We start from the raw sequence: 56,439 nt of genomic DNA, 5'->3' as shown, positions 1-56,439 counted from the left end.
CGGCTGAGTGCCAGGTGGTGCCGCTGGTCAGCTCGTTGCGTTCAACGAGGACCACGTCGCTCCAGCCTTCCAGGGTGAGGTGATAGAGTGTCGAACAGCCAGCGATGCCGCCGCCAATGACCACTACTTTGGTTCGCGATTTCATTGCGATCTCCTAATGCGTTGCCTGCAAACTGCTCGCAGGGTCAGCGGTGGCGCAATGAGAAGTCTTTAGATTGGAAAAAATCGAATTTAGTTTGCCAGTTGTTTCGAACCTGACGAATTGACAAGGCTACAAAGGCATCGCAGAGCAGTTTTGGGCGCAGCAAAGCCGGTATCTGTTCGGGGCGTTAACTGTCGGTTCCGGCTTTTTCCAGCAAACGATAGTCATTGGAAAGCCAGGGGTGGTCATTCAGGATCGGTTCGATGAAATGACGCGACAGCAGGTGCCGTAAGGTGCCTCCGATCAGATCAGCCGTCGCCTGAGGATAGTAGTCCGCGCGAAACAACGACAATTCTCGTGCAAAGCTCTTGTTCTGGAACGCATGGAGCGTGATGCGGTTTTGATACCGTTTGGCGCGGTTGTAGCTGGCCGGCGTGGTGATCGCCCAGCCGGTGCCTTCTGCTACCATGCCAAGCAGGGAATGGTTGCTCTCAAGCTCAAAGCGGTTGTCCAGGGAGATCTGCGTGCGCCGTAGATGCAATTCGATCAGGTTGCCGATTATCAGGTTCTTGGAATAGCGCAGGAAGGGCAGCTTTGACCGTCCAGCCAGATAGGCTTCGGGCGGTTCCGTGGCATTGGCCGGCAAGGCAATCACGAAAGGATCGCGCAACAAGGGGAGTTCGACCAGCCCCGCATCCCCACTGATCGGGCGCGTCGCCATGCCGATGTCGAGCTTCTTTTCGTGCAACAGGCGGATGATGTCATGACTGGGACGGGTGAGGTGTTTAAACGTACATTTTGGCATGGCCTGAGACAGGAACTGGGCCAGTTCCGGTGCGACTTCGCTATCGAAATCATCGACAATGCCCAGGCGCAGCTCTCGGACCTGGGCAAGGTTGCCTGCAGTAAGCTCGGTTTCACCGCGACGGATCGCCTGCAACCCAATTCCGACGTGATGGGCAAAAACTTCACCTGCAGGGGTCAACACCATCGGACGGCGGGAATGGTCTACAAGGTCGACCCCAAGGCTATCTTCAATACTTCGCAAATGGTGTGATATGGTGCTGATCGAGAGACCGGTTTCCTCGGAGACCTTGCGGGCCGAGCCCGATTTGGCGATCAGTTGAAAGATCTCGAGCCCACGAAGGCTCAGGTTACTGCGCTGCATGACGAGCCTTTTGCATGATACCTATGCGAATTCTGTACTATATTCGAAAATTTCGAAACTAAAGTCCATCTTTTTGCGAAAATCGAGTTTTATTGGACAAATGGGCGCAAAACATTGCGAGATATTGGCAGCCGGAAATCTTCGCGGCTTATCCAAGTCGCATAGAAGCGACCCAGAAAAAGAACAGGGAGACTACAATGATGACGAAGCCCCTCAGAAATACCGTTGCAGCTTTTGTAGCCGGCGTGGCCGGACTTGCCGCTGCACCGGCCAGCGCAGAGAGCATCACCGTGGCCTATTTCCTCGAATGGCCGATGCCGTTCGAATATGCCAAGCAGATGGGCACCTATGAAGAAGTCCTTGGCATGGACATCAACTGGGTCAGCTTTGAAAGCGGTGTGAAAATGTCGGCTGCCATGGCCTCGGGTGACGTTCACCTTTCGGTCAGCCAGGGCCTGCCGCCTTTCGTGGTTGCCGCCAGCGCCGGGCAAGATCTGGAGATCCTTGACGTCGCCGTGAGCTATGCCGACAACGATAACTGCGTCGTGCGTGCGGAACTGGAGATCGACAAGACCAATGCGGGCGAACTGGCCGGCAGGAAAGTCGCTGTGCCGCTGGGCACCGCCGCGCACTATGGCTTCCTCAAGCAGATGAGCCACTTTGGCGTTGATGTCGCCTCGATGGATGTGGTCGACATGGATCCCCCGGATGCGGCCGCTGCGATTGCACAGGGCTCGATCGACATGTTCTGCGGCTGGGGCGGATCGCTGCGCCGCGCTCTGGAGCATGGCAACGTGCTGCTGACCGGTGCTGAAAAGACCGAGATCGGCATCCTGGTGTTTGATGTCACCTCAGGCCCGGCTGACTGGGTTGCCGAGAACGGCGAGGTGGTTTCCCAGTTCCTCAAGGTGACGGCAGATGCCAACGCGATGTGGGCCGACCCGGCCAACCACGCAAAAATGCTGCCGCTGATTGCCAAGGACGCGGGCATGGATGAAGCCGCCACCGCGGAAACCATTGCGACCTTCACGTTCCCGACTGTTGACGATCAGCTTTCGGAAAAGTGGTTGGGTGGGAATGCTCAGACCTTCATGAAGGGCGTTGCAGACGTGTTTGTCGAAGCCAAGAGCATCAACGCGGCCCTCGATTCTTATGAGAGCAACGTCAACACCGATCCGCTTGCAGCCGCCGGCGGCAATTAAGGATACCAACTGGGGCAGCGGCGCAGACCGCTGCCTTTCAGAGTGGCTCCGTCTGGGGCCGCCCGTCCTCCCACACATTTCTCAAAAGGGACGTGCTGCCTATGTCAGGACTATCTATTGAAAGCATCTCTATGCGCTTTGACCTGCCCAATGGCAGTTCTGTGCAGGCGCTAAAGGATGTCTCGCTGCATCTCAAGCCAGGCGAGCTTCTGAGCGTGCTCGGCCCTTCGGGCTGTGGCAAGACCACCTTGCTGAACATCGCTGCCGGATTTCTGGCGCCGACAGGAGGTCAAATCACCATGAACGGGCACGTGGTCAAGGGCCCTGACGCCGAGCGCGGCATGGTGTTCCAGCAGGGCGCGTTGTTCGAATGGATGAACGTGCGAGAAAATGTCAGCTTCGGCCCAAGGATGAAGGGGCAAACCGAAGCGGAATGGGGAAATCAGGTGGATCACCTGCTTGATGTGACCGGTCTTGGCGATTTCAAGGACAAAGCAATCTTTGAACTTTCGGGCGGCATGCAGCAGCGTGTGGCGCTTGCCCGCTGCCTGGCCAATGACCCTGACGTGATCCTCATGGATGAACCGCTGGGCGCGCTAGATGCGCTGACCCGCGAAAAGATGCAGGGCCTCGTGCTGAAGCTCTGGAAAGAGACGGGCAAGACCATCATTCTGATCACTCACTCGGTGGAAGAGGCCCTGCTTTTGGGCGAGCGCCTTCTCGTCATGGCCCCGCGTCCAGGACGCATTCACAAGGAATACAGGCTTCCCTTTGCCGAAATGGGCGTGGGGGGTGACCTGCGCGAAGTCAAGAAAGCAGAAGGCTATGCCACGACGCGCGAAGAAATCCTGGAAATGATCTGGGACATGGAAGAAGAAATCATGGGTCGTTCGGAGGAAATGCAATGATTGGATTGATGATCCTGCTGGTATACGTCGCGATCTTCGTGATCTCCTTCCTTATTGTGCGGTTCGTCGTGCAGCGCACGAATACTGATTTCACCTCGCTCAAAACCGTGACCTTTGGCGATGAAAGCGCGGTGATTTCGAACCGGTTTGCTTCGGTGGTCTCGGTTCTGACGATTTTCCTGCTTTGGGGGTCGTTCACAGGGTCGGCCTGGGTGCCGGGGTTCCTGCACGCGCCGGGCCCGTTTGTTGGCGAGACATCCTTTACCTATACGGTGGCCACCCAAGACGGCGAACGCGATGATGCCACCGTGCATGTGCGCGTCGTGGATTTCGGCGAGAAACCGGAGAAGTTTGACGTGCCGCTTGGCGACGGGTTGGCCAAGGACGATGCGCTGGCCATGTCCGCCTCTCGTTCGGCCACTGTGCTGTTTGACAAGAATGACGAGGTCACGCGCAAAGAAGGGACCAGGGTTGTCGCCATTGATGGAGTCCCGATTGCACCGGGCGGCTCGATCCGCACGGATGCCGGGCGCTTTGCCCTGACCAGCAAGGGCGCCATCAGCTTCTCTCCGCCCAAGGGCTTGCAGATGGAACCGATCTGGCTGCCGCCGCCCGAAGCCGTTGTGGGTCGTGTGATTGAAATCGCCAATGAAGGCTACCGTGACAGCACGCTGTGGAAACATCTGGGCTATTCGCTGTTTCGCGTAATTGCCGGCTTCTTCTTCGGGGCGCTGATCGGGATCCCGTTGGGCTATGCGATGGGTTTGAGCGACTGGTTCCGTGGCTGGTTCGAACCGATCGTGGAATTCATGCGCCCGGTGCCGCCGCTGGCGCTGATCCCGCTGGTAATTATTTGGTTTGGTATCGGCGAGGTGGGCAAGATCATCCTGTTGTTCCTGGCCTCGCTCTGGATCATGGCGATTTCAGCGCGGGCAGGTGTGTCCGGGGTCAATATCTCCAAGGTGCATGCGGCCTATTCCTTGGGTGCAAGCAAGCTGCAGATCATGCGCCATGTCATCATGCCCAACTCGCTGCCCGAGATCTTTACCGGCGCGCGTGTCGCCATGGGGGTTTGTTGGGGCACGGTGGTTGCAGCCGAACTGGTTGCGGCGTCAGAGGGCGCCGGGATGATGATCATGGTCGCATCCAAGTTCCAACTGACCGACATCGTGCTCATGGGGATCATACTTATCGGAGTGATCGGCTTTGGCATCGATGTGTTGATGCGCCGGGCCGAGAATTGGCTGGTTCCCTGGAAAGGGCGCAGCTGAGCCGGACACCACGCTGAAAATGAAACACGCCGGGTTTGCGAACCCGGTGCGCAGCCTTTTCTAACGCCATGGCCTTACTGCAATTGAAGCTCTGCGGGACAGGGTTGGTTTGTTCGCGATGTTTGATTTCATGGCTTCAAAATCGCGGCGCCCTGAGCGAATGGTCGAAACCTCCACAATACTGGATTGCCGTGATCTGCGCCGTCGCAGAATTTTTCTCAATGCGAGCCAACGCAGAGAGAAAGTCGAATTCAGAGGTCAGGCTCGAAGCAGACATTGGTCAAAGGGCAATTTTAAGAGACGTGCATCGCTTTTAGTTTGTCGATTGGCAGACAGGAACGAGCGGTGCGCTCATGGAGACTCCACCCAGTAGATAGGCCGGGCAGCGCCCGACCCTCCCCACGGGAGGGCGCTTTGCACCCACCCAGGGTCAGGCGCTGCCCTAGGGTTTTGTTGGATCGTTCGCGGGCTGGATTAGTACTCGTCTTCGCGGGGGCCGTTTTGCCATTCTTTGGCCAGGTTGCCAAAACGGGTGAATTCGGCGGTGAAGGACAGCTCCACCGTGCCGATGGGGCCGTGACGCTGTTTGCCGACGATGACTTCGGCCTTGGCGTGCAGCCGCTCCATCGCGGTTTTCCACTCTTCCATCTTGTCCAGCTCGTGATCGCCGGGCTTTTCGCGTTCCTTGTAGTATTCCTCGCGGAACACGAACATCACCACGTCGGCATCCTGTTCGATCGAGCCGGATTCGCGCAGATCCGAGAGCTGCGGGCGTTTGTCGTCGCGGTTTTCCACCTGACGCGACAGCTGTGACAGGGCGATCACCGGGATCTGCAGTTCCTTGGCGATGGCCTTCATGCCCATGGAGATCTCAGCGATCTCGTTCACCCGGTTTTCCGCCATGCCGCGGCAGAGCTGCAGGTAGTCAATCACCAAAACATCCAACCCATGGGTCCGCTTTAGACGACGCGCACGGGCAGCCAGCTGCGAGATCGGCAGGGCAGGGGTGTCATCGATGAACAGCGGGCAGCTTTCCAGATCCTTGGCGGCCTGAACAAAGCGGCGGAACTCGCTTTCGGTCATGTCACCCTGACGGATCTTGTGGGAGGAAATCTCCGAGGCCTCGGCCAGAACCCGGCCCGCCAACTGTTCGGCGGACATCTCGAGTGAGAAAAAGCCAACAACGCCGCCGTCAATCGCGCCCTCGGTGCCATCGGGTTTGGTGCCTTTTTTATAGGCCTTGGCGACGTTAAAGGCGATGTTGGTCGCCAGGGAGGTTTTGCCCATCGAAGGACGTCCCGCCAGGATCAGCAAATCCGAAGGGTGCAAGCCGCCGAGCTGTTTGTCGAGATCGGCCAGACCAGTGGAGACGCCGGCCATGCCCCCCCCACGCTGATAGGCCTCGTTGGTGACATTGACTGCCTCAGTCACGGCTTTGAGGAAGGACTTAAAGCCGCTTTCGGTCTGGCCCTGTTCGGCCAGCTGATAGAGCGATTGTTCGGCTTCGACGATCTGCTCCTTGGGCTCCGAGGTGACATCAACGCGTCGGGCCTTGTCGGCGATGCTTTGGCCGAGCGCAATGAGTTCGCGCCGGATCGCCAGATCATAGATCATCTGCGCATAGTCGCGCACCGCAAAGGCGGAGATTGACGCGCCGGCCAGCTTTGCCAGATAGGCCGGGCCGCCGAGTTCTTTCAGCCCCTCGTCATCCTCCATGAAGGCCTTAAGCGTTACCGGGGATGCCAGAGCGTTTTTGGAGATCCGCGCCGCAGCGATTTCATAGATGCGGGTATGGACCGGATCGTAGAAATGGGTGGCATTGATGATCGAGGCGATGCGGTCATAAACATCATTGTTGGTCAGGATCGCGCCCAGAAGCTGCTGCTCGGCCTCAACCGAATGGGGCAGCTCGACAGCCTCTTCTGCGGCTTTGGCAACGACCATGCCCTGGTTCTGACCCTGACCTGTGGTCGAGGCAAGCGCCTGGCTGGCCGGGATATCTCCCATCATCTGCATGGGATCCTGCGCCATCTCATCGGGCATCTCGCTGGAGATGTGATCGGGCATTTCATCCGGCAGGGGGGCGCTGGGGGGGATATCGTTCATTGCTGCTCTCTTTGGTTTAAGCGCAAGTTGTACTGTGATTTGTCCAGGTTTGGTATCGGGAAATCTCTGTGGATAAGGCTGGGATAGATCTGCGGGATCTTGCCTGCCTCAGGCCAAACCCATGTCTGCAAAAGAAAAGGCCGCTCTCGTGCGGAGCGGCCCATTGGCGGATCGGCGGATTTTTGCGGATTAGGTCTTTTTGTTCGCCTCTTGCCAGGCGCGCGGATCCTTGAGGAAGCTCTCAACTTCGGTCAGGGTTTCCGCGTCAAAGGCCTTCTGGGCCTTCGCCTCGGCCAAAACATCCCACCAGGTGCAGAGATAGTGCAGCTCAACCCCGTGGTCGCCCAGACGTTTGGTGGTTTCGGGGAAGATGTCATAGTAGAAAATCACCGCGGTATGGCCACAGCTGGCGCCGGCCTCGCGGATGGCATCGACAAAGGACAGCTTGGAGCCGCCATCGGTGGTCATGTCCTCCACCAGCAATACACGCTGATCTTCCGTCATCACGCCTTCAATACGGGCGTTTCGGCCATAACCTTTGGGCTTTTTGCGCACATATGTCATGGGCAACGCCATGCGTTCGGCCACCAGGGCGCCAAAGGGGATCCCTGCGGTCTCACCGCCGGCGATATTGTCAAAGGCTTCAAAACCGGCATTGCGCATCACGGTGACGGTGAGGAAATCCATCAAGGTGGTGCGGATGCGTGGGAAGGAGATCAGTTTGCGGCAGTCAACATAGCTGGGTGAGGGCAGGCCGGAGGCCAGGGTGTAGGGCTCGCGCGCATTGAAATTTACAGCGCCGATTTCCAGCAGCATCCTGGCGGAGAGGCGGGCGATTTCTTCGCGGGTGGGGTAGGAGGTCGGGATCATGGTCTATCCTTCGAAAGCCTGGGTGCCAGAGGCGAGGGCGGATGCCTCCGGCGGGAATATTTGGGGAAAGATGATATCGGGTGCGGGGCCGGTCAGGCCACCGACCAGTAGATCGGGTAGCCGGGGTCAAAGAGGGTGACGGGGCCGTCATCAGAAGCGATCTTGGTCGGGAACTGGGTTGCGGCCTCGGATTTGACCAGCGTGATTTGGCCCGGGTTTTCTGGCAGCTGGTAGAAGGCGGGGCCGTTCTGGCTGGCAAATTTTTCCAGGTTCTCCAGCTTGCCGTCTTCTTCAAAGACATGGGCCAGCAGCGGTATGGTGTTGGTGGCGGTGAAACAGCCGGCACAGCCGCAGCCGCTTTCTTTGGCGGCGTCCACATGTGGCGCTGAGTCAGTGCCAAGGAAATAGCGCGCATCCCCGGATGTTGCGGCCGTGCGCAGCGCCAGTCGATGCTCTTCGCGTTTTGCCACGGGCAGGCAATAGTAATGGGGCTTGATGCCCCCCACCAGGATATGGTTGCGATTGATGATCAGGTGATGGGTGGTGATGGTGGCCCCTAGATCCTGTTCCTGACTGGCGACATAATCAGCCGCGTTTTTGGTGGTGATATGTTCCATCACCACCCGCAACCCGGGAGTGGCGCGGCGGATTGGGTCGAGGACCCGGTCGATAAAGACCGCTTCGCGATCAAAGATATCAATGTCGTGATCGGTGACTTCGCCATGGGTGCAGAGCGGCAGACCGATTTCGGCCATTTTTTCCAGAACCGGTCGGACTTTGTCAAAATTGCTGACGCCGCTGCTGGAATTGGTGGTGGCGCCCGCTGGGTAGAGCTTGACAGCCTTGACCAGACCCGAGGCATGGGCGGCTGCGACGTCTTCGGGGTCCGTATCCTCTGTCAGATAGAGCGTCATCAGAGGCTCAAAGGCCATCCCCTCTGGCAGGGCGGCCAGAATGCGATCGCGGTAGGCGGCGGCCTGGGCGCCGGTTACCACAGGGGGGACCAGATTCGGCATGATGATGGCACGGCCAAAATCGCGGGCCGTTTCGGGCAAGACGGCCTTGAGCATTGCGCCATCGCGCAGGTGCAGATGCCAGTCATCGGGGCGGGTCAGGGTGAGGGTCTGGGTCATGGCGCCGCGTTAGCACAGCTGCGCAAAAAGGGAAAGCAGCGGGAGCCTGCGGCACAGCATCGCCAGCGCAGATTTGCGCTTCTGCAGGGCTGCGCCGGGGGTCTGAAGGGATGTGTGATTAGGCTCTGTGGTGTTTTGTCAAAGGCTGGAGGGGAGTTCGAAATCGCCCTCGGCGGCGCGTTTTTCCAGGTTCTGCAGGCGGCGACGGAACCGGGGGGCGCTGAGCCGCGACACCACATTGCGGCACAAGAGCACCTGCATAAACGGGCGATCAAACTGATCCAACCGTCCCATCAGCGAGCGCAGATAGGAGGAATTGTCGCGCCGCGCCCGGAACAGCCGGGCAAATTCGGCTTCATTAAAATCGCCACTGGCGGCCTGTTCCAGGATAGAGCTCAGGATGTCCATTTCAATCATGCGGGTCTGCACCGCGGCCCCAAGGTTGGGCACCCGCAGCCGCGCGACATTTTTACGGGCGAACAGAGCGGCATGCATCGCGTCCAGCCGTTCATAGGGGTCGTAAAAGACAAAGGCCCGTTTGGCGGCATCCAGCATGTCGGGCGCATATCCATAGCGGTCGGTAAAAGAGACCCGACGCATCTCGACAAAGCGTTCGTCCCATTCGGTCATCCGCGGATCTAGCGTCGCCTGAGGTTGAATCGCGACCACAGTCGCGCCAGGTGCCGCAACCGAAAAAGCCGCAGCCGCATAGCCACAGGGGCCCGCACCATAGAAGATCACATTGTCGAATTCGTCAAAGAAGCCATCATCAATCAATTGGTCAAAAAAGCCAAAGACGCGGTCGTTGCGGAACCAGGTGTCGCCACTGGAGAGCAGGCCCAGATGCGACCAGCCCTGGCTTTTGACCATGTCAAAGCCCAGTGGCTGCGCCAGTTTGGAAAGATTGTGGATTCCCTGCACCGTTTCAAATGTGACCAATAGCGTGTTGCCCTGATCCAAAAAGGTGGCGCAGTGTTTAGGGCCCAATGGCTGGAACATGCCAAGTTCTTCAGTGAGGGCGGCAAGACGTTTCTCCCATTGGGCGGGTTTCAGACCAGACAGGTCCTCATCCAGGATCTCGAGATTCTCTTGCATTGCCTAAACATCCCTTACTCTGACCGGATACAGCGGCCGATAGGGCTAAGATTTAGGCAAGGAATGCGGCTAAAATTGGAAAATCTCTGGTCGCTTTGCTGGCCCTTCTGCGCCGGCACATGGAATGCGCCGGGTGGAAAGCGGATCGCGCAGGGCTTTATTTGCTGTCCTGAAATGGGCTGAGAGAGTTACCCTTGACGGTCCTGAGGGGCCTGGTCTGTGTGCGGGTCTTTGGCCGTGGCCTTGTCTGCGGCTTTGTCTGCGGCGCGGCCCAGATTGGCAAAGGTGGTCAGCGTTTGGGCTGTCACAGCATTGATCAGGCGCGAGGGCGGGGTCATCAGCAGGCGGGCAAAGAGGGCGCGATAGGGCTCTTTCTGCATCAATTCGCGGAATCTCTGCTGGCGCCAGGCCACGGATTTGGCGCGCAGCTTGGCCAGCCCCTCGTCCTCCAGCAGCTGGCTTTCCAGCTCCTGACGGGCGATTTTGTAGCGATCAATCGAGGTGTCACTGGCAGTGTTGAAGTTGCGCTCGACCCAATAGTCGGTACCTAACATATGGTCGGAATGTACCGCGCGACCGCGATCGGCCTTAAGGATGTAGCTTTCCATGGCGCCCAAGGGATAGTGGTTGAGCTGGGCCAGGTCGTAATTCTTGCGGCCATAGTTGGAAAACAAACGTCGCGTCTTAAAGGCCTCTCCCAGCTCGCGGCCAGTGCAGTCGAACCAGCGAAAACTCTCAACCTTTTCAGGGTCTTTTGCGTCGCGCGGGCGATGCACGCCGGTTTTGCGATAGGTGCCATTGTTGCGGTAGAGCGTCTTGAACATCGAAGCACGCCAGGGCCAATGGATCACCTCTGGGGCGCAGCGGCGAAACAGTTCAGTGATCGGGCCATCTTCAAAGCGCAGCGTGTCGGCATTGCCAAACAAGCGCCAGGTCAGGGTTACGGCATCGGCCTCGGGCAGGGCGGCCAGCAGGTCTGTCAATGTCCCATCGCCCGTCTTGATATTGACGAATTCATCTACATCCAAGGCCAAGATCCAATCGGCCTGTTTGACCAAGGGGTGCTTGTCGGCCTGTTTCATCGCGGTGAACTGGATGCCGCCCTTGCCATAGGGGCCGTCATTGCGAATATGGGTCAGCTGGCCCAGCTCATCCAGGCGATCAAGGATGGCATCCGTGCCATCTTGACAATCGTTGGAAAAGACCAGGAAATCAGTGAAGCCAACAGCGCGATGATGGGCTAGCCATTCCAAAAGGAAGGCACCTTCGTTGCGAACCGTGAGGATTGCCAGAAACCGCATTAATCACCAGCCAGAGCAGAACACAGGGAGCTTGCCACGGGACAGGCTGGAAAAGAAGACCAAAGCTGCGCCGCAGGGACAGAGACCGCCCTTGGGCCGCCAGCTATGTTGATCTGCATGGAGGCTTGCCTGCTGGCACGGGTCATTGCTCAGCTTTCCAGGTCTAGCGCCAGTGCATAGGCGACGCGTTCAGTTGCGGTGAGTTTCAGGGTCAGCGCCTGTTGGTACAGATCTTCGAATTCGTCCATTTTATGCAGCTCATCAGCTTTGGCACGGTGCCAGTCCAGACCTTTTTCATGCCAACCGCGTAGGGCGTCATCTTGCATCAACCGGTCGTATTCGACCTGCAGGCGCGGCAGGTTGCGCTGCACTGTGACATCGCGGTGGTCGTTCCAATCCATGCGGATCCAGTAGTTGATCCCGATCGAGCGATCCACATGCAGCGCCCGGCCACGCTGGCGCTTGATCAGATAGCTCTCGGCAGAGCGCAGGGCATAGTGATTGAGCTGGATGAGGTCATAGCCGATGGATTTGCGCGAGTTGCGCCAACCGTTGTCAGCCGCTTCCGAGGTCATATCGCGGCCCGAGCCATTGACCCATTTCACCCGATCACGGTGGCTTTCTTCCAATTTATTGGGGCGATGGCAGCTGATCTTTTGATAGGCGCCGATGTTTTTGAACATGGTCTTGAACCCCCAGACCGTATGCGGCTTGGGGCAGTGCTTGGGTGCGCAGGAGTCAAACTGCTGGGTGACAAAATCATCCTTGAGCCGGGTGACACCATTGGAGCCAAACAGCCGCCAGGTCATGGCGATATTGCTGGCCTCCGGCACCCGGTCAAACAGGTCCTGTAGCGTGCCATTGCCGCAGCGCACGTTCATGAATTCATCCACGTCGATATGGATGATCCACTCCGCATTCATGATCACCGGCTCTTTCAAGGATTGATTGAGCGCATGTTGCTGGGGTGAATTGCCCTTCCAATCGTCATTGTTTCGGTGCTGCAGAACGCCCATCTCTTGCAACCGGTCAAGGATCTCGCTGGTGCCATCCTCGCAGCCATTGGTGTAGATCAGGAAGTTGTCCACCCCCATGGCGCGGTGATAGGCGACCCATTCCACAATGTAGGGGGCTTCATTCTTCATGCAGCCCACGATGACATTTCCGCTGCTGCCCTTTGGCAACTGGCGTAGCGGAGCAATGTCATAGGGGGGCAGGGGCAGGTCTTCGCCCTTTGGGCTCAGGTTGTTATGCGGCTTAAAGGGAGAGCTTTGGAGCATTTCAAAGTTCTCTAGCGCCCGCGGTGTCATCACCGACAGGGCTGCTTTTGTTGGCTGTGCCGTGGCGGGAGCTTTGGCCTTGCTGATGTCTTGCAGGTCGCTGCCTTTGGTCTGCATCTCTTCCTTGGTGGCGCGGTTGATCCGACGCATAAAGGTCAAGAGATACTGCGAGGCGCGAAAGCCACGCTCGGGATCGGCTTCTTTCCAGGTTTGGTCTACCCGCGACGTCTCTGTCTCGCTGCCAAATCCGGCGGCCTGCAGCGCGGGGTGCTGCTGGGCCAGCTCCTGATTGGCGGCGGCAAAGAACCGTGACACTGGGGCCAATGTGGCAGGGGCAATTGCGTCTCCTGCAATGGTGATTTCATTCAGAAAGCTGCGCCACAGCTGACGCGGCAGGATCTTGCCACGCTGGGCCAAGAGCTGCAGCAGCAGGTGGTTGAGCTGACGGCCGCGGGCAAGCCAGGCTGCCGAGGGCTGCTGCGGTTTTTTCCCCATTGGGCTGCGGCCAATCTGACTGGCAATGCCAAAGGCTGCGCAGATTTCGCCCGGCGCGTCTGCCCCATAGATAAGCTCTTCGTCAAAGGGGCGGTAACTGAAGCTTCCCTGTCCAAAGACGTTCTCCCAATGGGCCTGCAGAGCGGTGTAATCGAGCCAGAAGGGGGCGCCTTGGGTTTCCTCAAACTGACCCGCCTGCGGATCGATGGGAGGCATGCTACGCAGTGCATCCGACCACCAATCTGCACTGCTGCAAAGGTCGAGCTCTTGTGACAGAGGGCGGTCGCGCCCCTCCAGGACCTGGGCGCCATAGTGGCGTGCCAGCGCAGTGGCTGGGGCGTCAATATGGGCGATCACGCGGATGTCGTCGGACAGTGGTGAAAGCAGGGCTTTCAGCCGCTCCAATTCGCTTTGGCGATGGAGTTTTGTTCCCAGCTGTGCAGCAGACAGGACCAGGATCTCGGGCCGCGCCTGCGCCACCTCGCGCTGCAACTCCTGCTCCAAAGTCTGATACAGACGGTTTTGTTTCTCCGCTGTGATAAAGCCGCGGTTGTAGCGCAGGGGATCGACGTGGTCTGGGTCAGTCACTGCCATATACAGCCGGGTATGGTTCTTGCCGCCGGGGGCACGGGGAAACAGCACGCCTTTGACGCGCAATTGGTCGCGTTTGTCCGCCATGATCTGCTGAAGACGCTCGGCGCCGGTATGTTCAAGACCGATATGAAGATAGATCCGCATTAGGTGTTCTGCGCCTTCCGATTGACATTGGCCTTGCCCCACCAGGGCAGATCACGCCCCAGATGAGCACTGACCTTTGCTTGCGCCTCTGGCGCGGCGACATCGACCTCCAGATAGCGGGGATCATCGCGAAACCAGTGTTTCAGCGCCTCGTAATGGCCATCGATCCACATCATCTGCTGATCCGCCGTCTTGCCATAGCCGATGGGCAACCCCGGAACCGTGCTGCCGGGCAGGCGGGTGCTGCCCAGATTGTTCCAGGCCATGATCGATTTGGAATGGCTTTCGGCATCGCGTCTCGTGGCGATGAAGCGCAGATCGGGATAGAGATCCTGCAGGACCTTGATCATGGCAAAATCGAACTGCGGCCAGACCGAAAACTTGCCATGAATAAAGCTGATCTCAGAGACCGCGTCATAGTCCTTCATGTAGGCCATTGGGTCGCCCGCCTCATAGAGCCCCTTATAGAGCATCGAGCCGACAAAGACCCGGCGCTTGCCGGGGCGGTCTTCTTCGCGATCTTTCAGACGGTGATCCGCTACGGTATAGCCCGCTTGCGTCAGCGCTTTGTTCAGTGTGGTGGTGCCTGATTTTGGCAGGCCGAGGTTGATGACTTTTAGTTCCATGATGCCGACCTACTCTGTTGTGCTGACCATGAGGCCCAGATCTTCGAGCAGAGCTTCTTCCTGTGGCGGCAGGGTCGAGCTCGCCAAGAGCTGGCGGCGCATATCTTGGTAGCTGGACTGAGCCAGCAGCGCGTCGCGCTTTTCGATATGCCGACTGACGCAGGTTGCATGCAGTTCGGCGATTTCGGGGTCGGACTTCAGCTCTTCCAAGGCCTCGGCCAGCTGCGGCAGGTAGCGCTGGATCGACAAGTCCTGATAGGCGGGATCATTGCGTTCGCGCCAGTAGCTATCATCAAAGGCGCGGTGTTCGCGGTTGACATCGCCACGGTCATTTTTGACCAGATAGCTGTCCAGCGAGCGCAGGGCATAGTGGTTGAGCGTAGCAAAATCGCGGCTGCCCTTCGCGGGGAACTTACGAATGCGGCGCGGATTGTCCGCCACCAGGAATTTATGCGGCACATCGCGCCCGGATCCGTCGCTCCAGCGGGGAAACCTGCGTGGCGGTAGGTTCTTTTTGAAAAAGGGACGGTGCGCCCCGTAGTACTTTAGCGGAAAGTCCTGCCGCACCAGAGTTTTGACCTCAATCGCGGTTTCGGCGCACCAGATGTCGGGGTTATGCGAGCGGGTGAACTGCGAAATCACGGGCGCGTCCACAAAGCTCTCAATGCCGTCATTGGCAAAGAACTGAAACCCAATTGAGATCGCTTTGGCATTGCCACAGGCCTCGATCAAGCTGGGAATGTCATGGGCCCCGACATGGATGTTGAGGAATTCATCCACGTCAGCGATCCAGAGCCAATCGGCCTGGCGCACCACCTCCTGATGGGCAGCATCTTTCAAGGCCTCCATCTGGTAGTTGCGCCCCTGGGCTGGGTTGGGCAGATGTACCAGCATTTCCCGCGCCGCCAAAGCCTCCAGAAGTTCGGCTGTGCCGTCGGTGCAATCGTTTGAATAGAATAGAAAGTCCGTAACGCCAATCAGGCGGTTAAAGGCGATCCATTCCAGCAGGAAAGGGCCTTCGTTCTTGACGCAGGTCACTGCGGTGATGCGCATCTCGCATCCCCTCTCATATGCTCGCGCTTTGGCCTGTGCTGCCAGCTGCGCCTGATTGTGGGTTTGAAACCCGTCTGCCTCGCAGCGCCGCTTTATCGGGCGCTTTATCTTATAGGCGGCAGTTTCGCATTGCCGGGCGCGGGCGTCAATCTTTGCGCCGGGCTGCAGGCCGGACGGGGGCAGAGTGTTGCCTCTGAGACGTAACGGCAGGTTTCGGTGACTTGACCCAAACCGCATCGCATGGCCTGTTGCAGGGAACCGAGGCGCCAGCGGGGCGTTTGGCAGATGCAAAGGGCAGCGTATGAGACAGGCCGAGTCGATTGATCACGTCCAGCAGATGCTGACAGAACAGGGCTATGTCTGCGGTCGCCCGCTGGCGACGGTGGTGTTTTTGTCACTGAAGCTGGGGCGGCCCCTGTTTCTGGAAGGCGAGGCCGGAGTCGGCAAGACCGAAATCGCCAAGGCCCTGGCGGCAGCTATGGGGCGGCGGCTGATCCGGCTGCAATGCTACGAGGGGTTGGACGCCTCTTCGGCGGTCTATGAGTGGAACTTTGCCGCCCAGATGGTGGCGATCCGCACGGCTGAGGCAGCCGGAGGCGCCGATCGGGCTGGGCTGCAGGCAGAGCTGTTTTCGGATGACTTTCTGGTGGAACGTCCACTGCTTGAGGCTATGCGCCCGGATGAAAACGGCCCGCCGGTCTTGCTGATTGACGAGCTGGATCGGACGGACGAACCCTTTGAGGCCTTTTTGCTGGAGGCGCTGAGCGATTTTCAGGTGACCATACCGGAGCTGGGCACCATCAAGGCGCCGGAACCGCCCATCGTGGTCCTGACCTCGAACCGTACCCGCGAGGTGCATGACGCGCTGAAACGGCGCTGCCTGTATCACTGGGTGGATTACCCCGATTTTACCCGCGAGGTGGAGATCCTAAAGGCCCGCGCGCCAGAAGCCACCGAGCAGCTCAGCCGCGAGGTGGTGGCCTTTGTCCAGCAGCTGCGCGCCGAGGATCTGTTCAAGAAGCCCGGCGTGGCCGAGACCATCGACTGGGCCAATTGTCTGCTGGCGTTGGATGTAATCGACCTCTCGCCTGCGGTGATCGCCGATACCCTGGGGGCGATCCTGAAATACCAAGACGATATCGCGCAATTGCAAGGATCAGAGGCCAAGCGCATTCTGGATCAGGCCCGTGACAGCCTGGATGAGGTCTGATGGCCGAGCTGCCAGAGCTAACCCTGCCGGATAAGCCCAAGCTAGCGCAGAACATCACCCATTTTGCCCGCGCCCTGCGCAAGGCGGGGCTGCCCATCGGTTCAGGGCGGGTGATTGATGCGGTGGAGGCGGTGGCGGCGGCAGGTTTTACCTCGCGCCAGGATCTCTACTGGACTCTGCACGCCTGTTTTGTCTCCAAGCCCGAGCACCGGGTGGTCTTTGGCCAGATTTTCCGCCTCTATTGGCGCGATCCCAGGTTTCTGGAACGCATGATGGCGGCGCTTTTGCCTGCCATCAAAGGCGTGCAGGAGGAAAAGCCCGCCAAACCGGGGGAAAAACGCGCCGCAGAGGCGCTCTTGGATGGGGCAAACCAGGAAGTGGATGTGCCCGACCAGCAGGAGGAAGATGGCAGCGATTTTGAGATTGATGCCTCGCTGACTATGTCTTCAGAAGAGCGGCTGCGCAGCCTGGATTTTGAGCAGATGAGCACCGATGAGGTGGCGCAGGCCAAAAAGATCCTGGCGCAGATCAAACTGCCGGTGCAGCCGATGCAATCGCGGCGACTTATGGCGGCAAAACGCGGGACGCGGGCGGATTGGCGGCGGACCTTCCGCGAAGCAGCCCGCCGGGGCGGAGATATACAGGTCATTGCCCGCGCCAAGCGCCGCCAGCGCTGGCCCAATCTGGTGGTGATCTGCGATATCTCGGGCTCAATGAGCCACTACAGCCGTATCGTGCTGCATTTCCTGCATGCTGTGGCCAATGCCAAAGGCGCAGGGTGGGCCCGGGTGCACGGGTTTACCTTTGGCACCCGGCTGACCAATATCACCCGCCATATGGCGACGCGTGACGTGGATGCAGCCCTGGCGGCGGCGGGGGCTGAGGCCCAGGACTGGGAGGGCGGCACCCGGATTGGCGCTTGCCTGCATGACTTTAACCGGGATTGGTCGCGTCGGGTCATGGGGCAGGGCGCGGTGGTGTTGCTGATCACCGATGGGCTGGACCGCGACGATCCAAAGGCACTGGCGCATGAGATGCAGCGGCTGCATCTGTCGGCGCGTCGCCTGATCTGGCTAAACCCGCTGCTGCGCTGGGACGGCTTTGCCGCCAAGGCCCAGGGCATTCGCGCCATGCTGCCTCATGTGGACAGTTTTCGGGCGGGCCATTCCATCGTCTCGCTCGAAGAACTGGTGCGGGCAATCAGCGATGAACGTGATACGGGCGAAAAGACCCGACTGATGGCGCAGGTCAGACAACGGGCCTAGCGACGGCAATTGGACAGCGGCTGGCGGTGCAGCATAAAAACTTTATCATCGGGCGCGCGCTCCAGAATGCGGGGTTTTGCATTGCAATCGGAGAAATAGAGATCCGTTCCACCGGTGATCAGGATGGAGGAGCCAGTCCTGGCCACCACATCAAATCGCCCACCGTCACACTCGACGCCGCAGGAGAGCCTGTTGCCCTGTGGTCTGCAGATCACAGGGGTTCGCCAGGTCGAGCGACCCCGTAGTCGGACGGCGAAGTGCAGGTTCATCTCGCTGCCTGGCATGGCCTGGCTGTCAGCGTTGAAATGCGACAGCTCAATTGCCTCAACCTTTTGCACCGGGTGGCTGGCCAGATGGCTGGCAGAGTAGAGGCGCTGGTAGCAGCTATCGCTGTTTTTGTCGAAATGCTGGGAAATGGGTTGGGCCGCAGCGGGCAGGGCGGCACAGAAGGTAAGGCAAAAGACGGCAGTTTTTCTGAACATGGCTTTTCCCCAATAGGCGAGATGTCAATCCTAGTGGCGAGGTGCCAAAAGCCAAGGGTTAATAAAATTCCATTAATTGAATGTGATTTGATTTCGATCAAGTCACTCCGGTGGCAAGTCCTTTAGATTGCAAAACCTGAATGTAACAGGAGGGCTGGAACATGCCATTGAATTGGAAAGCCGGAGGCTTCCTGCTGGGGCTGGTGTTTTTTCTGGCGGTGCTATTGGTCAAACCGATTGGGGTTTCTACCCAGTTTGTGATCCTGGATGGGATCCTTGGGGATGTGGTCAATGCTGAGCTGGTGACCCAAACCGACGAGGGCTATACCTCGACCAATGCCTATCTGGCAAAATCGAATGGCAAATATGCCAAATCAGTCGCCAATCCGCTAAACTACAGTTTTGTCTTTGTGTTGGCCATGGCGCTGGGCGGTTTTGTCTCTATGCGTCTGCGGGGCGGGATGGATGCGGTGGAGCGCTCCGTACCTGCTTTGTGGCGGGCAAATTTTGGCAACAGCCAGCTGCTGCGCTATGCGGCCACCTTTCTCGGTGGGTTTATTGTGCTCTATGGCGCCCGTCTGGCGGGGGGCTGTACCTCGGGCCATATGATGTCGGGCATGATGCAGACCGCATTGTCGGGCTATATCTTTGCCGCCGGAGCCTTTGCCGCCGCCGTCCCCGTATCCCTGATGCTGTTCAAAAAGGAGGCCTGAGCCATGATGTCGATTATACTTGCGCTGGTCATTGGTGCCGGCTTTGGGGCAGTGCTTGATCGGGTTGGCGCGTCGAACCCAACCTATATCGGCAAGATGTTGAACCTAACCAATCTGAACTTGGCCAAATCGATCATGCTGGCCATCGGCACGGGATCGGTGTTGATGTTTGGCGGGCAGATGCTGGGTTTGGTGGATGTCGGACATATGTCGGTCAAAACGGCCTATTTTGGTGTCTTCCTGGGGGGGATCATGCTTGGGACAGGATGGGCGCTGGCGGGCTATTGCCCGGGTACCGGCGTTGTTGCTGCGGCCTCGGGGCGCAAAGACGCGCTGTTCTTTATCGCAGGCGGTCTGTTTGGCGCTGCGGCCTATATGTTGACCTATCCCAGCTGGAAAGCCAGCGGGTTTCTGGATGCCGTGGCCGGGGGCAAGGTGACCTTGGGTACGGTTCCTGGTGCCAAATATGATGGGCTGACCACTTTGCCAGGGGACCTTGTTGGGCTCTTGCTTGGTGCGGTCTTTATCGTCATTGCCTTTGCTCTGCCCGAGCGGATCATCAGGCCCGAGCCAACGGTGGAGCCTGCAGAATAAGACGGCAGGCTGTGGGCCTGCGGTGGGCTTTGGCCATCTCTTGCAGGACCCTTTGGACAGGAAGATAAGTACTTTGGCGGCATCTGCGTTCCAAGCAGATGCCGCCATGTTTTTTTGTTCTTTATGTTTTGCAGCTTGAAACCCTTTGGGGGGATGCGCACACTTTGGGGTGAGACAGGCCATTTCGAGCCTGCACAGAGGATGCATGACCCAGATGGCTGACACCACGGACCACCCGCAGAGCCCTGCCAGCGCAGCGCAAATCGCACTGGACTGGCACCAGGCCGGGCAGGGGGCTGCTCTGGCGACAGTGGTGCAGACCTGGGGCTCCGCGCCGCGCCGGGTTGGTGCGCAGCTGGTGGTCAGTGGCGATGGCCGCCTTGAGGGGTCAGTCTCAGGTGGCTGCGTTGAGGGCGCGGTGGTGATGGAGGCGCAGGAGGCGCTGGTGGATGGCCAACATCGGGTGCTGGAATATGGCGTCAGTGATGGCGATGCCTTTGCCGTTGGGCTGGCCTGCGGCGGCACCATCCGTATTTTGGTTGAACCGGTGGCGGGCTCTTTGCCGGTCGAGCTATTGACCGAATTGGTCGCGGCACAGCAGGCGCGGGAGGCTTTGGCCTATGAGGTCAATTTGACCACAGGCAAGGGCTCCTTGCTGCGCGATCACTACCCAGACCGGATGCGGCTGGACCGGTCCGGGGTAGAGGAGGACGGCGAGACCTTTGTCGCTGTACACAATCCACCACTGCGGCTGGTGGTGGTCGGCGCGGTGCATATTGCCCAGGCGTTGGTGCCGATGGCGCAGTTGGCGGGCTACGACCCGGCGGTGATTGATCCGCGCGCGGCCTTTGCCTCACCCGAGCGTTTTCCCGGTGTCACGCTGCTGGATGATTGGCCGGATGAGGCGGTTGCCGCTCTGGGCCTCGACCCGCGCACTGCCCTGGTGCTGCTGACCCATGATCCAAAACTGGATGATCCAGCGTTGCAGGCGGGGCTGCGGGAAAGCTGTTTCTACATTGGCGCGCTGGGCTCCAAACGCACTCATGCGGCCCGGATCGAGCGCATGTTGGCGGCAGGCTTCTCGAAGCAGGAGTTGAGCCGCATTCACGGCCCCGTCGGGTTGGATATTGGCGCGGCCGGTCCGGCGGAAATTGCCATTGCCATCCTGGCCGAGATGACGGCGGTGCTGCGGGGGAGGGCAACGTGAAGTTTGGCGGTGTCAATTTGGCCGATGCCGAAGGGGCAATTCTGGCCCATTCTATGCAGGCGGCTCAGTCGCCCTATGACACGGGTCTGTGCTATCGCATCGCCAAGGGCACCACTCTGAACGCGCAACATATGGCGGATCTGGCAGCAGAGGGCCATGAGACAATCACCGTGGCGCGGCTGGAAGCGGGCGACCTGCATGAGGATGCAGCGGCCCTGGCTTTGGCGCGGGCACTGGTGCCGGATGAGCAAAGCCAAGGCATTCGCATTTCGGGTGCCGGAGCGGGGCGGGTGAACCTTTATGCGCTCGGGGCTGGACTGGTTCGGCTGGATCGCGCGGCGCTGGAGGCGCTGAACGGTATTGATCCGATGATAACAATTGCCACCGTGCCGGATTATCATCGGGTTGATGCGGATGGGATGATCGCCACCATCAAAATTATCGCCTATGGGGTGGCGGCTGCTGCCTTGGAACAGGCCGGAGCTGGTGCGGCGGGGGCCTTGCGGATCTTGCCGCCGGTCTTTGCCACAGCCAGCCTGATTGAAACCCGCGTCAGTCGCGAGATCCCGCCGGATAAGGGGCGGCGATCAATGGCTGGGCGGTTGCACCGCATGGGAGTGATGTTGAGCGACCGTGTTGTGGTCCCACATCGCGAGGCAGAGCTGGCGGGCGCATTGGCGGCGGCACCGGGAGAGGTTCTGCTGATCCTCACGGGCTCGGCCACTTCGGACCCGATGGATGTGGCGCCGCAGGCGCTGCGCCAGGCGGGGGGATCGGTGACCCGCTTTGGTATGCCGGTAGATCCGGGCAACCTTTTGTTTCTAGGAGAGTGTCAAGGGCGGCCAGTGATTGGCCTGCCGGGCTGTGCCCGCTCGCCTGCTTTGAATGGGGCGGATTGGGTATTGGAACGGGTCCTGTGTGGCTGTCCGGTGACCAGCGCAGATATCGCTGCAATGGGCGTGGGGGGGCTGCTCAAAGAGATCCCCACTCGGCCTATGCCGCGGGGCTCGGATTGACAGTTGCTTTTGGGCTAGAGGGGCTTGGATCGCAGGAATTTGGGCCGAATTGTCTTGTTTTACCTGTGTTGATTTGCCGATGAGGGAAGATTTGTCCCTGCGCGTTTTGGCTGAGAGCAGAATTTTGCCAAGCGGTAAATTTGTTACGCAACGAAACGACTTCGGGGGTTCGCGTCACGGGCATCCCGTGCTTAACTCCTGACAGCCAGAAAAAACTAGCAAAATGGGAGGAAGTCATGACCAAGGTCTCAATGACCGTGAACGGCAAAGCCGCCAGCGGCGAGGCAGAGGGGCGCACGCTGTTGTCGTCATTCCTGCGCGAAGAGCTGGGGTTCACCGGAACCCATGTCGGCTGCGACACCAGCCAGTGCGGTGCCTGCGTCGTGCATGTCAACGGTGTCGCTGTGAAATCCTGCACTATGCTGGCCGTCGAGGCCGAAGGCGCTGAGGTTGCCACCATCGAAGGTCAGGCGGCGCCGGATGGGACGCTCAACACCATTCAGCAAGCCTTTCAGGACCACCACGGGTTGCAGTGCGGGTTTTGTACGCCGGGCATGGTGATGTCGACGGCGGCGCTGCTGAAAGAGAACCCAAAGCCCAGCGAGCAGGAAATCCGTGAGTATCTCGAAGGCAATATCTGCCGCTGCACCGGCTACCACAATATCGTCAAGGCGATTATGGCAGCATCTGGTCAGGACGTCTCTGCACTCGCGGCCGAATAGGGCGAACCTACCGGGCCTCATTGGGAGGTGTGGCCCCGATAGATATCAAGAAGCAAAGATCAAACTGCATAACCAAGAGGTGCGCCACTGGCTGCACCCTCCAGGGAGGAGATTTGAATATGCCTAAAGATAGTGGCATCGGCGCCAGCCCAAAACGGCGCGAGGACGTCAGGTTCCTGACAGGAACCGGTAATTACACCGATGATATCAACCTCAACGGCCAGGCCTATGTGCATTTCCTGCGCTCGGATATGGCCCATGCGCGGATCAATTCCATTGATACCGCTGCGGCTTCGGCGATGCCCGGCGTGGTGCGGATTTTCACGGGCGCCGATTTTGAAGGCGTGGGTGGCATTCCCTGCGGCTGGCAGATCACTGACAAGCATGGCGAGGCGATGCAGGAACCGGCGCATCCGGTGCTGGCCCAGGGCAAGGCGCGATATGTCGGGGATGCCATTGCCGCTGTTGTCGCGGACACTGCTGAACAGGCACGTGACGCCGCGGAGGCGATCGAGTTGGACATGGAAGAGCTGCCAGCGGTCATAGACATGAAAGCGGCTGTGCAGGAGGGCGCAACCAAGGTCCATGACGATCTGACCTCGAACCTCTGCTATGACTGGGGGTTTGTTGAAGAAAATAAGCCCGCGGTTGAGGAAGCATTTGCCAATGCGGCCCATGTGACGACGCTGGAACTGGTCAATAACCGGCTGATCGCCAACCCGATGGAACCCCGTGTGGCGGTGGGCGATTTCAACCGCGCCACCGGCGACAGCACGCTCTATACCACCTCACAGAACCCGCATGTAATCCGCCTGCTGATGGGCGCCTTTGTGCTGGGCATCCCTGAGCACAAGCTGCGCGTCATCGCGCCGGATGTGGGCGGTGGTTTTGGCACTAAGATTTTCCACTACGCGGAAGAGGCTTTCTGTACCTTTGCCGCCAAGGCCCTGAACCGGGCGGTGAAATGGACCTCTTCGCGCTCAGAGGCCTTTATCTCGGATGCCCATGGGCGGGATCACGTCTCCACCATTCAGCTGGCGCTGGATGCGGATAACAACTTTACCGCACTGCGCACCGATACCTATGCCAATATGGGCGCCTATCTGTCGACCTTTGCACCTTCGGTGCCGACCTGGCTGCATGGCACGTTGATGGCCGGTAACTACAAGACGCCGCTGATCTATGTGAACGTGAAGGCGGTCTTTACCAATACGGTGCCAGTGGATGCTTACCGCGGCGCGGGACGCCCCGAGGCGACCTATCAGCTGGAGCGCGTCATCGACAAAGCCGCGCGTGAGCTGGGCGTGGATCCCATTGCGCTGCGGCGGCAGAACTTCATCACCGAATTTCCCTATGCCACCCCTGTGGCGGTGGAATATGACACCGGTGATTACAATGCCACAATGGACAAGCTGGAAGAAATTGCCGATTTTGCGGGCTTTGACGCGCGGCGCGCGGCCAGCGAAGCCAAGGGAAAGGTGCGTGGCCTCGGCGTGAACTGCTATATCGAGGCCTGCGGCATTGCTCCCAGTAATCTGGTGGGTCAGCTAGGCGCTCGTGCGGGGCTCTATGAAAGCGCTACGGTGCGGGTCAACGCCACTGGTGGTCTGGTGGTGATGACGGGGTCGCATAGCCATGGACAGGGGCATGAGACGTCGTTCCCGCAGGTGATCGCGGAAATGATCGGTATTGACGAGAGCATGGTGGAAATCGTGCATGGCGACACCGCCAATACGCCAATGGGCATGGGGACCTACGGGTCTCGCTCGCTGGCCGTTGGCGGATCGGCTATGGTGCGGGCCACAGAGAAGATCATCACCAAGGCCAAGAAGATCGCCGCCCATATCCTGGAAGCGTCGGATGCGGATATCGAGCTGAAGGATGGTCAGTTCTCGGTTGCGGGCACGGATAAATCTCTGGCCTGGGGCGATGTGACCCTGGCGGCCTATGTCCCGCATAACTATCCGCTGGAGGATATCGAGCCCGGTCTGGAAGAGACGGCTTTCTACGATCCCGCAAACTTCACCTATCCTTCAGGCGCCTATGCCTGTGAGGTGGAGCTGGATCCGGAGACTGGCAAGGTCAGCATTGAGCGGTTCGCTGCTGCCGATGATTTTGGCAATGTGGTGAACCCGATGATCGTGGAAGGCCAGGTGCATGGCGGCATTGGTCAGGGCATTGGTCAGGCACTGCTGGAAGGTGCTGTCTATAACGAGGATGGGCAGCTCCTGTCGGCCTCATATATGGATTACGCCATGCCTCGGGCCGATGATCTGCCGTTTTACCAGGTCGATCATTCCTGCCAGACCCCCTGTACCCATAACCCCTTGGGGGTCAAGGGCTGCGGCGAGGCCGGCGCCATTGGGTCGCCGCCGGCGGTGGTCAATGCGGTTGTCGACGCGCTGCAGTCAATGGGCAAGGATGTCACCCATGTGGACATGCCTTTGAGCCCGGCACGGGTCTGGTCGGCAATGAATGAGTAGCAAAACTCCGGGATGAGGTGATGGGCGAGGGGCGCTGCCCCTCGTGCTCCCCGGAATACTTTGGGAAAGATGATAGAGCCGGGAGATCCGGTTCTGGGAAGGAAAAGCGGAATGTATAGTTTCGATGTCGAAAAACCCACCAGCATCGCGGAGGCGGTGGCCGCGCTGGGCAGCGATGATGAGGCCCAGGCGCTGGGCGGTGGTCAAACTTTGATCCCAACACTGAAACAGCGTCTGGCCAGCCCCTCCAAGCTGGTCTCTTTGAGCGGTATCGCCGAGATGCAGGGGATCAGCGCGGATGGCAGTGTTGTCAGCATTGGTGGCGCAACCCCGCACGGGGTTGTGGCTTCTGAAGTCGCGCAGAGCTATCCTGCCCTAGCGGCGTTGGCGGGCAACATCGGGGACCCTGCGGTGCGCAATCGTGGCACCATTGGGGGCTCGCTGGCCAATAATGATCCCGCAGCCTGTTATCCGGCTGCCGCGCTTGCCAGTGGCGCCACCATTGTCACCAATGCGCGTGAGATCGCTGCCGATGACTACTTTGACGGGCTGTTTACGACGGCTTTGGAAGAGGGAGAGATTGTCACCCAGGTACGCCTGCCGGTGCCGGAGGCCGCAAATTACCAGAAATTTGTTCAGCCTGCTTCACGGTTTGCGCTGGTCGGGGTTTTTGTGGCCAAGTTCGCCGATGGCGTGCGCGTTGCCGTCACCGGTGCTTCGGAAGAGGGAGTGTTTCGCTGGGCGGAGGCTGAGGCGGCGCTGAGTGGCAATTTCAGCGCTGATGCGCTGGAGGGGCTCACGGTGGCCGCCGATGGCATGATGGCCGATATCCATGGCTCCAAGGCTTATCGGGCCCATCTGATCGCCGTTCTCACCAAACGGGCCGTCGCCGCTGCGGCCTGATATCAGTTTGCCCAGGCAGGAGATTTGCTCTGCCTGGGTCTTTTTGGTGCTAGGTGCGCAGCAGACCTGAAATATTGTCGAGGAACTTTTGGGTTTTGCCGGAGAGATCGCGGATTTCTGAGGCAATCACCGTGAAGCCCTTGCCAAGGTCACCGATACGGGCGGCTTCGATCGAGGCGTTGAAGGCGATGAGCTGAATGTTCTTGCCTACAACCTCTGCATTGGCGATGGCTTTGAGCATGTCAGCCTGACGCTCCACCTCCAGCTCTTTCTGGCTTTCCATCAGATGCTCTGTCATCTCTTTGAGGAAGCTGGAGACCAAAGGTTCCAGATGGTACAGGCAATGGTCAGAGAAATCTGGTGACTGTGCCTTGCCCGGATCTTTCAGCACCTCGATCAGCGGGCTGAGGGCCTCAAAGCAGGCCTGGCGCTGCTGTTCAAGCATGGCAGGCAGGTTGTGGTTGCTGGCCTTTAGCATCTCGGGGAGCTTTGTGCCGAGCATATCATGGGCTGCGGTGACGCGATCAATCGACAGCTGTCGTGCCACCTGAGCCTTTTCGCTGTGCTCTTTGTTCATGAGCACAAGAAGAGACAGCGCCGCGATCCGCGCGGGGCCGATGGCCATAAAGGCCCGGTTTTGTATTTCAGTCAGAGTTAACATGTAGACCATCACACTTGTTGCACCGTCAGAGATAGCGCAAAGGGGTTAACGCAGGCCAAAGAGTTCTGCGCTTAGCGGCGAAAAACCTCTTTGGTTGAGGCGGATGGACTGCGGGCCGGAAAATGCTGGCGGCGGCGGTAAGGCCGGGCTCAGGCTGGTTTGCGGGCGACAAAATCCAGCAGAGCCGAGCGTCCGGAATGGCCTGCCCCCTCCTGCAGATCGCGCTCATAGGATGTGCACTCCAGAATGTCCCAACCGGAGAAATCAGCGCGCATCTGGGCCTCCGTATACATGTTTTCTGCCGCAGAGGGGCCGCCGGTGCCAAACTCCAGCTGTTTGGGGGTATAGCCATGGATCATCACCAGCCCTCCTGGTTTGCAACTGGCTTGGATGCCGTCAAATTGGCGGGTTCTCCCCTCGGCTGCGGTGAATTGGATGAAAATTGCCACCACCAGGTCATAGCTGTCTGGCTCTGACCAGTCTTCCGTCAGGATATTGCAATTGCGATAGTCAACAGACACCCCCCGTGTCTGGGCCAGTGCCTGGGCCCGTTTCAGCGCTGACGGGGCGAACTCCAAAGCGGTCACCGTAAGCCCGCGCTCCGCCAGATAGACCGAGTTGCGCCCCTCGCCATCAGCGACTGAGAGTGCCGTATCACCGGCGTTCAGATAGGCGCCATGCGCCAAAAGGAACCCGGCAGGGGTGGTGCCAAAGACATAGTCTTTGGAGTTGGCGAAACGGTCTTCCCACATGTGCGGCTCCTGTGTGCTGTGGCCTTTAGGGGGGCCGCTACGAGCGCGGCTCCTCGCGGCCCCTTGGGGGGGAAGGTATTCATGCAGAGACTTGAAACAAGACCGTCAGGCAAGACCAGCTCAATAAAAAGCCGCCCCCTCCATCAATTGGAAGGGGCGGCTTTGATCCAAAAATCATTTGGCGTTATTTCTGTGGCAGCGGCCCGATCATCATGACCATCTGGCGGCCTTCCATCTTGGGCATGTTTTCAACCTTGCCCAGTTCTTTGACGTCTTCGGCGACGCGTTCAAGCAGCTCGCGACCAAGGTTCTGGTGCGCCATCTCGCGGCCACGGAACCGGAGGGTCACTTTGACCTTGTCGCCATTCTCCAGGAACTTGAAGACATTGCGCATCTTTACGTCATAGTCATTGGTGTCAGTGTTGGGCCGGAATTTGACCTCTTTGACTTCAATGACCTTCTGTTTTTTGCGCGCTTCGCTTTCCCGCTTCTGCTGCTCGTATTTGAACTTACCAAAGTCCATGATCTTGCAGACAGGAGGGGTTGCATTGGGCGAAATTTCAACCAGATCAAGACCGGCTTCAGCAGCCAAGTCCATAGCCTTTGCTGGATGTACCACGCCAACATTTTCACCGTCAGCGCCGATCAGGCGAATTTCGGAGGCGCGAATTTTTTCGTTCGTGCGCGGGCCGGTGTCACGTTGCGGCGGCGCATTATGAGGTCTGCGGGCTATGGTTTTGATCCTTTGATGGTTCTCGTTTTTCGAGCACGAAATCTAACTGGAGTATGGAAATCTTTCAAGGTGCAACCGCTCCTGCAGGCGCGTATTTCCTGCGCGATTGTTGCTTTTGTGAGGCAGGATCCAGGTTTTTTATACATCGAGACCGGCTCGGGTCCTTTTGGTGTCTCTAAAGGTGGCCAGAAAGGCATAGCATTGGCAGGCTGGAACCCGCCTAGCAAGGGTGAGTCTGTTGGCGAGGTTTGGCGAATGAGCCACCCTGCGCGTTATTCCCCCTTGTTTTGTATCCGCTTCAAGCGCACTTCGCGGCCATCAAGTCTGCAAGAATGCAGAGTGAGCAAAGGAGACGGATTATGAAACCGGTTATTGTTGTCTTGGGTTTGGGAGTTGTTGCAGCGGTGGGCTATCTTTACGTCCAGAGCCTGCAGGAAAACGCGCCGGTTGCCGTTGAAGAGGTCGCGCCCGCAGCTGAGCCTGTGGTGCAGCCTGCGCCGGTTGAAGCGGACGAAACCGCGACTGAAGAGGCTGTTGAGGAAGCGGGTTCTGTTGTTGAGAGCGTCGTTGAAACCGTGACTGAAGAAGCGGAAGCTGTTGTGGAAACAGCAACAGAGGCAGCTGAGGCCGTAGCAGAAGAGGCCACACAAGCCGTGACCGAGGCCGTCGACGAAGCGGTGGAAGCCGCGACCGAGGCTGCCAGTGGTGCTGCCGACCTCAGCGAAGGCGCTGGCGCCCTTGTTGAGAGCGTGACCGAGACCGCGACGGAAGCTGCAAGCGATGCTGCCAGCGCTGTTGCTGACACAGCAACCGAGACCGCAACCCAGGCGGCAGAGACCGCAAGCGAAGCGGTTGAGGCCGTTGCGGAGACAGCCACTGACGCGGCCTCTGGCGCGGGCAATGCCCTGGTTGGCATGGCGCAATATCTGACCACCGATGGCTTTGACTTCGACAAAGTGATCGAGATGATCAATGGCTCCGAACTGGGAGACGTCAAAAAGACCATGTTGAGCACTGCTCTGACCCAGGCCAAGGACAATCCCGAGCTGCTGTCGGGTGTGCTGGACCAGGTCAAAGGGGCGCTGGGTCTGTAACCCGCCTCGCGGACCTATGACGGGTCCCAGCGGTTCCAAATAGAAAGGGCAGCTCCAGTTGGAGCTGCCCTTTTTTGATGATCGCAAAGCCAAACGCCAGCCTTGGCTTTTGTGGGATCAGTCCAAGAAGGCTTTTTCCACCACATATTGTGCAGGTTTGGAATTGGCGCCTTCTTCCAGGCCGGCGGCTTCCAACATGGCTTTCAGTTCGAGATTGAAGGCTAGGTTACCGCAGATCATCGCCCGGTCATTGTAGGGGCACAGCGGAGTGACGCCAAGATCCTCATAGGCCTCGCCCGAATTGATCAGATCGGTGATCCGGCCCATCTTGGGGCTCTCTTCGCGGGTGGTGGTGGGGTAGTATTTGATTTTCTTCCAGAAGCCCTCGCCAATGACCTCGTTCAGCAGCTCATCGTGCTGCAGACCTTCGATCAGCTCGCGGCCATAGGTCAGCTCGCCTGCGGTGCGGCAGGTATGGGTGATGATGACCTCGTCATAGTCCTCATAGGTCTGTGGCTCGCGCAGCAGCGAGGCAAAGGGCGCAAAGCCGGTGCCGGTGGCAAAGAACCAGATGCGCTTGCCGGGGATCAGCGCGTCATGCACCAGGGTGCCAACAGGCTTGGGGCGTAGGATGATCTCGTCGCCGGGCTGAATGTGCTGCAGCCGCGAGGTCAGCGGGCCGTCTTCGACCTTGATCGAGTAGAACTCCATTTCCTCGTCCCAGGAGGGCGAGGCGATGGAATAGGCGCGCAGCAGTGGCTTGACCTTGCCGGTTTTGGGGTCGGGGTCGTTCATCAGGCCGATCATCACGAACTCGCCGGAACGGAAGCGCAGCGACGCCGGGCGGGTGCAGCGGAAGGAAAACAGCCGGTCAGTCCAGTGTTTGACCTGAGTCACAGTCTGGGCGTCAGGCAGGGTTGGGGTCGCCTTTACGGGCGTATCGGTCGCAGCATCGGTCACAGGTGAAATCTCGTTCATCGGTTGCACTACCAGTCTCTTAAACCGGCACCTCTGATTAATCTTTGATGTAGGTCAGGGGAAGCCCCGGAATCTGCATCGCCGCTACGTCGGTGACGCAGGGGAGAGGCAGAACCGGGAGGGATCTGACGGGAAGTCGGGCGAAGCGAGGCTGGCTTAGCCGGCGGCAGAGCCACCGCGCAGGCGGGCCTGGTAGTTATGGGCGCCCCATTGCGCGCGTGCAAGCCATTGCTCTTGCGGTTGGCGGGTGGCCAGATCATCGCTGATTTCCACCTCGTCAAAGCCGGTGCGGCGCGCCATGGCATATTGGTCGGCCAGCACATGGCCCTTGGCGCGCAGACGACCAGTATAGCCCATCAGCCGCAGCTGACGCGCCAGGGTAAAGCCGCGACCATCGGCAAAGCTGGGAAAATCGATGCGGATCATCTCGACCCCAGCAAGCTGGCTGCCCAGGCTGGCGGGATCGGTGTCGGAGGCAAGATCCAGAGCGGTTTCGCCTTCAAAGCCTGCGGCCCAGGTCTCGGGACCAAAGCCCGCATCACTTACGATTACAGTCATGTCACTCATGCTCCTGTGCGGATGAATTTGCCATTCACCACGTGAATGCCGCATTCTTCTTTGTTCTGGTCACGCCAGCGTCCGGCGCGGGGGTCTTCGCCGGCGGCAACCGGGCTGGTGCAGGGGGCACAGCCGATCGAAGGATAGCCCTTGGCCACCAGCGGATGCCGTGGCAGGCGATTTTCGGTCATATAGGCGCGCACATCTTCTGGCGCCCAATGGGCCAGTGGATTGATCTTGATGCGCCCGGTTGCGCCCTGGCTGGTCTCTTCCACCTCAAAGAACTCCAGCGCGGCCCGGCTGCCGGCCTGAAAGCGTTTGCGTCCAGTGATCCAGCCGTCAAAGCCATCCAGTGCCGCCTGCAGCGGCGCGGTCTTGCGCAGCGCACAGCAGGCATCGGTGTCGGAAAACCGTAGCGCGCCATAGGGGTCTTTGGCTGCGATATCTGCTGCCTTGACGATCTGAACATTGCGCAGGCCCAGACGTTCGCTCACCTCCTGCTGGTAGACCAGCGTTTCGGTGAACAACAGTTCGGTATCAACAAAAAGCACCGGCACTATCGGGTCGATTACGGCGGCCATATGCAACAGCACCACGGATTCAGCGCCAAAGCTGGAGACCAGCGCGATATGGCCCGCATTCTCCAGCGCCCCCTGCATCACGGCGGTGGCCGAATGGTGGCGGTAGCGGGCGTTGAGGCCCGCTGCCTTTTCAATCAACTCGGGCTGAGAGACGATGGGCCCTCTCGCCTCGGTCTTTTGTGTTTCAAGGTTCACCATGGGGCTATGCTACCTTTTTCTGAGCCTCGGGGTAGAGCGCGGTCTTGAAGGGCTCCATGCCAAGGCGGCGATAGGTTTCCAGGAAGGTTTCCTCTTCGCTGGTCCGGATCGCAAGATAGGTCTCGACCAGGCGCTCTACCGCCGGGACGATCTCGTCATAGGCAAAGCCGGGACCGGTGCGTTTGCCGATGGCAGCGGTCTCGGTGGCGTCGCCGCCCAGGGTGATCTGGTAGTTCTCCACCCCGGCGCGGTCCAGCCCCAGAATGCCGATGTGCGCCACGTGGTGATGGCCACAGGCATTGATACAGCCCGAGATCTTGATCTGCAGATGACCAATGTCATGCTCCAGCTTTAGATCGTCAAAACGGGTGGCGATCTCCTGAGCGACGGGGATCGAGCGCGCAGTGGCCAGGGCGCAGTAATCCATGCCAGGGCAGGCGATGATATCCGAGATCAGGCCCACATTGGCAGTGGCCAAGCCGTGATCTTTGAGACGGGCATGAACCGCGGGCAGGTCCGATTTGTGAACATGCGGGAGGATCACATTCTGCTGGTGGCTGATGCGCAGCTCGTCATAGCCGAATTCTTCGGCCAGATCCGCGAGGACGCGCATCTGCCCGCCGCTGGCATCACCCGGTGTCTGGCCATGGGCCTTGATCGAGACGGTGACAATGGCGTGGTCTGCCTGGCGGTGCGCGGCCAGATTGGTGTCGGCCCAGGCACGGAACACCGGATCGGCGCTGTAGGTCGCGTCAAAGGCGCTGGTGTCACCCGAACGGAACTGAGGCGCGGCAAAATGGGTTTTGATTTCGGCCAGCAGGGCCTGATCGGTGCCGTCAAACTCGTGGCGGCGCTCTTCAAAGCGGGCCTCGACCAGCTCGCGGATCTTGTCGATACCGTTCTCCTGAACGGTGATCTTGATGCGGGCCTTGTATTTGTTATCGCGACGGCCCAGCACGTTGTAAACGCTGAGTACGGATTCAAGGTAGGGCAGCAGATCCGGCTGCGGCAGGAAGTCACGAATGACCTTGCCCACCATTGGCGTACGGCCAAGGCCGCCACCAACGATGACTTCAAAACCGATCTCGCCGTCTTTTTCCACCATGCGCAGACCCACGTCATGGGCCTTGACCACAGCGCGGTCATTGGGGCTGCCGGTGATACCGATCTTGAACTTGCGGCCCAGGAACTGGAATTCGGGGTGGTCAGTGGACCACTGGCGAATGAGTTCCGCATAGGGGCGGGGATCAGTGAGCTCATCGGCGGCGGCACCGGCAAAGTGATCCGCAGTGGTGTTGCGGATGGTATTGCCCGAGGTCTGGATCGCATGCAGGCCAACCTCACCCAGGGCATCCAGCATATCGGGGATGTCGGGCAGTTTGGGCCAGTTGTACTGGATGTTCTGACGGGTGGTGAAATGGCCATAGCCCTTGTCCCATTTTTCAGCCAGCAGCGCCAACTGGCGCATCTGGGCTGAATTCAGGGTGCCATAGGGGATCGCCACCCGCAGCATATAGGCGTGCAGCTGCAGATAGACGCCATTCATCAGGCGCAGGGGCTTGAACTCGTCCTCGGTGAGGGAGCCGTCGATGCGGCGCTCTACCTGGGCCCGGAACTGGGCGTTGCGTTCAGCCAGAAAGGCTTCGTCAAAGGCGTTGTACTTATACATTGGCGAAGGCCTCCTGTTTGCCGTGGCTATAGTTCGATGGACCCTTGCGACGGAAATCCTCGCGGAAGTGGGTTGGTTCCGGTCCGTTGGGGCCAGCCTGGGCATCGGCCAGATAGGCTCCTACAATTTTAATGTTCTGCTTTTCTGCATCCAGCAGGCGCAGCGGTGCGACGGCTTCGTCGGTAATGAGCTCTGCTTCGGACAATTCGCGCGTCCAGGTGTCTTCTGCAGTGAAATAGATCACATCACCTTCCAGCAGGTCATTGGCGGTGATGACTTTGGGCGTAAAGGCGCGGGCCATTATGCAAGCTCCATGTTCAGGTCTGTGAGGGCGGCCATGCTTTGACGCGGGGCGAGTCCAAGAAAGGTTAGGGCCGGGCCGTCAAAACCGGCCTCGGCAAGATCTGTGGGCAGGCGGTCCAGAGTGGTCTCCAGAATACGCTGATTGGGGCGCGAGGCGTTTTCCACCAGGGTCACAGGTGTGGAGCGCAGCGCCCCGTGCATGATCAGGCGGCCCTGCACAAAACGCGCTGATTTTTTGCCCATGTAGATGGCGGCGACCTCACCGGGGCGAGCCAGGGCGGTCCAGTCCTGATCGGCAAAGCCTTTCATGTCGTGGCCGGTGAGAAAGCGCACTGATGAATTGCGTCCGCGCTGGGTGAGGCTCTGACCAATGCCAGCGACGGCAGCCGAGGCGGCCGTGATGCCGGGCATGATCTGATAGGTCACACCGGCTTCCTCGCAGGCAGTGAGTTCCTCGTCCAGTCGACCAAAAATGGTGGGGTCGCCGGACTTCAGCCGCAGAACCTTTTTGCCGGCCTGCGCATGGGCCACCATGCGGGCGCAGATCTCAGTCTGGCTCATCGAGGGGCCAAAGCCCTCTTTGCCAACATCTTCGAGCAGGGCCTGTTTGCCTGCCAGAGCGAGGATTTCGGCGCTCACCAGACGATCAAAGAGAATGACCTCGGCCTCCTGCAAGGCACGGGCAACTTTTACGGTCAAAAGGTCGGGATCGCCCGGACCAGAGCCGGCGAAGGCAACCTGACCTTTGACAAGGCAACACATGCCGCTGCGGATGTGAGCGGTGGCTTTTGCGGTATGTGTGACGGGACCGGTCATGTCTGGCCTCATTGCTGGTGTTTGACTTAGGGATAGATATAGGAAATATTCCCGCCATTACGCCATATGCTGGGGTAAATAAGGTTGTTTGTTCCATTCTGTCCGTAGGTCGGATAGATTGGTCCTGAAACAGAGGGAATATGAGAATGACAGTGCGGATCGATGCCACCGACCGGAAAATTCTGGCGGAGCTGCAACGCGATGCGGGGCAATCGTTGGATGAAATTGCCCGCCAAGTGGGCAGTTCGAAGACCCCGGTGTGGAATCGGATCCGCAAATTGCGCGAGGCCGGGATCATTGGCCAGCAAACGGTGGTGCTGGATGCCGAGGCTCTGGGTTTTGAGGCCTGTTTCTTTGTGCTGATCCGCACCTCGGAGCACGAGGCGGATTGGCAGGCGCGGTTTCTAAAAGCGCTGCGCGACCGCCCCGAGGTGCAGGAGGCGCATCGTCTGGCGGGGGATATCGACTATATCCTCAAGGTGCGGGTGCAGAACGCCCGGGCCTATGATGTCTTTTATCAGGCGCTGATTTCGGAGGTTAAGGTGCATAATGTCACGGCGCTTTTGTCCATGGAGGAGATCAAATCCACCACCATGCTCCCCCTGGAGAGCGGGGCTTAGGTCAAAGGAGCGCTACCGCGCGCCTATTTCAGTTTGTGGCGCGGCGACGCAGAACGCGGGCGGCAGTGAAATGGGATGTCTTGTCAATCTGCTGAGAAGCGCGTCAGGGGCAGATCTGCCCCTGACGACGCCATATCCAGTTTGACCTGTTTAGCGCGTCAAGGACAAGCCGTGCGGGGCACGGGGACCTTTGGCCCTCCTTGACTCGCGAAGCGGCAGGCCTAGCGGGTGACCATCAGATGGGTGAGCCCGTGGAAATGGTAGCTGTTGCTGTAGTCTGGGGGGGCGGCCAGCGCGAGATCCGGGCAGCGGTCAAACAGGATCGGCAGGGCAATCTGCATCTCCATGCGTGCGAGCGGAGCGCCGACGCAGAAATGTAACCCGCCACCAAAGCTCATATTGGTGCGTGCCGGGCGGGTTGGGTCGAACACCTCCGGGGCCTCTTCGGCTGCTGGGTCACGATTGGCCGAGGCGAGCAGCAGCGCCACCTGATCGCCCCGCTGGAAGCTATGGCCCATGACCTCGGCCTCCTCATAGGCGTAGCGGGTGAACATATGCAAAGGCGGATCAAAGCGCAGTATTTCTTCGACCAGTTGTTCGATTCCCGCCGGTGCCAGCCAGTCCGGTTGCCATCCCTGTTGCAGCAGAGTTTTGACGCCATTTCCCAAGGCATGGACCGTGGCCTCGTGGCCGGCGTTGAGCAAGAGAATACAGGTGCCGATGAGTTCGTCGGCGCTGAGCTTGTCGCCCTCTTCTTCGGCGGTGATGAGATGGGTGAGCAGATCATCGCGCGGATCTGACCGGCGCTTGGTGATATAGGCGCGCAGAAAATGGGCAAACTCGGCAGAGGCCTTGGCGGCGGCAAGCTCCGTTTCGTGGGTTTTGCGCGCCTGATACATAGCCACCATGTCATGGGACCAGCGCAACAGCTGTGGGGCCATATCACTGGGCACGCCGAGCAGGCGACAGATGGTGATCACCGGGATCTGGGTGCAATAGGCGGCGAGAAGGTCAAAGGGCTGATCTGGGAAGGCATCGATCAGATCATGACAAAGATACTGGAGATCCTCACGCTGTGCGGCAATCTGGCGCGAGGTGAAGGCGCGCATCACCAGACGGCGCAGCCGGGTATGGCGGGGTGGTTCGGCCTCCAGCATGGAATGGGCCTCAACTGCGAGAAAGGGGGCAAGATGGGCTGGTGCGGGCTGCGCCAGTTCAGCCGGGATTTCGCGGCCAAAACGGCGATCGCGTAGGATGGCATGCACGGCGGCCCGGCGAAAGGCGGCAGGCATGCCGTAGTCCTGCCAATAGTTCAGTCCGGCCTGGGCACGGGCCTTTTGGTAAAACGGGTAGGGATCCTGCACAAAGGCGGGATCTGTCGGCGATTGCTGCACTGATTTCATCTGAGTCATGCGGCGACTTTGCCGTCATGGCTGGTCTTTGCAAGGGCAGTCTTGTTAGACTGCTAAAAAATACAGATCGAGAGAGAGCCGAAACGTGATGCAACGATGGCTGTTACTGCTGGGGTTTGCGCTTGCAGTGTCCTTAATAGTCGGTGCGACCTGGATCTATGGCTACCGACAGGCGCTTGATTCTCTGGCAAAGCGTAGTGATGCGGATCTGGCGCTGGCCTCGGACCGGGTCAGCACCCAGCTGCAGATTTATCAGGAACTGGCGGTACTGATGGCGGATCATCCGGTGCTGGATCAGCTGGATACCCCAGGCGGTCGTGAGGCGGCCCATCAGGTGCTGCGCGGCATTGCCGATAAGACCTCGGCTCTGGACGTTTTTTATGCCGATCCTGAGGGAAGGGTACTTGCTGCCGCTGCTGGGGTGACGGGCGGCGACGTTTCGCAGGCTGACTATTTTCGCCGGGCCATGCAGGGGGCTTTGGGCGTTGGCTCGAATGTACTGACCGAGAATGGGCGCCGCGCCTATTTCTATGCGGCCCCCAGTTTTACCTCGCAGGCCGGGGTGTCCGGTGTGCTTGTTGTGGTCGCCGATGTCGAAGACGTGGAACAGACATGGCGTGGCTCGCTGCCTGCGGTGTTTTTCACCAATGACGAGGGGGAGGTGTTTATCTCCAACCGGCCAGAGCTGCTGTTCTGGCGGCCTCGCAATGTCAGGGTGGCCTTGCCTGAAGTAAAGGGCGCACGTTTGGATTACTCGGTGTCGAGGGTTGGTGGCTATGAGATTTGGAAGCTCTCAGGCAATGCCTATCTTCCACATCGGGCTCTGCACCTGTCAGTGGCCCTACCAGTCATCGGCTTGAAGGGGCAAATTCTGGTGGATGTGGCGCCGGCCCGCCGGTTGGCCCTGTTGCAGGCGGCAGCTTTGGGGGCTCTCTGCCTGGCCTTTGGCATCTTTTTGTTCCTGACCATGGAACGCCGCCGCAGCCTGGCCGAGGCCAATGCGGTTCTGGAGAGCCGGGTGGAAACCCGCACCCGGGCGCTGCAATCTACCAACAGCCAGCTGCGCCGCGAAGTCAGCGAGCGTGAAGAGGCCGAGGCGGCCTTGAAAAAGGCGCAGGAAGAACTGGTGCAGGCTGGTAAACTTTCGGCACTGGGGCAGATGTCGGCCGGGATCAGTCACGAGCTGAACCAGCCGCTGATGGCGATCCAGCAATTTGCGGAAAACGGCGATGCTTTTTTGCAGCGTGGTCAGATTGATCGAGTAGGGGAAAACCTGACGCGCATTTCCAGCATGTCGGCCCGTATGGCACGGATCATCAAAAACCTGCGGGCCTTTTCGCGCAATGAAAATGAACCCATGGCGCGGGTGGATCTGGTGCAGGTCGTCAATACCGCTGTAGAGCTGACCGCGTCGCGTCTGGAGACGGATGATGTGACGCTGAGCTGGACCCCTCCTGCGGAAGCCGGCCCGATCTATGCCTGGGGCGGTGAAGTGCGGCTCACCCAGGTTTTTGTCAATCTTATCAATAATGCAGCCGATGCGATGCTGGGGCAAGAGGATCGTGCGATTACCATGACTCTGGAGGCTGGAACACGGCTGGCTGTTGTGGTGGCGGATATTGGGCCAGGCATCAAGGAGCCGGAAAAGATGTTTGATCCCTTCTATTCGACCAAAGTGGTGAGCAGTTCTGAGGGCATGGGGCTGGGGCTGTCGATTTCATACGGGCTGTTGCAGAGCTTTGGCGGCAATATCAGTGGTAAGAATGGTCTGCGCGGAGCAGAGTTTACGGTTGAGCTTGATCGCTGGATAGAGGATGCCGCGCCATGACTCGAAAGGTTTTGGTCGTCGATGACGATGCCGCCCTGCGCGAAGCCCTGGCCCAAACGCTGGAGCTGAATGATCTGGAGCCGATAACGGCAGGCTCTTTTGTCGCGGCAAAGGATCTGATCACCGAAGAGTTTGATGGGGTGATCCTGTCGGATATTCGCATGCCAGGCAGGGACGGGTTTCACCTGCTGGACTATGTGCAGAGCATTGACGAGGACCTGCCAGTGATCCTGCTGACCGGCGAGGGCGATATTCCCATGGCAGTCAAGGCGATGTCGCGCGGTGCTTTTGGATTTCTGGAAAAACCCTGCGTCACGGCGGACCTGCTGGCGGCGTTGCAGCGGGCGCTCAAGACCCGGAATCTGGTGCTGGAAAACCGCGATTTCAAACAGCAGCTGGAAGAGGGCGACCCGGCGGCGCGTATGCTGTTTGGCACCTCCCCCCAATCGGACGAGCTGCGTTCAAGGGTGCGGGCCGTTTCCCCGACCTTGGCCGAGGTGCTGGTGGCAGGGCCAGCGGGCAGCGGAATTTCCAAAGTGGCAGAGGTCATCCATCTAATGTCGCCGCGGGCGCAGGGGCCCTTTGTCAAATCGCCATCGGCAGGGCTGAGCCCGGCGGATCTGCAGGAGCTTTGCCAGCAGGCAGCCGGGGGCTCTCTTTTTCTGGATGAAATTTCGGGCCTGTCAGAGGCGCTGCAATATGCGGTGCTGGACTATATCGAACAGAGCGGCGAGACGCGGCTGATCGCGGGCAGTACAGCCGATTTGGCTGCCCTGGTGGCGGCGGGCAGTTTTGGCGCGGATCTCTACTACCGGCTGGAAGGCATGCGCGTGCGCATTCCGTCGCTGGCGGAACGCCCCGGCGATATCCCCGTCTTGTTCCGGCTCTATGTGGCGCAGGCGGCTGAGCAGGCCGGGATTGAGGCTCCGCAGATCAGCCAGGAGTATCTGGCGACGCTGATGGCCCAGGATTGGCCCGGCAATGCGCGATCCTTGATGTCGGCAGCTATGCGTTTTGTGCTAGGGATGCCAGATGAGGTCAGCGGCGCGACGGAGCTGGGGCTGGCCGAGCAGATGGCTCAGGTGGAGCGCTCTTTGCTGATTGCCGCATTGGGCCGTCAGAATGGCCGGGCTGCCGCCGCGGCTGAAGCACTGAAACTGCCGCGCAAGACCTTTTACGACAAACTGGCCCGCTATGGGATCCGTCCCGAGGACTATCGCCGCCCCTAACTGGGGCAAACCGCATTGGCTAAACTGGCCCACATCCAAATCTGATTTCGGCTGTCCTATTGGTGGAGCTGTCTTGCTATGTGGGCGGCTGCTGAACACTTGCCAAAGGTGTGGCGGCGAAGGGCGATTCCTTGCGAATGGTTCACCAGCCGAAGTTGTGCGAAAATCCGCACAACCTCGGAAAACCCTGTGCGAAATTTCGCACAAACGGCAACACTCACATGGGGGCGACCAGATTGGGTTTCAAGCAACTGGTTGAAAAATATGCAAACCATCGAAGTTTCTAACAAATTATAATCACTTCTTGAGCAAAGTCTCGCAACTGGCAATCCTGAGGGGGAAGCCCCGTTTGGGCGGGGTTCAGGATTTTCTTCTGGGAGGACAGAATATGAAATTTGTAACTGCCGCAGCCACCGCGATGGCCCTGACAGTAACCGCAGGTGCCGCAAGCGCGGCCTGTGATGACGGTGAGATCGTTGTCAAGTTCAGCCATGTGACCAACACGGACAAGCACCCAAAGGGGATTGCGGCCTCCCTGCTGGAACAGCGCATCAATGACGAGATGAACGGCACCATGTGCCTGGAAGTCTATCCAAACTCGACTCTCTACAATGACAACAAGGTACTGGAAGCCATGTTGCAGGGGGACGTTCAGCTGGCAGCACCGTCGCTGTCAAAGTTCGAAAAGTTCACCAAAGAATTCCGTCTCTTTGATCTGCCCTTCATGTTCAAAAACATTGATGCGGTTGACGCGTTCCAGGCCTCTGAGGATGGCCAGGCATTGCTCGACAGCATGCAGCGCCGCGGTCTGCAGGGCCTGGCCTATTGGCACAATGGCATGAAGCAGATGTCGGCCAATGTTCCGCTGGTCGCACCATCGGATGCCAATGGTCTGAAGTTCCGCGTGCAGTCCTCGGATGTGCTGGTGGCCCAGATGGAAGCCATTGGTGGCAGCCCTCAGAAGATGGCCTTCTCGGAAGTCTACGGCGCGCTGCAGCAGGGTGTTGTTGATGGTCAGGAAAACACCTGGTCCAACATCTACGGCAAGAAGTTCTTTGAAGTTCAGGACGGTGTCACTGAAACCAACCACGGCATCATTGACTATCTGGTTGTGACCAATGTTGATTGGCTGGAAAGCCTGGATGCGCCAGTGCGTGAGCAGTTCCTGCAGATCCTGGGCGAAGTGACCCAGACCCGCAACGCCGAGTCCACGCAGGTCAACAATGAAGCCAAGGACGCCATCATCGCGGCCGGCGGTGAAGTGCGCAGCTTGGATGCCGAACAGCGTCAGGCCTGGGTTGATACCATGAAGCCCGTCTGGGAGCAGTTTGCTGGTGACGTAGGTCAGGACAAGATTGACGCCGCGCAAGCGATCAATGCCAATCACTGATTGATTGGATCTAACACGCGGCCCCGCCCAATTGGCGGGCCGCATCCGGAGAGGTGGTCCCCAGGGACCGGGACTCACCGGACCTTCAGGCGGCGTGGGGATCCGCCGCCTGATCCTACTCTTTCTCAACATTATCGGGGTGATGACTATGTCGGGGGCAAGAACCGGCCTGTCCGGGTTTATCAACACATTGGAAGAGACGCTGATTGCGTTGCTTCTGGGGCTGATGACGTTGATTACATTTGCCAATGTGATCGCGCGTTTTGCCTTTAACTCCAACATTCTATGGGCGCTGGAGCTGACCGTTTTCCTGTTTGCTTGGCTGGTGCTTTTGGGCGCGGCCTATGCGGTCAAGACCCATACCCATCTGGGCGTGGATGCCATTGTCAACATTCTGAGCCCAGGTCCACGCAAAGTTGTGGCGCTGATTGCAGCCGGAGCTTGCCTGTTGTTTTCGCTGCTGCTGCTTAAGGGGGCCTATGACTATTGGGCGGTCTTTGCCGATCTGCCGCCGACCTCGGGGCGTTGGTTCCCCACCGGTTTTGATATGAAGGCGCGCAGCCAGAGCTTTTATGAGGTGCAGGATGTGCCGATGATTGGGATGTTTCGGTTTCTGGAAGATCTGATCAACTACGGCGATTCCTATGAGAAACTGCCAAAAGTGGTGCCCTATGTGGTGCTGCCGCTGTCGATGCTATTGCTGGTGGTCCGCTTTGCTCAGGCCGCGTTGCAAGTGCTGCGCGGGGATGCAGATCGGCTGGTCGCCAGCCATGAGGTCGAAGACGAAATGGACGAAGCCCGGGCCCGCGCGACCGAGGGAGAAAACTAATGGACGTAATTTTCCTCTTTGCCATGGTGATTGGCCTGATGCTGATCGGGGTGCCAATTGCCATTTCGCTCGGCCTCAGCTCGGTATTGTTTCTGCTGATCTATTCCGACAGCTCACTGGCCTCAGTTGCGGGCACTTTGTTCGAAGCCTTTGAAGGCCATTTCACCTTGCTGGCCATTCCGTTCTTCATCCTGGCCTCAACCTTTATGTCCACGGGCGGTGTGGCGCAGCGGATCATTCGCTTTTCCATCGCCTGCGTCGGCCATTTCCAAGGTGGTCTGGCCATTGCCGGTGTCTTTGCCTGTATGATGTTTGCCGCGCTCTCCGGCTCTTCGCCTGCCACGGTTGTGGCCATTGGGTCGATCGTGATCGCAGCGATGCGCCAAGCGGGCTATACCAAGGAGTTTGCCGCCGGGGTGATCTGCAATGCAGGGACACTTGGCATTTTGATCCCGCCCTCAATCGTCATGGTGGTCTATGCCGCCTCGGTGGATGTATCTGTTGGGCGGATGTTCCTGGCGGGGATTATTCCGGGCCTGCTGGCAGGTCTGATGTTGATGGTGACCATCTATGTGATTGCCCGCATCAAGAACATGCCAAAGGGCAATTGGGCCGGTTGGGGCGAGGTTGGCGCCTCCTTCCGTGAGGCCTTTTGGGGGCTGTTCCTGATCGTGATCATCATGGTCGGCATCTATGGCTACCCCTGGTATTCCGCTGAACTGGGGCTCTACAAGGAAGACGCGATCTTTACCCCAACAGAAGCGGCCGCGGTGGCATCAGTTTATGCCTTCTTTGTCGCCACCTTTGTCTATCGCGATATGGGACCCCTGGCCGAGACAGATCAGGCGCCACGGCGTTCGGTGTTTCAGGCGCCCATGGCCTTGCTGACGGTCTGGGGGCACAAGGACACCAAGAAGGCGCTGTTTGATGCTGGCAAGCTGACGGTGACGCTGATGTTCGTGATCGCCAATGCCCTGATCCTGAAGCATGTGCTGACGGATGAACAGGTGCCGCAACATATCGCCAATGCCATGCTTTCGGCGGGTTTTGGCCCGGTGATGTTCCTGATTGTGGTCAATGTGATCCTGCTGATTGGTGGCCAGTTCATGGAGCCATCAGGATTGCTGGTGATCGTGGCACCGCTGGTCTTCCCCATCGCCATCGAGCTGGGGATCGATCCGATCCATCTGGGCATCATCATGGTGGTTAACATGGAAATTGGCATGATCACGCCGCCAGTGGGGCTCAACCTCTTTGTCACCTCCGGGGTGGCAGGTATGCCGATGATGTCAGTGGTCCGGGCAGCCTTGCCCTTCCTCGCTGTGCTCTTTGTCTTCCTGATCATGGTCACCTATATTCCGTCCCTGAGTACCTTGATCCCCAATGCTCTGATGGGGCCGGAGATTATCACCAACTAGCAGGCTGCTGAGGCTTGAGTGAGACAGATAAAAACGCCCCGGAGAGATCCGGGGCGTTTTTGTTCGGCGGGCAGGGAGGGGGCTCTGCCCCCGCGCCCCAAGGGCGCTCCCCCGGGATATTTGGGGCCAAATGAAAAGAGAGGGTCAGCTCGCGTCGAGGGCGGCGATGATAGGGGAGAAATCTGCTGCCTTGAGGCTGGCGCCGCCGACCAGGGCCCCATCGACATTGGAGGTCGCAAAGATCTCGGCGGCATTGCCGGGTTTGACGGAGCCACCATAGAGCAAGCGGGTGGCTTCGGCCATTTGGGGGCCAAATCTTGTGGTTAGCTCAGCTCGCAGAAAGTCATGCACCTCGGCGATTTGGGCCAGGCTGGGGATCTTGCCGGTGCCGATTGCCCAGACCGGTTCATAGGCGAGGACGGTATTTGCGCCGGTTGCTCCCTCGGGCAGTGAGGCTGCGAGCTGGTCCCCAACAACCTTTAAGGTGTCGCCCGCCTCGCGCTCATCCAGGGTTTCGCCCAGGCAGACCAAGGCGGTGAGGCCATGGGCCCAGGCTGTCTGGGTCTTGGCGGCGACGGTATTGCTGCTCTCACTGTGGTCCGCGCGGCGTTCGGAATGGCCCAGAATGACGGCCGTGGCGCCGGCCTCTTTCAACATAGCAGCAGAGATGTCACCGGTATGGGCGCCTGCCTGTTCGCTGTGGCAGTCCTGTGCGCCAATGGTGAGGGCGCTGTTCTGGGCCAGGTCTGCCGCGCGAGACAACAGTGTGGCGGGAGGGCAGATCATCAGCTCTGATGTTGCGGTGCCCTGGCTTTGGATCAGCTCTGCGAGCTCTGCCAGATCCGAGCCAGTGCCGTTCATCTTCCAATTGCCCGCTGCCAATTTCTGCCGCATCTTATGCTCCCTGCTCAAAATCTGGCCCCGTGGTAGCACTGGGGGCAGGGGGAGGCAATCGGGCAAAGGTCGGTCGGCTGCAGGGGACGAGGTGCCTGGGGGTTAGAGGCTTGGCACATCCTTGAAGCTGATGGATTCGCCACAGCCACAGGCCTCAGAGACATTTGGGTTGTTGAACTTAAAGCCGCTCTCCAACAGAGATGTCTCATAGTCGATTTCGGTGCCAAAGAGGAACATCTGTGCCATGGGAGCGATCAGAACCCTGGCACCATCCTGTTCGACGACCTCGTCGTTCTGGTCCGGCTCGTCGACATATTCCATGGTATACTCCATGCCGGCACAGCCGCCCTTTTTGACGCCGATGCGCAGGCCTGCGTGGCCACCGCTGGTCATCAGCTTGGTGATCTGGGCCGCAGCCTTCGGGGTGATTGTCACAGCCTGTTTGCCGGGAATGCCGAACATAAGTGTCTCCAATGCGCGCGTTACACCCTATCTAGGCGCGCAGGGGCGCGGGCTCAAGAGGGCTGAACGGCAAAACGGGCCACAGGGGGATGATGTGGCCCGTCAAAATCCTAGCTCTTATGGCTTGCGAGGACCTTAAAGCCCCATGCAATTTGCATAATAGGTCACGGTGGCGGGCCAGTCTGAGAAGATACCTTCGATTTTGACGTCCTGTGCCAGAACATCGAGGATCTCGTAGTAGCTGGAGGCATTGCTGACAGCGGGCTGCACGCTCTGGAAATACCAGCCGCCACCCGTGGTCAGGGGGCCTGAGCGCTCCAGGGTCCAGGTGATCAGCTTCAGTCCGGCCGCCTTGGCTTCCTTGGCATAGGCCGAGGGCACCATTTTGCCATCTTCAAGCGTGACCAGGAACCACATCGGCGGCGCGATATAGTTCACGCCCATATCAGCCAGCTCCTGCATGCTTGGGCTGAAGCTATCGGGGTTGCTGGGGTCGAGGGGCGTCTCGCCATTGTAGCGACCATCCAGATAGACCGCCTGAGCGCCAAACGCGGGCTCATTCTCGATCCAGTATTTCACCACTTCGAGATCAAAGCTCTGGGCCCAGACATCCGATGCAGGGATGCCGGCGGATTTGTACTCATTGATCAGCTTTTGCGCGTAGTCCTCCATGGAGAATCCGTTAAAGGGCATCTCGACGGCTGGGGACTTGAGCTCGGGGGTGAATTTTGCGCCGAGCGATTTGAACAGGGCGATGCTTTCGGCATGGGTCATGGCGGTGGCGCCATCTGCGTACTGGGTGCTGCGCCAGGACGCGACGCCGCCCTGTGAGGCCGCTGCGGTGGCCGCGCTTTTGTCAAAGCTGTCCATCTTGGGCGTCAGGCTGCGGAACTCCGCCAGGGTGATGTCCGAGCTGCGGCATTCAGCTGTGGCAGGGCTGTCGCCCTTGGCCGGAGAGAACGGCGTAATGCAGGTCTCGGCCAGATCGGTGGTCAGGATATTGGTGGTGGTGTGAAGATCGTTTTGCGCGTGGCGGCAGATCAGTTCCAGATCCTTGGTGAAGGTCACATCGCATTCCAGAATGCCAGCGCCCATCTGTGCGGCGGCGACATTGGATTGCACGGTATGCTCGGGAAACATAAGCGGCGCGCCGCGGTGGCCGATGGAGAAGCTGCTGCGGACAGGTGTCTGTGCGGCGCAGGACTGCAGTTTGGATTTCAAATCACCCTCGGGAAGCAGGCTGATCAGATAGGCCGGGCGCGGACCATAGCTGAGGCTGGCATCTGCGGGGGGAGTGTCAAGCGCCGAGGCGGCAGGCGCCAGGGTGACGGCGGTCAGCGTAAGGGCAATGAGGTTGCGCAAGGGAAGTCTCCAAAGAAGTTGATTTTCAAAAGAGAAATCGCGGCGAAAGGTAAAACCTTTGCCGCGATCCGGTGAAGCTTTTGTGACCTCTGATGGCCGTTGTGCGCAGCGTGAACTTACATAAAGCCCAGCTCAAGACGGGCCTCGTCCGACATCATCTCCATGCCCCAGGGCGGCTCCCAGGTGATTTCGACGTCAACGGATTTGACGCCTGCCACAGGCGAGACCGCATCGACGATCCAGCCCGGCATTTCACCGGCAACGGGGCAGCCGGGCGCGGTGAGGGTCATGATGATCTGCACGTCATTTTCATCCGTGATGTCGATGGTGTAGATCAGACCGAGCTCGTAGATATTGACCGGAATTTCAGGGTCATAGACAGAACGGCAGGCCGCAACGATCTGATCGAAAAGCGGGTGTTCAACAGAAGACGGCGCAATCAGCGGCGTGCCTTCGAGCGGTTCGGAAGCGTTGGTCATGTCGGTCCCTGACAGTTAATCCGACTGTTTATATAGGGAAACTGTGGAGCGAGGTCCAGAGGGAGCGAAAGAAAGCCGACTGTTGGAGCTGGAGGTTCTCGAAACGGACCCCTGTGCTGGCAGAGCAACAATGGCGGCTCTGCGGGCTTTAATTGAATTCGCTGCACCAGTTCGAATGGTCGCTTCCTATGCCGTTAGCTAAAAAGAAAAGGGCAACGGCTCAACCGAAATTTGACGGGTTTCCCCGTTCAATTGAATTACCAAATCTGTGGCATCATTCCCGATGTCCATCGCGATCATTCCAACACCGATGTTCTTTGAAAACCGGTAGGAAAATACAAATTCGCTTAGGGTACCCACAGTATTCCCGCTTGCGGTTTGCACGTCCAGAGAGTTCTGGCAGGCAGGGACCGGCGCGCCAGAGATAACAAAGCCAACACGCCTGCGCTTCGCGCCGTCTGTCTTGATTTTCTGAAGGGCTGCTTTCCCGGCGAAGTCATCTGCTTTGTCAAAATCAACCAACTTGCCCAAAGATATTTCGAACGGATTACAGGGGTTCGCTTGCAAACGCCCATCGGCTCCGTATGAAACCAACCCGCTTTCGATACGCTCTAGATCGTTGGGCGCGCCGGGGCGAATTCCGTAGGCAGACCCTTTTGCCTTAACTATGTTCCACAGTTCAACGCCACGCGTACCGTCTTGCAGATACAACTCATAGCCGCCTTGCTTGGACCAGCCAGACCGCGCTAGCACAAGCGGGATTCCCTGCAGTTCAGTTTGCTTGAAGCCAAAATACGTCAGCTCTTGGACCCAATCGCCAAAGAGATCCGCAACCAGCTCTTTGGCCAATGGGCCTTGGATTGCGAGCGGAGAAACGTCCGGTTCAAACACCTGCACATCCCAATTGCGCTCAGCTGCAATGGCGCTTGCCCACAGCTCTATATCGCTGTCCGCTATTGAGAGCCAATACCTGTCAGCCGCGAGCTTCAACAAAACCGGATCATTGATCAGCTGGCCTTGGTGATTGCAGATCGGAACGTAGCGTCCTTGGCCAGTTTTGGTCTTACTAATGTCGCGAGTGGTCAAATATTGAATAAGCCGCGCGGCATCTGGCCCAGAAACCTCCACCTGGCGCTGGGCTGCGACGTCCCACATCGTGACGCCGTTCATCAGGCTATCATACTCAGCTTGTGGGTTTCCAAAATGAGCCGGGATAAGCATATGATTATAAATAGAGAAGCACGCCACACCATCAGCAACGGTCGCGTCAAAATAGACGGATTTTCGGTTGTTTGGGCCAATGCCTATTTCGAACGCCATGTAATCTCTCCAGTTCGGTTCAGCCGTAGAATTTTTCCATAGTAGCTATAGGTTTTCCGTGCATGATGTGGTCAAAGATACCAGAAAAATGGCATAATATTGCAGGCTCTCTATGGACTCACTTAACATTCGCATCATTGAGGCGTTGCAAAGGTGCGGAGACATAACAAACGCGGAATTGGCTGAAGTAGTCAATTCGACGCCGTCAACGTGTTTGCGACGGGTTCGTGACCTTCAAAACGCGGGCATCCTGACCAAAAACATCTATCTCGTGGATAGTGCTAAATTAGGGCGCGGCCTGCAGGCAATCATCACAACCACGACCAAAGATTACAATCTCGCGAATAGAGCAGCGTTCTCCAAGCGCGTTGAGGCGGAACCTGCCATTGCGTATGCGTATGGTGTAACAGGTGAGTTGGACGCGGTGCTTATCGGGAACTTCCAAAATATGGTCGAGTATCAAGAGGTCTGCGACCGACTGTTTGACGGCGACGAAAACATAGTCCGATACACGACGCATTTCGTTTCCGAGATCTACAAAAACGACCCCGCGATTCCCTGTGACGTTCTTAGACACCAGAGTTGATCACAGTGAAGTGCAGAAGCCAGAACCGTCGGATCACAGAAGTCGGCCAAATTTGGGCTCGCTGCGATCGGCCACTGCAGGCTAGACCCTAGGTAGGTTGTCGGGACGTAGGTGACCCCTCAAAGAAGGACTGCTCTCTCCAACGTGACCGACCAGCTGTGGTTGGAGAGAGTTACCAAAGGGGCCGTGTAGACATCTTTGATGAGGCTTTAGTCGTTGATATCCGTGTCAAAGGTCTTCACCTGACCAGTCGGCAGCGCAAAATAACGGCGCATCAGCAGCCAGGAGATCAGCGACAGAGCGGCAAAGAGGAAGATCAAGGCGGGCAGGGCCAGGGCGCCACTGCCCAGCACTGCAAGCAGGATACCGCAGGCCAGGGCGCCCAGGGCAAAGCCGAGAAAGACAAAGCCCGGCGCGAGGACCTCAAGGATGGCGAGCACCAGCGCGGCGGCGCACCAGACCCACCAGAGCTCCCAATAGACGGTGATCTGTTCCATCATTTGCCACCTTTCAGCAGTTTGAAGGCATCGCCAAAGGCCTCAATCGCGTGTGCAGGCAACACGATGGTCTGTTTGCCCTCACCATTGCCAAGCGCATTCAGCGCCTCGACCTGTTTCAGGGCAACCTGATACTGCGCCGCCTCAATACCGTTTTCGCGGATCGCCTTGGCAACCACCTCGGTGGCATAGGCCTCGGCGTCGGCCTGAATGCGGCGGGCCTTGGCGATCTGTTCGGCAGCGTAAAGCTCAGCATCGGCAGACAATTCAACCGCGCGTTTGCTGCCCTCGGCCTCGGTCACCTGAGCACGGCGGGCGCGTTCGGCATTCAGCTGCTGCAACATGGCGTCGCGGGTGGCTTGATCGAGGTTCACATCCAGGATTTCGGCACGGGTGACTTCGATGCCCCAGTCATCGACGGCATCTTCGACGCTTTCCTGGATCTGGCCGATCAGTTGGGCGCGGTTTGATTGCACCTCGTCCAGATCCATCTTGCCGATTTCTGCCCGCACGATGCCTGCCACAGTGGTGGCAATGGCGGCATCCACGTCGCGGATGCGGTAGACAGTCTTTTCTGGCTCGGTGATGCGGTAGAAGACCGAGGTGTCGATCTGCACCAGCACGTTATCCTTGGTGATGGCATCCTGGCTGGCGCTTGGCAGCTGACGCTCCAGAATTGAGATCCTGTGGGCAATGCTATCCAACAGCGGTACGATAAAGTTGATCCCAGGCCCCAATACCGCATGCAGGCGGCCAAAGCGTTCCACCACATATTTTTCAGACTGCGGAACGATGTGGACGCCCTTGAAGATGATGACGATCAGGAAGATCGCCCCCAGCAGATAGATGGCGTTTTGCGAAATTAGTCCAATGAGGAAGTCTTCGTTCATCGGGTCCTCCGAATAAATTACTGTGTACTATTGCATACATATGGGGTCACGCTGGCGTGACTTCAAGAATAGGGCTTATGTTATGTATGGGCTGCCCGTGGCAGGCTGGCAAGATGGCTTGAGGCTTGTCAAACGCGCCGCAATCAGGCAAATGCGCCGGGTTCTGTAGTCAAAGGAGAGTAAAATGGCGCCGAAAATCACCTTTGATCTCAAAGCCCAGGATGGCAAGGCCCGCACTGGGGTCATTTCAACTCCACGCGGCGACATCCGCACCCCGGCTTTTATGCCTGTTGGCACCGCTGCCACGGTCAAGGCGATGATGCCCGAAAGCGTGCGCGAGACCGGCGCTGATATTCTGCTGGGCAATACCTACCATTTGATGCTGCGCCCTACGGCAGAGCGGATTGACCGCCTGGGGGGGCTGCATAAGTTCATGAACTGGGAGCGCCCTATCCTGACCGACTCTGGCGGGTTTCAGGTGATGTCCCTGGCAGGGCTGCGCAAGCTTACGGAGAAGGGCGTCACTTTTAAGTCCCATATTGACGGTTCCAAACACGAGCTGACCCCGGAACGCTCGATGGAGATCCAGCGGCTGTTGGGTTCTGACATCGTGATGTGTTTTGATGAATGTCCCGCGCTGCCCGCGACCCGTGATCGCATTGCCGAAAGCATGCGCCTGTCGATGCGCTGGGCGGAACGCTCGAAAGAGGCCTTTGGAGATCGCCCGGGGCATGCACTTTTCGGCATTGTGCAAGGCGGACTGGAGCAGGATCTGCGCGAAGAAAGCGCCGAGGCGCTGAAGCAGATTGGCTTTGATGGCTATGCGGTAGGCGGCCTGGCGGTGGGCGAGGGGCAGGAGGCGATGTTTGAGTGCCTCGACTATGCCCCCGATATGCTGCCGCAGGACAAGCCGCGCTATTTGATGGGGGTTGGCAAACCCGATGATATCGTCGGCGCGGTGGCGCGGGGTATCGACATGATGGACTGTGTGCTGCCTTCCCGTTCGGGTCGTACCGGGCAGGCTTTCACCCGTCATGGTGTGGTCAACATCAAGAACGCCCGCCACGCGGATGATCCACGCCCCCTGGATGAAAACTGCAGCTGCCCGGCCTGTTCAAAATACAGCCGCGCCTATCTGCATCATGTGTTCCGCAGCAACGAAATGATCTCGGGCATGCTGCTGACATGGCACAATCTGCACTATTTCCAGGAGATCATGCAGGGCATGCGCGATGCCATCGCGGCGGGCACCTTCGAGGCCTGGCAAAAGGCTTTCCATGATCAGCGCGCCCGTGGCGATATAGATCCCCTGTAAACGGTCGCAGGGTATTGGGGCGCCTGAGATCGTCGAGCTTAACTAAAACCATGCGTAAAAAATAAGGCCGTGCTCGGGTACAGCTCTTATTTCTGCCTCTTTCTGCGGGAACACTCTGTGTATCGATTTCAATCACAGGTTTTTTTCCGGGGAGATAGGCAATGGAATGTCTGAACAATCCAGCGCTAAGAGGGCGCGGCCAAAGGGCAGGTGGCAGTTTGCTTTTGGCAGTGGCTTTGACCTTTGGTGGCCTGATTGCGGGGTCGGCTAGGGCCGAGGGCGGTTCGGCATTCGAAGCTTCGGAGAATGCGCAAGACCAGCAGAATCGTATCGGTCAAGCTGCCACCACGCAGGGGATCGACCAGACAAGCGTTCCAAGTCGGGTTGGTTTTGTCGGGCCGCGTTAGCGATAGGCTGTTTTGGGCCCCTTTTGAAGTCCAAGCGGTTGAGAGCAAATGAAACGAATTTGAGCTGCATTTGAGCTGTTCTCCAGCCCGGTGACCCGTTTGAGCCCCGGTTCTGCCGCAAACTGAGGCTCTGCTGTGTCTCAGTTAACTGTTGATTGGAGATGAGTTATGAAAAACACTGTATCAGCGAGTGCCGCCCATGTGGCCTTCTTTGTCGTACTGGGGCTTGGCGTGGCATTTATTGGGTTTTGGGATGCAAAGTCCTCGCAACAGACAGAATTTGCGGAACTTTCCCATCTGCAGAGCGAAGCGGCGCAGTAGCGGAGCTCTTTGGTCCTGTGGACGGGGGGTGGGCGCCTAGATTTTTATCCGGAACAGAGCACAGCCAACAGCGGTTTTGTGACCTATCCGGATTTGCGGCGCATTTGACAAAAGTGCTCTTGTGGTCCGGGAGTGCTGAGGGCAAGGTGTCCCCCAACTTTGCGGTGCGGCGGTTGAAATATGTTAACCGTCGTACCAGATAAAGACTTCCAAAGAGGAGAGCACCAGAGGTTGCCGAATGTCGGGACCGGGGGCTCTTGCCAAGTAAAGGACCGAGTATGACCGAGCCGCTTAATTCTTCCTATCCTGTACTGCCGCTGCGCGATATTGTGGTCTTTCCACATATGATCGTGCCGCTGTTTGTGGGCCGGGAAAAATCTGTGCGCGCCCTCGAAGAGGTGATGGCGGATGACAAGCAGATTCTGCTGTCCAGCCAGATTGATCCGGCAGAGGACGAGCCACAGACCGATGGCATCTATCCCACAGGCGTTTTGGCCAATGTGCTGCAGCTGCTGAAGCTCCCCGATGGCACCGTAAAGGTGCTGGTCGAAGGTCACGCACGGGTCAAGATTACCAATTTCCTCGAGAATGAGGATTATTTTGAGGCCAGCGCAGAGTATCTGACCGAAATCCCTGGCGATGCCACCACCATTGAGGCGCTGGTACGCACTGTGGGCGATGAGTTTGAGCGCTATGCCAAGGTCCGCAAGAATGTCCCCGAAGAGGCGCTGTCGGCGGTTGGTGAAACTGCTGAACCCGCCAAGCTGGCGGATCTGGTTGCCGGTCATCTCGGCATCGAAGTCGATCGCAAGCAGGAACTGCTGGAAACACTGTCGATTTCGGAACGACTGGAAAAGGTCTATGGGCTGATGCAGGGCGAAATGTCCGTGCTGCAGGTCGAGAAAAAGATCAAGACCCGGGTCAAATCGCAGATGGAGAAGACCCAGCGCGAATACTATCTGAATGAGCAGATGAAGGCCATTCAGAAGGAGCTGGGCGATGGCGAAGAAGGCGCCGGCGAAATCGCCGAGCTGGAAGAGAAAATTGCTGCCATCAAACTGTCGAAAGAAGCCCGTGAAAAGGCCGACGCCGAGCTGAAGAAGCTCAAGAATATGTCGCCTATGTCGGCCGAGGCCACTGTCGTGCGCAACTACCTTGACTGGATGTTGGGCATTCCATGGGGCGTGAAATCGCGTGTCAAAAAGGACCTGGGCAAGGCGCAGGAAATCCTGGACGCTGATCACTATGGTCTGGAAAAGGTCAAAGAGCGCATCGTTGAATACCTTGCGGTGCAGCAGCGCTCGGCCAAGCTCAAAGGTCCGATCCTCTGCCTCGTTGGCCCTCCCGGTGTGGGTAAAACTTCGCTTGGCAAATCTGTGGCCAAGGCAACAGGCCGCGAGTTCATCCGTATCTCCCTGGGCGGGGTGCGTGACGAGAGCGAAATCCGCGGTCACCGTCGGACCTATATCGGCTCGATGCCGGGTAAGATCATTCAGGCGCTGAAAAAGGCCAAGACCACCAATCCGCTGATCTTGCTGGATGAAATTGACAAGATGGGCCAGGATTTCCGGGGCGATCCGGCGTCTGCGATGCTGGAAGTGCTTGATCCGGAACAGAACTCCACCTTTGTGGATCACTACATGGAGGTCGAATATGACCTCTCCAACGTGATGTTCCTGACCACCTCGAACAGCTATAACATGCCTGGGCCACTGCTGGACCGGATGGAGATCATCCCGCTGTCTGGCTACACCGAGGACGAAAAGCGCGAGATCGCCAAGCAGCACCTGGTGTCAAAGCAGGTCAAGAACCATGGCTTGAAAGCCAAGGAGTTCGAGATGAGCGATGACGCGTTGAAGGATATCATCCGCGTCTACACCCGCGAGGCAGGCGTGCGGAATCTGGAGCGAGAAATCGCCAAGGTGGCGCGTAAGTCGCTGACCAAGATTGTCAAAAAGGAAACCAAGAGCGTCTCTGTGACCTCGGACAATCTGGATGAATTCCTGGGCGTGGCCAAATATCGCTATGGTCTGGCTGAAAAGGAAGATCAGGTCGGTGTTGTCACCGGGTTGGCCTATACTTCGGTCGGTGGTGAGCTGTTGTCGATCGAGGCGCTGCGCCTGCCGGGCAAAGGCCGGATGAAAACCACCGGCAAGCTGGGCGATGTGATGAAGGAAAGCATCGAGGCGGCGTCCTCCTATGTGCGCTCAATCTCGCCCAAGATCGGGGTGAAGCCACCCAAGTTCGACAAATGGGATATCCACGTCCACGTGCCCGAAGGCGCCACCCCCAAGGATGGTCCCTCGGCGGGTCTGGCCATGGTGACTTCCATCGTGTCGGTGCTGACGCAGATCCCCGTGCGCAAGGATATCGCCATGACCGGTGAAGTCACCCTGCGTGGCAATGCGCTGGCGATTGGGGGCCTAAAGGAGAAGCTGTTGGCGGCTCTGCGTGGTGGCATCAAGACCGTGCTGATCCCACAGGAAAACGCCAAAGACCTGCCCGAGATCCCGGACAACGTGAAAGAAGGCCTTACTATCATTCCGGTGAGCCATGTGTCCGAAGTTCTGGAGCAAGCGCTGGTGAGCCAGCCCGAGGCCATCGAGTGGGACGAGGCGGCGGAAGAAGAAGCTGCAGCAGCCAAGGCGGCGCTGGAGACCGAAGCCCGCAGCTCGGCTCGTCCGGCGCATTAAGCCAGAGATCAGATGGGGGGCGGCGCCTTTGGGACGCCTGCCCAAGAAAAAGAGGGCGACCCCAAGGGGCCGCCCTTTTTAGTACTCTTTTCGAGTTTACTCTTTCCGTTCTGGCCCCTTTTGCCAAGGGCTCGATTTATTGTCGGGTGTAACCGGATCAAGCGGCGTTTTGCCTGTCCATTTTGGCCAGAACTGTGTTGATTGCCACCGCATCGGGGCTTTGATCTTCCACTTTGGCCTGTTTGAGGATGTTCGCCATGGTCACATCCAGGGCTTCGAGCTTTTCTGTGACATAGCTCGACCGGTTGGTGATCTGTTCGATTTCCGTGGCCACATTGATGATGCCGCCGCCATTGGCCACAAAATCAGGCGCATAGAGGATGCCTGCATCGTGCAGAGCCTGGCCATCGGCCGGGGTCGCCAGCTGGTTGTTGGCGCCGCCACAGACAATTGACACCTTGAGCTGAGGTATGGTCTGGGCGTTGAGGATGCCGCCAATAGCGCAGGGGGCAAAGATATCCGCTCCAACCCCGTAAATCGCATCCGGCGCGACAGCGGACGCGCCAAACTCGGCGATGGCCTTGTCGATCTGTGCTTGGTTGACATCCGTGACGATCAGTTTGGCTCCGGCCTCATGCAGGTAGCCACAAAGATAGTAGCCAACATGGCCAAGTCCCTGCACCGAGACGGTCAATCCAGCCAGGTCCTTGCTGCCGTTCTGATGGGCCTGGGCGGTCCGGATGGCGTTGAAAATGCCGCGGGCGGTGATCGGGGAGGGGTCGCCACTGGCAAACGCGCCATCCGCCAGACCGGCAACATAGGGGGTCTCTTCGGCCAAGACTGCCATGTCTGCGGGGCTCATGCCCATGTCTTCGGCGGTGTAGTACCGCCCCTGCAGGCTGTGAATGGCGCGGGCAAAGGCGCGCAGCAGCTCAGGGGTCTTTTGCGTCGCAGGATCGCCGATGATCACCGCCTTGCCGCCGCCAAGCGCCAGTCCTGCTGCAGCGTTTTTGTAGGTCATACCCTCGCTCAACCGCTTGACGTCAATCAGGGCTTCTTCTGCGCTGTCATAGGGTCGCATGCGCAAGCCACCTGCCGCCGGACCCAGCTGGGTGGAATGCAGCGCAATATAGCCGACAAGCCCGCAGGACTGGTCCTCTACGCGGTAGATTTCTTCATGGGTCGTGGATGCGACGGCGGTGACTGTCATCGTGATGGCTCCTCCTGGATGAAGGGATAGGGTAGCGCGAGAGAGATGAAGGTTTTCGCCAAATTCGCATATCGAACTTTCAAATTTTGGAGTTTTCACCTAAGTTTTGCGAAACAAATGAGGGAAATCACCATGGATGCAGTGGATCGCAGGATTGTTGCTATCTTGCAGGCCGAAGGGCGGATCAAGATGGCTGAGCTGTCAGACCGGGTAGGGCTCTCGCCCACGCCCTGCGCGCGCCGGGTTGCCATGCTGGAAGAAGCCGGGGTCATCCAAGGGTACTCGGCCCGGATTGATCAGGCCAAGCTGGGCCTGCCGGTTACCATCTTTGTGGCAGTCGAGCTGGAACACCAATCCACCGATGCACTTCAGGCCTTTGAACGAGCGGTGAGCAAGTTTGACCAAGTGATGGAATGCTACCTGATGACTGGCACCCGCGATATTCTGCTGCGGGTCGTGGCCCAAGACCTTACGGATTTTGACCGCTTTCTTGAGGAGCGCTTGATGCGGGTTTCTGGAATTCGCAATACCCGTTCCAGCTTTACCCTGCGCACTATGATCGCCCGCAACGCCTTGCCGCAGTTCTGACGCCCAGGCCCGAGAGCCAAGCAAAATGGGGCATCGCGGCTATGGAAAAGTCACAGATTAACCTTTTGTTAACCAAGTGGCTGGCTTTCCAGTCAGGGGCGACATAGCCTGAGTGCGGATGATGAATAAGCAAAATTGGAAAATTGAGGCGCATCATGGCAAGCAGTAAAACCACCGGTCGCAAACCCGCGGCAAAGAAGTCAGCCCCGCGCAGGGCCCTGCCGTCAAAGACGGCAACCAAAGCGCGTTTGACGGAAGCAGAGAACCGCTTGCCAAGTGGTGTTCTTGCGCAGGCAACAAAGGACACCCCTCTCATGGATCTCTCACCCGCAGAAGTCACCCCGCCTCAGGCGCTTGCGGCGG

56 protein-coding genes (1 of these 56 only partly in view) are annotated in these 56,439 nt (G+C 58.6%); 27 read left to right on the top strand and 29 right to left on the bottom strand.

Features of this window, described 5'->3' with window-relative positions; translation table 11 throughout:
• Together AN476_RS09770 and AN476_RS09765 are read right to left on the bottom strand one after the other, a co-directional pair.
• Positions 1-145 carry the beginning of an FAD-dependent oxidoreductase gene (locus AN476_RS09770; RefSeq protein WP_054461218.1) on the bottom strand. 2,294 nt of this gene lie to the left of the window's left edge, so only the first 145 of its 2,439 coding nucleotides appear in the window; its start codon is at positions 143-145; the stop codon falls past the left edge of the window.
• A gap of 184 nt (positions 146-329) precedes the next feature.
• On the bottom strand, positions 330-1,310 hold the full coding sequence (locus AN476_RS09765) for a LysR family transcriptional regulator (RefSeq protein WP_054461216.1): 981 nt from the start codon (positions 1,308-1,310) through the stop codon (positions 330-332).
• A 197-nt stretch (positions 1,311-1,507) separates the two neighbouring features.
• On the opposite strand from AN476_RS09765, the gene AN476_RS09760 reads away from it, so the two are divergent.
• From AN476_RS09760 to AN476_RS09750, 3 genes are all read left to right on the top strand, one after another.
• On the top strand, positions 1,508-2,512 hold the full coding sequence (locus AN476_RS09760) for an ABC transporter substrate-binding protein (protein WP_054461214.1): 1,005 nt from the start codon (positions 1,508-1,510) through the stop codon (positions 2,510-2,512).
• A 101-nt stretch (positions 2,513-2,613) separates the two neighbouring features.
• Positions 2,614-3,420, top strand: a complete 807-nt coding sequence (locus tag AN476_RS09755) for an ABC transporter ATP-binding protein (protein WP_054461212.1) — start codon at positions 2,614-2,616, stop codon at positions 3,418-3,420.
• A gap of 5 nt (positions 3,421-3,425) precedes the next feature.
• Positions 3,426-4,691 carry an ABC transporter permease gene (locus AN476_RS09750; RefSeq protein ID WP_054461451.1) on the top strand — a complete coding sequence of 422 codons (1,266 nt, stop codon included), beginning with the start codon at positions 3,426-3,428 and terminating at the stop codon, positions 4,689-4,691.
• Positions 4,692-5,165: 474 nt separating this feature from the next.
• Here the strand turns inward: AN476_RS09750 and AN476_RS09745 are convergent, their stop codons facing one another.
• The 8 genes from AN476_RS09745 to AN476_RS09710 all read right to left on the bottom strand — a co-directional run bounded on the left by AN476_RS09745 (position 5,166) and on the right by AN476_RS09710 (position 15,388).
• Positions 5,166-6,635, bottom strand: a complete 1,470-nt coding sequence (locus tag AN476_RS09745; protein WP_054461449.1) for a replicative DNA helicase — start codon at positions 6,633-6,635, stop codon at positions 5,166-5,168.
• A gap of 351 nt (positions 6,636-6,986) precedes the next feature.
• Positions 6,987-7,667, bottom strand: a complete 681-nt coding sequence (locus AN476_RS09740; RefSeq protein WP_054461210.1) for an orotate phosphoribosyltransferase — start codon at positions 7,665-7,667, stop codon at positions 6,987-6,989.
• Positions 7,668-7,759: 92 nt separating this feature from the next.
• Positions 7,760-8,800 (bottom strand): dihydroorotase, encoded by a 1,041-nt coding sequence (pyrC, locus tag AN476_RS09735; protein WP_054461209.1) that lies wholly within the window; start codon positions 8,798-8,800, stop codon positions 7,760-7,762.
• A 138-nt stretch (positions 8,801-8,938) separates the two neighbouring features.
• A complete protein-coding gene (locus AN476_RS09730; RefSeq protein WP_054461207.1) occupies positions 8,939-9,895 on the bottom strand; it encodes a hypothetical protein in 957 nt (318 codons plus the stop codon).
• A gap of 188 nt (positions 9,896-10,083) precedes the next feature.
• A complete protein-coding gene (locus tag AN476_RS09725) occupies positions 10,084-11,196 on the bottom strand; it encodes a glycosyltransferase family 2 protein (RefSeq protein WP_054461205.1) in 1,113 nt (370 codons plus the stop codon).
• 149 nt (positions 11,197-11,345) lie between these two features.
• Entirely contained in the window at positions 11,346-13,709 is a 2,364-nt protein-coding gene (locus AN476_RS09720) for a glycosyltransferase family 2 protein (RefSeq protein ID WP_054461200.1), read from the bottom strand.
• Entirely contained in the window at positions 13,709-14,335 is a 627-nt protein-coding gene (locus tag AN476_RS09715; protein ID WP_054461199.1) for a sulfotransferase, read from the bottom strand. Before AN476_RS09715 ends, AN476_RS09720 begins: the two co-directional genes overlap by 1 nt.
• Positions 14,336-14,344: 9 nt before the next feature.
• A complete protein-coding gene (locus AN476_RS09710; RefSeq protein WP_054461197.1) occupies positions 14,345-15,388 on the bottom strand; it encodes a glycosyltransferase family 2 protein in 1,044 nt (347 codons plus the stop codon).
• 301 nt (positions 15,389-15,689) lie between these two features.
• Here AN476_RS09710 and AN476_RS09705 point away from each other — a divergent pair, with 301 nt between their 5' ends.
• Both AN476_RS09705 and AN476_RS09700 read left to right on the top strand, forming a co-directional pair.
• Positions 15,690-16,598, top strand: coding sequence for a MoxR family ATPase (locus tag AN476_RS09705; protein WP_054461193.1), 909 nt, complete (start codon positions 15,690-15,692; stop codon positions 16,596-16,598).
• Complete coding sequence (locus tag AN476_RS09700) at positions 16,598-17,863, top strand: VWA domain-containing protein (protein ID WP_054461192.1); 1,266 nt, start codon at positions 16,598-16,600, stop codon at positions 17,861-17,863. The genes AN476_RS09705 and AN476_RS09700 overlap by 1 nt, the downstream gene beginning before the upstream one ends.
• Here the strand turns inward: AN476_RS09700 and AN476_RS09695 are convergent.
• Positions 17,860-18,345: a hypothetical protein gene (locus AN476_RS09695; protein WP_054461191.1), complete on the bottom strand. Its 486-nt coding sequence runs from the start codon at positions 18,343-18,345 to the stop codon at positions 17,860-17,862. The genes AN476_RS09700 and AN476_RS09695 overlap by 4 nt on opposite strands.
• Positions 18,346-18,506: 161 nt before the next feature.
• Here AN476_RS09695 and AN476_RS09690 point away from each other — a divergent pair, with 161 nt between their 5' ends.
• The 7 genes from AN476_RS09690 to AN476_RS09660 all read left to right on the top strand — a co-directional run bounded on the left by AN476_RS09690 (position 18,507) and on the right by AN476_RS09660 (position 25,983).
• A complete protein-coding gene (locus AN476_RS09690; protein ID WP_054461190.1) occupies positions 18,507-19,058 on the top strand; it encodes a YeeE/YedE thiosulfate transporter family protein in 552 nt (183 codons plus the stop codon).
• Between the two features lie 3 nt (positions 19,059-19,061).
• A complete protein-coding gene (locus AN476_RS09685) occupies positions 19,062-19,652 on the top strand; it encodes a DUF6691 family protein (RefSeq protein WP_054461188.1) in 591 nt (196 codons plus the stop codon).
• Between the two features lie 214 nt (positions 19,653-19,866).
• Positions 19,867-20,859 carry an XdhC family protein gene (locus tag AN476_RS09680; RefSeq protein WP_157063730.1) on the top strand — a complete coding sequence of 331 codons (993 nt, stop codon included), beginning with the start codon at positions 19,867-19,869 and terminating at the stop codon, positions 20,857-20,859.
• Positions 20,856-21,875, top strand: coding sequence for a molybdopterin-binding protein (locus tag AN476_RS09675; RefSeq protein WP_054461185.1), 1,020 nt, complete (start codon positions 20,856-20,858; stop codon positions 21,873-21,875). The genes AN476_RS09680 and AN476_RS09675 overlap by 4 nt, the downstream gene beginning before the upstream one ends.
• Before the next feature lie 236 nt (positions 21,876-22,111).
• On the top strand, positions 22,112-22,597 hold the full coding sequence (locus tag AN476_RS09670) for a (2Fe-2S)-binding protein (RefSeq protein ID WP_054461184.1): 486 nt from the start codon (positions 22,112-22,114) through the stop codon (positions 22,595-22,597).
• A 119-nt stretch (positions 22,598-22,716) separates the two neighbouring features.
• A complete protein-coding gene (locus AN476_RS09665) occupies positions 22,717-25,080 on the top strand; it encodes a xanthine dehydrogenase family protein molybdopterin-binding subunit (protein ID WP_054461179.1) in 2,364 nt (787 codons plus the stop codon).
• 111 nt (positions 25,081-25,191) lie between these two features.
• Positions 25,192-25,983, top strand: coding sequence for a xanthine dehydrogenase family protein subunit M (locus AN476_RS09660; RefSeq protein ID WP_054461178.1), 792 nt, complete (start codon positions 25,192-25,194; stop codon positions 25,981-25,983).
• A gap of 49 nt (positions 25,984-26,032) precedes the next feature.
• Here the strand turns inward: AN476_RS09660 and AN476_RS09655 are convergent, their stop codons facing one another.
• The 3 genes from AN476_RS09655 to infC all read right to left on the bottom strand — a co-directional run bounded on the left by AN476_RS09655 (position 26,033) and on the right by infC (position 28,066).
• Positions 26,033-26,644 carry a methyl-accepting chemotaxis protein gene (locus AN476_RS09655; protein WP_083464308.1) on the bottom strand — a complete coding sequence of 204 codons (612 nt, stop codon included), beginning with the start codon at positions 26,642-26,644 and terminating at the stop codon, positions 26,033-26,035.
• A 149-nt stretch (positions 26,645-26,793) separates the two neighbouring features.
• Positions 26,794-27,396, bottom strand: a complete 603-nt coding sequence (locus AN476_RS09650; protein WP_054461174.1) for a cyclopropane-fatty-acyl-phospholipid synthase family protein — start codon at positions 27,394-27,396, stop codon at positions 26,794-26,796.
• A 184-nt stretch (positions 27,397-27,580) separates the two neighbouring features.
• Positions 27,581-28,066, bottom strand: a complete 486-nt coding sequence (infC, locus tag AN476_RS09645; protein ID WP_253279878.1) for a translation initiation factor IF-3 — start codon at positions 28,064-28,066, stop codon at positions 27,581-27,583.
• On the opposite strand from infC, the gene AN476_RS23370 reads away from it, so the two are divergent.
• Both AN476_RS23370 and AN476_RS09640 read left to right on the top strand, forming a co-directional pair.
• Entirely contained in the window at positions 28,007-28,492 is a 486-nt protein-coding gene (locus AN476_RS23370) for a hypothetical protein (protein ID WP_253279873.1), read from the top strand. The genes infC and AN476_RS23370 overlap by 60 nt on opposite strands.
• Positions 28,489-29,223 (top strand): hypothetical protein, encoded by a 735-nt coding sequence (locus AN476_RS09640; protein WP_054461171.1) that lies wholly within the window; start codon positions 28,489-28,491, stop codon positions 29,221-29,223. The genes AN476_RS23370 and AN476_RS09640 overlap by 4 nt, the downstream gene beginning before the upstream one ends.
• Positions 29,224-29,340: 117 nt before the next feature.
• Here the strand turns inward: AN476_RS09640 and AN476_RS09635 are convergent, their stop codons facing one another.
• The 6 genes from AN476_RS09635 to cobA form a co-directional block, all read right to left on the bottom strand.
• Positions 29,341-30,201: a ferredoxin--NADP reductase gene (locus AN476_RS09635; protein WP_054461170.1), complete on the bottom strand. Its 861-nt coding sequence runs from the start codon at positions 30,199-30,201 to the stop codon at positions 29,341-29,343.
• 156 nt (positions 30,202-30,357) lie between these two features.
• A complete protein-coding gene (locus AN476_RS09630) occupies positions 30,358-30,759 on the bottom strand; it encodes a DUF934 domain-containing protein (RefSeq protein ID WP_054461168.1) in 402 nt (133 codons plus the stop codon).
• Between the two features lie 5 nt (positions 30,760-30,764).
• Positions 30,765-31,538, bottom strand: a complete 774-nt coding sequence (locus AN476_RS09625) for a phosphoadenylyl-sulfate reductase (RefSeq protein WP_054461166.1) — start codon at positions 31,536-31,538, stop codon at positions 30,765-30,767.
• A 4-nt stretch (positions 31,539-31,542) separates the two neighbouring features.
• Positions 31,543-33,207: a nitrite/sulfite reductase gene (locus AN476_RS09620; protein ID WP_054461165.1), complete on the bottom strand. Its 1,665-nt coding sequence runs from the start codon at positions 33,205-33,207 to the stop codon at positions 31,543-31,545.
• Positions 33,200-33,508: a DUF2849 domain-containing protein gene (locus AN476_RS09615; protein WP_054461164.1), complete on the bottom strand. Its 309-nt coding sequence runs from the start codon at positions 33,506-33,508 to the stop codon at positions 33,200-33,202. The genes AN476_RS09620 and AN476_RS09615 overlap by 8 nt, the downstream gene beginning before the upstream one ends.
• Positions 33,508-34,326, bottom strand: a complete 819-nt coding sequence (gene cobA / locus AN476_RS09610; protein ID WP_054461162.1) for a uroporphyrinogen-III C-methyltransferase — start codon at positions 34,324-34,326, stop codon at positions 33,508-33,510. The genes AN476_RS09615 and cobA overlap by 1 nt, the downstream gene beginning before the upstream one ends.
• A gap of 146 nt (positions 34,327-34,472) precedes the next feature.
• Here cobA and AN476_RS09605 point away from each other — a divergent pair, with 146 nt between their 5' ends.
• Positions 34,473-34,946, top strand: a complete 474-nt coding sequence (locus tag AN476_RS09605) for an Lrp/AsnC family transcriptional regulator (protein ID WP_054461160.1) — start codon at positions 34,473-34,475, stop codon at positions 34,944-34,946.
• Between the two features lie 221 nt (positions 34,947-35,167).
• Here AN476_RS09605 and AN476_RS09600 read toward each other — a convergent pair whose 3' ends face one another.
• Positions 35,168-36,349 carry a cytochrome P450 gene (locus AN476_RS09600; protein WP_054461447.1) on the bottom strand — a complete coding sequence of 394 codons (1,182 nt, stop codon included), beginning with the start codon at positions 36,347-36,349 and terminating at the stop codon, positions 35,168-35,170.
• Positions 36,350-36,446: 97 nt separating this feature from the next.
• Here AN476_RS09600 and AN476_RS09595 point away from each other — a divergent pair, with 97 nt between their 5' ends.
• The 5 genes from AN476_RS09595 to AN476_RS09575 all read left to right on the top strand — a co-directional run bounded on the left by AN476_RS09595 (position 36,447) and on the right by AN476_RS09575 (position 43,052).
• Positions 36,447-38,186, top strand: a complete 1,740-nt coding sequence (locus AN476_RS09595) for an ATP-binding protein (protein WP_054461158.1) — start codon at positions 36,447-36,449, stop codon at positions 38,184-38,186.
• Positions 38,183-39,415: a sigma-54 dependent transcriptional regulator gene (locus tag AN476_RS09590; protein ID WP_054461157.1), complete on the top strand. Its 1,233-nt coding sequence runs from the start codon at positions 38,183-38,185 to the stop codon at positions 39,413-39,415. Before AN476_RS09595 ends, AN476_RS09590 begins: the two co-directional genes overlap by 4 nt.
• 388 nt (positions 39,416-39,803) lie before the next feature.
• Positions 39,804-40,805, top strand: a complete 1,002-nt coding sequence (locus AN476_RS09585) for a DctP family TRAP transporter solute-binding subunit (protein WP_054461156.1) — start codon at positions 39,804-39,806, stop codon at positions 40,803-40,805.
• 148 nt (positions 40,806-40,953) lie between these two features.
• Entirely contained in the window at positions 40,954-41,634 is a 681-nt protein-coding gene (locus AN476_RS09580) for a TRAP transporter small permease (RefSeq protein ID WP_054461445.1), read from the top strand.
• Complete coding sequence (locus tag AN476_RS09575; protein ID WP_054461154.1) at positions 41,634-43,052, top strand: TRAP transporter large permease; 1,419 nt, start codon at positions 41,634-41,636, stop codon at positions 43,050-43,052. The genes AN476_RS09580 and AN476_RS09575 overlap by 1 nt, the downstream gene beginning before the upstream one ends.
• A gap of 144 nt (positions 43,053-43,196) precedes the next feature.
• Here the strand turns inward: AN476_RS09575 and tpiA are convergent, their stop codons facing one another.
• From tpiA to AN476_RS09550, 5 genes are all read right to left on the bottom strand, one after another.
• A complete protein-coding gene (gene tpiA, locus AN476_RS09570; protein ID WP_054461153.1) occupies positions 43,197-43,946 on the bottom strand; it encodes a triose-phosphate isomerase in 750 nt (249 codons plus the stop codon).
• A 102-nt stretch (positions 43,947-44,048) separates the two neighbouring features.
• Positions 44,049-44,408, bottom strand: coding sequence for an iron-sulfur cluster assembly accessory protein (locus AN476_RS09565; protein ID WP_054461152.1), 360 nt, complete (start codon positions 44,406-44,408; stop codon positions 44,049-44,051).
• 135 nt (positions 44,409-44,543) lie between these two features.
• Positions 44,544-45,770, bottom strand: coding sequence for a glycerophosphodiester phosphodiesterase family protein (locus AN476_RS09560; RefSeq protein ID WP_054461151.1), 1,227 nt, complete (start codon positions 45,768-45,770; stop codon positions 44,544-44,546).
• 116 nt (positions 45,771-45,886) lie between these two features.
• Positions 45,887-46,249 carry an SUF system Fe-S cluster assembly protein gene (locus AN476_RS09555; protein ID WP_054461149.1) on the bottom strand — a complete coding sequence of 121 codons (363 nt, stop codon included), beginning with the start codon at positions 46,247-46,249 and terminating at the stop codon, positions 45,887-45,889.
• 198 nt (positions 46,250-46,447) lie between these two features.
• A complete protein-coding gene (locus AN476_RS09550; protein ID WP_054461147.1) occupies positions 46,448-47,569 on the bottom strand; it encodes a glycine cleavage T C-terminal barrel domain-containing protein in 1,122 nt (373 codons plus the stop codon).
• A 112-nt stretch (positions 47,570-47,681) separates the two neighbouring features.
• Here AN476_RS09550 and AN476_RS09545 point away from each other — a divergent pair, with 112 nt between their 5' ends.
• Complete coding sequence (locus AN476_RS09545; RefSeq protein ID WP_054461142.1) at positions 47,682-48,155, top strand: Lrp/AsnC family transcriptional regulator; 474 nt, start codon at positions 47,682-47,684, stop codon at positions 48,153-48,155.
• Between the two features lie 209 nt (positions 48,156-48,364).
• Here AN476_RS09545 and AN476_RS09540 read toward each other — a convergent pair whose 3' ends face one another.
• Positions 48,365-48,652, bottom strand: coding sequence for an NfeD family protein (locus AN476_RS09540; RefSeq protein ID WP_054461443.1), 288 nt, complete (start codon positions 48,650-48,652; stop codon positions 48,365-48,367).
• Positions 48,652-49,542: an SPFH domain-containing protein gene (locus AN476_RS09535; protein ID WP_009808833.1), complete on the bottom strand. Its 891-nt coding sequence runs from the start codon at positions 49,540-49,542 to the stop codon at positions 48,652-48,654. The genes AN476_RS09540 and AN476_RS09535 overlap by 1 nt, the downstream gene beginning before the upstream one ends.
• A gap of 184 nt (positions 49,543-49,726) precedes the next feature.
• Here AN476_RS09535 and tgt point away from each other — a divergent pair, with 184 nt between their 5' ends.
• From tgt to lon, 4 genes are all read left to right on the top strand, one after another.
• Positions 49,727-50,857: a tRNA guanosine(34) transglycosylase Tgt gene (gene tgt / locus AN476_RS09530; protein ID WP_054461140.1), complete on the top strand. Its 1,131-nt coding sequence runs from the start codon at positions 49,727-49,729 to the stop codon at positions 50,855-50,857.
• 161 nt (positions 50,858-51,018) lie between these two features.
• Positions 51,019-51,264 (top strand): RebB family R body protein, encoded by a 246-nt coding sequence (locus tag AN476_RS09525; protein WP_054461138.1) that lies wholly within the window; start codon positions 51,019-51,021, stop codon positions 51,262-51,264.
• A 168-nt stretch (positions 51,265-51,432) separates the two neighbouring features.
• The gene (locus AN476_RS22860; RefSeq protein ID WP_157063725.1) at positions 51,433-51,585 is read left to right on the top strand and encodes a hypothetical protein; all 153 of its coding nucleotides are present in this window, start codon (positions 51,433-51,435) and stop codon (positions 51,583-51,585) included.
• A gap of 278 nt (positions 51,586-51,863) precedes the next feature.
• Positions 51,864-54,278 carry an endopeptidase La gene (gene lon / locus AN476_RS09520; protein ID WP_054461137.1) on the top strand — a complete coding sequence of 805 codons (2,415 nt, stop codon included), beginning with the start codon at positions 51,864-51,866 and terminating at the stop codon, positions 54,276-54,278.
• Between the two features lie 157 nt (positions 54,279-54,435).
• Here lon and AN476_RS09515 read toward each other — a convergent pair whose 3' ends face one another.
• A complete protein-coding gene (locus AN476_RS09515; RefSeq protein ID WP_172684814.1) occupies positions 54,436-55,488 on the bottom strand; it encodes a Glu/Leu/Phe/Val dehydrogenase in 1,053 nt (350 codons plus the stop codon).
• A 132-nt stretch (positions 55,489-55,620) separates the two neighbouring features.
• On the opposite strand from AN476_RS09515, the gene AN476_RS09510 reads away from it, so the two are divergent.
• The gene (locus AN476_RS09510) at positions 55,621-56,076 is read left to right on the top strand and encodes an Lrp/AsnC family transcriptional regulator (protein ID WP_054461439.1); all 456 of its coding nucleotides are present in this window, start codon (positions 55,621-55,623) and stop codon (positions 56,074-56,076) included.
• 155 nt (positions 56,077-56,231) lie between these two features.
• The coding region (locus AN476_RS23220) for a hypothetical protein (RefSeq protein WP_054461136.1) at positions 56,232-56,439 on the top strand (208 nt) is incomplete at its 3' end.

This window comes from Phaeobacter sp. 11ANDIMAR09, from assembly GCF_001294455.1.
Taxonomy (GTDB): domain Bacteria; phylum Pseudomonadota; class Alphaproteobacteria; order Rhodobacterales; family Rhodobacteraceae; genus Pseudophaeobacter.
This window is presented reverse-complemented; position numbering and strand designations above follow the sequence as displayed.

Coding starts and splice junctions, on each gene's coding strand:
- AN476_RS09625 (WP_054461166.1), bottom strand. CDS start 31,538: ATGGTGAACCTTGAAACACAAAAGACCGAGGCGAGAGGGCCCATCGTC.
- AN476_RS09670 (WP_054461184.1), top strand. CDS start 22,112: ATGACCAAGGTCTCAATGACCGTGAACGGCAAAGCCGCCAGCGGCGAG.
- AN476_RS09700 (WP_054461192.1), top strand. CDS start 16,598: ATGGCCGAGCTGCCAGAGCTAACCCTGCCGGATAAGCCCAAGCTAGCG.
- AN476_RS09565 (WP_054461152.1), bottom strand. CDS start 44,408: ATGTTCGGCATTCCCGGCAAACAGGCTGTGACAATCACCCCGAAGGCT.
- AN476_RS09655 (WP_083464308.1), bottom strand. CDS start 26,644: ATGTTAACTCTGACTGAAATACAAAACCGGGCCTTTATGGCCATCGGC.
- AN476_RS09650 (WP_054461174.1), bottom strand. CDS start 27,396: ATGTGGGAAGACCGTTTCGCCAACTCCAAAGACTATGTCTTTGGCACC.
- AN476_RS09755 (WP_054461212.1), top strand. CDS start 2,614: ATGTCAGGACTATCTATTGAAAGCATCTCTATGCGCTTTGACCTGCCC.
- AN476_RS09760 (WP_054461214.1), top strand. CDS start 1,508: ATGATGACGAAGCCCCTCAGAAATACCGTTGCAGCTTTTGTAGCCGGC.
- AN476_RS09680 (WP_157063730.1), top strand. CDS start 19,867: ATGGCTGACACCACGGACCACCCGCAGAGCCCTGCCAGCGCAGCGCAA.
- AN476_RS09540 (WP_054461443.1), bottom strand. CDS start 48,652: ATGGAACAGATCACCGTCTATTGGGAGCTCTGGTGGGTCTGGTGCGCC.
- AN476_RS09595 (WP_054461158.1), top strand. CDS start 36,447: ATGCAACGATGGCTGTTACTGCTGGGGTTTGCGCTTGCAGTGTCCTTA.
- AN476_RS09535 (WP_009808833.1), bottom strand. CDS start 49,542: ATGAACGAAGACTTCCTCATTGGACTAATTTCGCAAAACGCCATCTAT.
- AN476_RS09620 (WP_054461165.1), bottom strand. CDS start 33,207: ATGTATAAGTACAACGCCTTTGACGAAGCCTTTCTGGCTGAACGCAAC.
- lon (WP_054461137.1), top strand. CDS start 51,864: ATGACCGAGCCGCTTAATTCTTCCTATCCTGTACTGCCGCTGCGCGAT.
- AN476_RS09690 (WP_054461190.1), top strand. CDS start 18,507: ATGCCATTGAATTGGAAAGCCGGAGGCTTCCTGCTGGGGCTGGTGTTT.
- AN476_RS09660 (WP_054461178.1), top strand. CDS start 25,192: ATGTATAGTTTCGATGTCGAAAAACCCACCAGCATCGCGGAGGCGGTG.
- AN476_RS23370 (WP_253279873.1), top strand. CDS start 28,007: ATGTACCACGCCAACATTTTCACCGTCAGCGCCGATCAGGCGAATTTC.
- AN476_RS09635 (WP_054461170.1), bottom strand. CDS start 30,201: ATGAACGAGATTTCACCTGTGACCGATGCTGCGACCGATACGCCCGTA.
- AN476_RS09590 (WP_054461157.1), top strand. CDS start 38,183: ATGACTCGAAAGGTTTTGGTCGTCGATGACGATGCCGCCCTGCGCGAA.
- AN476_RS09640 (WP_054461171.1), top strand. CDS start 28,489: ATGAAACCGGTTATTGTTGTCTTGGGTTTGGGAGTTGTTGCAGCGGTG.
- AN476_RS09685 (WP_054461188.1), top strand. CDS start 19,062: ATGATGTCGATTATACTTGCGCTGGTCATTGGTGCCGGCTTTGGGGCA.
- tpiA (WP_054461153.1), bottom strand. CDS start 43,946: ATGCGGCAGAAATTGGCAGCGGGCAATTGGAAGATGAACGGCACTGGC.
- AN476_RS09745 (WP_054461449.1), bottom strand. CDS start 6,635: ATGGTCGTTGCCAAAGCCGCAGAAGAGGCTGTCGAGCTGCCCCATTCG.
- AN476_RS09580 (WP_054461445.1), top strand. CDS start 40,954: ATGTCGGGGGCAAGAACCGGCCTGTCCGGGTTTATCAACACATTGGAA.
- tgt (WP_054461140.1), top strand. CDS start 49,727: ATGGCGCCGAAAATCACCTTTGATCTCAAAGCCCAGGATGGCAAGGCC.
- AN476_RS09555 (WP_054461149.1), bottom strand. CDS start 46,249: ATGACCAACGCTTCCGAACCGCTCGAAGGCACGCCGCTGATTGCGCCG.
- AN476_RS22860 (WP_157063725.1), top strand. CDS start 51,433: ATGAAAAACACTGTATCAGCGAGTGCCGCCCATGTGGCCTTCTTTGTC.
- pyrC (WP_054461209.1), bottom strand. CDS start 8,800: ATGACCCAGACCCTCACCCTGACCCGCCCCGATGACTGGCATCTGCAC.
- AN476_RS09510 (WP_054461439.1), top strand. CDS start 55,621: ATGGATGCAGTGGATCGCAGGATTGTTGCTATCTTGCAGGCCGAAGGG.
- AN476_RS09710 (WP_054461197.1), bottom strand. CDS start 15,388: ATGCGCATCACCGCAGTGACCTGCGTCAAGAACGAAGGCCCTTTCCTG.
- AN476_RS09545 (WP_054461142.1), top strand. CDS start 47,682: ATGGACTCACTTAACATTCGCATCATTGAGGCGTTGCAAAGGTGCGGA.
- AN476_RS09515 (WP_172684814.1), bottom strand. CDS start 55,488: ATGACAGTCACCGCCGTCGCATCCACGACCCATGAAGAAATCTACCGC.
- AN476_RS09585 (WP_054461156.1), top strand. CDS start 39,804: ATGAAATTTGTAACTGCCGCAGCCACCGCGATGGCCCTGACAGTAACC.
- AN476_RS09730 (WP_054461207.1), bottom strand. CDS start 9,895: ATGCAAGAGAATCTCGAGATCCTGGATGAGGACCTGTCTGGTCTGAAA.
- AN476_RS09720 (WP_054461200.1), bottom strand. CDS start 13,709: ATGCGGATCTATCTTCATATCGGTCTTGAACATACCGGCGCCGAGCGT.
- AN476_RS09615 (WP_054461164.1), bottom strand. CDS start 33,508: ATGGCCCGCGCCTTTACGCCCAAAGTCATCACCGCCAATGACCTGCTG.
- AN476_RS09705 (WP_054461193.1), top strand. CDS start 15,690: ATGAGACAGGCCGAGTCGATTGATCACGTCCAGCAGATGCTGACAGAA.
- AN476_RS09725 (WP_054461205.1), bottom strand. CDS start 11,196: ATGCGGTTTCTGGCAATCCTCACGGTTCGCAACGAAGGTGCCTTCCTT.
- AN476_RS09695 (WP_054461191.1), bottom strand. CDS start 18,345: ATGTTCAGAAAAACTGCCGTCTTTTGCCTTACCTTCTGTGCCGCCCTG.
- AN476_RS09765 (WP_054461216.1), bottom strand. CDS start 1,310: ATGCAGCGCAGTAACCTGAGCCTTCGTGGGCTCGAGATCTTTCAACTG.
- AN476_RS09605 (WP_054461160.1), top strand. CDS start 34,473: ATGACAGTGCGGATCGATGCCACCGACCGGAAAATTCTGGCGGAGCTG.
- AN476_RS09740 (WP_054461210.1), bottom strand. CDS start 7,667: ATGATCCCGACCTCCTACCCCACCCGCGAAGAAATCGCCCGCCTCTCC.
- AN476_RS09525 (WP_054461138.1), top strand. CDS start 51,019: ATGGAATGTCTGAACAATCCAGCGCTAAGAGGGCGCGGCCAAAGGGCA.
- AN476_RS09630 (WP_054461168.1), bottom strand. CDS start 30,759: ATGACTGTAATCGTAAGTGATGCGGGCTTTGGTCCCGAGACCTGGGCC.
- AN476_RS09600 (WP_054461447.1), bottom strand. CDS start 36,349: ATGAAATCAGTGCAGCAATCGCCGACAGATCCCGCCTTTGTGCAGGAT.
- AN476_RS09575 (WP_054461154.1), top strand. CDS start 41,634: ATGGACGTAATTTTCCTCTTTGCCATGGTGATTGGCCTGATGCTGATC.
- AN476_RS09550 (WP_054461147.1), bottom strand. CDS start 47,569: ATGGCGTTCGAAATAGGCATTGGCCCAAACAACCGAAAATCCGTCTAT.
- AN476_RS09665 (WP_054461179.1), top strand. CDS start 22,717: ATGCCTAAAGATAGTGGCATCGGCGCCAGCCCAAAACGGCGCGAGGAC.
- cobA (WP_054461162.1), bottom strand. CDS start 34,326: ATGACCGGTCCCGTCACACATACCGCAAAAGCCACCGCTCACATCCGC.
- AN476_RS09715 (WP_054461199.1), bottom strand. CDS start 14,335: ATGGAACTAAAAGTCATCAACCTCGGCCTGCCAAAATCAGGCACCACC.